The 54513-nt window shown below is 66.4% G+C and carries 54 protein-coding genes and 1 other RNA gene (2 of these 55 running past the window's edge); 23 read left to right on the top strand and 32 right to left on the bottom strand.

Going from position 1 to position 54513, the window contains the following annotated elements; genetic code table 11:
* From fabF to nagZ, 14 genes are all read left to right on the top strand, one after another.
* A protein-coding gene (fabF, locus tag GWK50_RS03900) for a beta-ketoacyl-ACP synthase II (RefSeq protein WP_162015385.1) crosses the window boundary here: on the top strand, positions 1-940 show its 3' portion. It extends 305 nt beyond the left edge of the window; 940 of the gene's 1245 nt are visible here — the last part of the coding sequence; its start codon lies beyond the left edge, outside the window; its stop codon occupies positions 938-940.
* A gap of 30 nt (positions 941-970) precedes the next feature.
* A complete protein-coding gene (locus GWK50_RS03905) occupies positions 971-1462 on the top strand; it encodes a hypothetical protein (protein ID WP_162015386.1) in 492 nt (163 codons plus the stop codon).
* 25 nt (positions 1463-1487) lie between these two features.
* A complete protein-coding gene (rpoE, locus tag GWK50_RS03910) occupies positions 1488-2129 on the top strand; it encodes an RNA polymerase sigma factor RpoE (protein ID WP_162015387.1) in 642 nt (213 codons plus the stop codon).
* Positions 2130-2196: 67 nt separating this feature from the next.
* Complete coding sequence (locus GWK50_RS03915; RefSeq protein ID WP_242455283.1) at positions 2197-2799, top strand: sigma-E factor negative regulatory protein; 603 nt, start codon at positions 2197-2199, stop codon at positions 2797-2799.
* A 193-nt stretch (positions 2800-2992) separates the two neighbouring features.
* Positions 2993-4414, top strand: a complete 1422-nt coding sequence (locus GWK50_RS03920) for a DegQ family serine endoprotease (protein ID WP_197905046.1) — start codon at positions 2993-2995, stop codon at positions 4412-4414.
* A gap of 450 nt (positions 4415-4864) precedes the next feature.
* A complete protein-coding gene (lepA, locus tag GWK50_RS03925; RefSeq protein ID WP_162015390.1) occupies positions 4865-6673 on the top strand; it encodes a translation elongation factor 4 in 1809 nt (602 codons plus the stop codon).
* The gene (lepB, locus tag GWK50_RS03930) at positions 6673-7647 is read left to right on the top strand and encodes a signal peptidase I (RefSeq protein ID WP_162015391.1); all 975 of its coding nucleotides are present in this window, start codon (positions 6673-6675) and stop codon (positions 7645-7647) included. Before lepA ends, lepB begins: the two co-directional genes overlap by 1 nt.
* 42 nt (positions 7648-7689) lie before the next feature.
* The gene (locus tag GWK50_RS03935) at positions 7690-8055 is read left to right on the top strand and encodes a DUF4845 domain-containing protein (RefSeq protein WP_162015392.1); all 366 of its coding nucleotides are present in this window, start codon (positions 7690-7692) and stop codon (positions 8053-8055) included.
* On the top strand, positions 8056-8742 hold the full coding sequence (gene rnc / locus GWK50_RS03940) for a ribonuclease III (protein ID WP_162015393.1): 687 nt from the start codon (positions 8056-8058) through the stop codon (positions 8740-8742).
* Positions 8739-9779, top strand: a complete 1041-nt coding sequence (era, locus tag GWK50_RS03945) for a GTPase Era (protein ID WP_162015394.1) — start codon at positions 8739-8741, stop codon at positions 9777-9779. Before rnc ends, era begins: the two co-directional genes overlap by 4 nt.
* 192 nt (positions 9780-9971) lie before the next feature.
* The gene (gene recO, locus GWK50_RS03950; protein WP_162015395.1) at positions 9972-10733 is read left to right on the top strand and encodes a DNA repair protein RecO; all 762 of its coding nucleotides are present in this window, start codon (positions 9972-9974) and stop codon (positions 10731-10733) included.
* Positions 10730-11491, top strand: coding sequence for a pyridoxine 5'-phosphate synthase (locus GWK50_RS03955; RefSeq protein ID WP_162015396.1), 762 nt, complete (start codon positions 10730-10732; stop codon positions 11489-11491). Before recO ends, GWK50_RS03955 begins: the two co-directional genes overlap by 4 nt.
* 57 nt (positions 11492-11548) lie before the next feature.
* Positions 11549-11989, top strand: coding sequence for a holo-ACP synthase (gene acpS, locus GWK50_RS03960; protein ID WP_162015397.1), 441 nt, complete (start codon positions 11549-11551; stop codon positions 11987-11989).
* A 13-nt stretch (positions 11990-12002) separates the two neighbouring features.
* On the top strand, positions 12003-13085 hold the full coding sequence (gene nagZ / locus GWK50_RS03965; protein WP_162015398.1) for a beta-N-acetylhexosaminidase: 1083 nt from the start codon (positions 12003-12005) through the stop codon (positions 13083-13085).
* Positions 13086-13104: 19 nt separating this feature from the next.
* On the opposite strand, the gene GWK50_RS03970 is transcribed toward nagZ, so the two are convergent.
* From GWK50_RS03970 to GWK50_RS04030, 13 genes are all read right to left on the bottom strand, one after another.
* Positions 13105-13731: a mechanosensitive ion channel family protein gene (locus tag GWK50_RS03970; protein WP_162015399.1), complete on the bottom strand. Its 627-nt coding sequence runs from the start codon at positions 13729-13731 to the stop codon at positions 13105-13107.
* Between the two features lie 10 nt (positions 13732-13741).
* Positions 13742-14758: a diguanylate cyclase gene (locus tag GWK50_RS03975; RefSeq protein ID WP_162015400.1), complete on the bottom strand. Its 1017-nt coding sequence runs from the start codon at positions 14756-14758 to the stop codon at positions 13742-13744.
* Positions 14759-14775: 17 nt separating this feature from the next.
* Positions 14776-16305 carry a lysine--tRNA ligase gene (gene lysS / locus GWK50_RS03980; RefSeq protein ID WP_162015401.1) on the bottom strand — a complete coding sequence of 510 codons (1530 nt, stop codon included), beginning with the start codon at positions 16303-16305 and terminating at the stop codon, positions 14776-14778.
* 73 nt (positions 16306-16378) lie between these two features.
* A complete protein-coding gene (locus GWK50_RS03985) occupies positions 16379-16996 on the bottom strand; it encodes a sugar transferase (RefSeq protein WP_162015402.1) in 618 nt (205 codons plus the stop codon).
* A gap of 7 nt (positions 16997-17003) precedes the next feature.
* Positions 17004-18170, bottom strand: a complete 1167-nt coding sequence (locus tag GWK50_RS03990) for a DegT/DnrJ/EryC1/StrS family aminotransferase (RefSeq protein ID WP_197904970.1) — start codon at positions 18168-18170, stop codon at positions 17004-17006.
* A 9-nt stretch (positions 18171-18179) separates the two neighbouring features.
* Positions 18180-19511, bottom strand: a complete 1332-nt coding sequence (locus GWK50_RS03995) for a UDP-glucose/GDP-mannose dehydrogenase family protein (RefSeq protein ID WP_162015403.1) — start codon at positions 19509-19511, stop codon at positions 18180-18182.
* A gap of 10 nt (positions 19512-19521) precedes the next feature.
* Positions 19522-20220: a class I SAM-dependent methyltransferase gene (locus tag GWK50_RS04000; protein WP_162015404.1), complete on the bottom strand. Its 699-nt coding sequence runs from the start codon at positions 20218-20220 to the stop codon at positions 19522-19524.
* Entirely contained in the window at positions 20217-21242 is a 1026-nt protein-coding gene (locus tag GWK50_RS04005) for a glycosyltransferase family 2 protein (protein ID WP_162015405.1), read from the bottom strand. The genes GWK50_RS04000 and GWK50_RS04005 overlap by 4 nt, the downstream gene beginning before the upstream one ends.
* On the bottom strand, positions 21239-22297 hold the full coding sequence (locus GWK50_RS04010; protein WP_162015406.1) for a glycosyltransferase: 1059 nt from the start codon (positions 22295-22297) through the stop codon (positions 21239-21241). The genes GWK50_RS04005 and GWK50_RS04010 overlap by 4 nt, the downstream gene beginning before the upstream one ends.
* On the bottom strand, positions 22290-22892 hold the full coding sequence (locus GWK50_RS04015) for an acyltransferase (RefSeq protein ID WP_162015407.1): 603 nt from the start codon (positions 22890-22892) through the stop codon (positions 22290-22292). Before GWK50_RS04015 ends, GWK50_RS04010 begins: the two co-directional genes overlap by 8 nt.
* Positions 22876-24096 carry an oligosaccharide flippase family protein gene (locus tag GWK50_RS04020; RefSeq protein WP_242455284.1) on the bottom strand — a complete coding sequence of 407 codons (1221 nt, stop codon included), beginning with the start codon at positions 24094-24096 and terminating at the stop codon, positions 22876-22878. The genes GWK50_RS04015 and GWK50_RS04020 overlap by 17 nt, the downstream gene beginning before the upstream one ends.
* Positions 24097-24104: 8 nt before the next feature.
* Positions 24105-26018 carry a nucleoside-diphosphate sugar epimerase/dehydratase gene (locus tag GWK50_RS04025; protein ID WP_242455285.1) on the bottom strand — a complete coding sequence of 638 codons (1914 nt, stop codon included), beginning with the start codon at positions 26016-26018 and terminating at the stop codon, positions 24105-24107.
* 22 nt (positions 26019-26040) lie between these two features.
* Positions 26041-26676, bottom strand: coding sequence for an LON peptidase substrate-binding domain-containing protein (locus GWK50_RS04030; protein ID WP_162015409.1), 636 nt, complete (start codon positions 26674-26676; stop codon positions 26041-26043).
* Positions 26677-26732: 56 nt separating this feature from the next.
* Between GWK50_RS04030 and GWK50_RS04035 the strand changes: the two genes are divergently transcribed.
* The gene (locus tag GWK50_RS04035; RefSeq protein ID WP_162015410.1) at positions 26733-27281 is read left to right on the top strand and encodes a YggT family protein; all 549 of its coding nucleotides are present in this window, start codon (positions 26733-26735) and stop codon (positions 27279-27281) included.
* 100 nt (positions 27282-27381) lie between these two features.
* Here GWK50_RS04035 and accD read toward each other — a convergent pair whose 3' ends face one another.
* From accD to rpsT, 11 genes are all read right to left on the bottom strand, one after another.
* The gene (gene accD / locus GWK50_RS04040) at positions 27382-28254 is read right to left on the bottom strand and encodes an acetyl-CoA carboxylase, carboxyltransferase subunit beta (protein ID WP_162015411.1); all 873 of its coding nucleotides are present in this window, start codon (positions 28252-28254) and stop codon (positions 27382-27384) included.
* Between the two features lie 177 nt (positions 28255-28431).
* Positions 28432-29253 (bottom strand): tryptophan synthase subunit alpha, encoded by an 822-nt coding sequence (gene trpA / locus GWK50_RS04045; RefSeq protein ID WP_162015412.1) that lies wholly within the window; start codon positions 29251-29253, stop codon positions 28432-28434.
* Positions 29250-30518, bottom strand: a complete 1269-nt coding sequence (trpB, locus tag GWK50_RS04050; protein WP_162015413.1) for a tryptophan synthase subunit beta — start codon at positions 30516-30518, stop codon at positions 29250-29252. Before trpB ends, trpA begins: the two co-directional genes overlap by 4 nt.
* Positions 30496-31263 carry a phosphoribosylanthranilate isomerase gene (locus tag GWK50_RS04055; protein WP_162015414.1) on the bottom strand — a complete coding sequence of 256 codons (768 nt, stop codon included), beginning with the start codon at positions 31261-31263 and terminating at the stop codon, positions 30496-30498. Before GWK50_RS04055 ends, trpB begins: the two co-directional genes overlap by 23 nt.
* A complete protein-coding gene (gene truA, locus GWK50_RS04060) occupies positions 31260-32078 on the bottom strand; it encodes a tRNA pseudouridine(38-40) synthase TruA (protein WP_162015415.1) in 819 nt (272 codons plus the stop codon). Before truA ends, GWK50_RS04055 begins: the two co-directional genes overlap by 4 nt.
* 17 nt (positions 32079-32095) lie before the next feature.
* On the bottom strand, positions 32096-34639 hold the full coding sequence (locus tag GWK50_RS04065) for a FimV/HubP family polar landmark protein (protein WP_162015416.1): 2544 nt from the start codon (positions 34637-34639) through the stop codon (positions 32096-32098).
* A 277-nt stretch (positions 34640-34916) separates the two neighbouring features.
* Positions 34917-36047 (bottom strand): aspartate-semialdehyde dehydrogenase, encoded by a 1131-nt coding sequence (asd, locus tag GWK50_RS04070; protein ID WP_162015417.1) that lies wholly within the window; start codon positions 36045-36047, stop codon positions 34917-34919.
* Positions 36048-36346: 299 nt separating this feature from the next.
* Positions 36347-36724: a transfer-messenger RNA gene (ssrA, locus tag GWK50_RS04075) on the bottom strand.
* 13 nt (positions 36725-36737) lie between these two features.
* The gene (gene gph, locus GWK50_RS04080; RefSeq protein WP_162015418.1) at positions 36738-37403 is read right to left on the bottom strand and encodes a phosphoglycolate phosphatase; all 666 of its coding nucleotides are present in this window, start codon (positions 37401-37403) and stop codon (positions 36738-36740) included.
* A gap of 4 nt (positions 37404-37407) precedes the next feature.
* Complete coding sequence (ubiG, locus tag GWK50_RS04085; RefSeq protein WP_162015419.1) at positions 37408-38121, bottom strand: bifunctional 2-polyprenyl-6-hydroxyphenol methylase/3-demethylubiquinol 3-O-methyltransferase UbiG; 714 nt, start codon at positions 38119-38121, stop codon at positions 37408-37410.
* 133 nt (positions 38122-38254) lie between these two features.
* On the bottom strand, positions 38255-38557 hold the full coding sequence (gene rpsT / locus GWK50_RS04090; protein ID WP_162015420.1) for a 30S ribosomal protein S20: 303 nt from the start codon (positions 38555-38557) through the stop codon (positions 38255-38257).
* 130 nt (positions 38558-38687) lie between these two features.
* Here rpsT and murJ point away from each other — a divergent pair, with 130 nt between their 5' ends.
* Both murJ and GWK50_RS04100 read left to right on the top strand, forming a co-directional pair.
* Positions 38688-40253 carry a murein biosynthesis integral membrane protein MurJ gene (gene murJ / locus GWK50_RS04095; protein WP_162015421.1) on the top strand — a complete coding sequence of 522 codons (1566 nt, stop codon included), beginning with the start codon at positions 38688-38690 and terminating at the stop codon, positions 40251-40253.
* Positions 40254-40269: 16 nt separating this feature from the next.
* The gene (locus GWK50_RS04100; RefSeq protein ID WP_162015422.1) at positions 40270-41118 is read left to right on the top strand and encodes a tetratricopeptide repeat protein; all 849 of its coding nucleotides are present in this window, start codon (positions 40270-40272) and stop codon (positions 41116-41118) included.
* Positions 41119-41177: 59 nt separating this feature from the next.
* Here the strand turns inward: GWK50_RS04100 and GWK50_RS04105 are convergent, their stop codons facing one another.
* The 4 genes from GWK50_RS04105 to GWK50_RS04120 form a co-directional block, all read right to left on the bottom strand.
* Complete coding sequence (locus GWK50_RS04105; RefSeq protein ID WP_162015423.1) at positions 41178-41576, bottom strand: universal stress protein; 399 nt, start codon at positions 41574-41576, stop codon at positions 41178-41180.
* 129 nt (positions 41577-41705) lie between these two features.
* Positions 41706-42776 carry an AI-2E family transporter gene (locus GWK50_RS04110; protein WP_162015424.1) on the bottom strand — a complete coding sequence of 357 codons (1071 nt, stop codon included), beginning with the start codon at positions 42774-42776 and terminating at the stop codon, positions 41706-41708.
* 16 nt (positions 42777-42792) lie between these two features.
* Positions 42793-43836: a phosphoribosylformylglycinamidine cyclo-ligase gene (gene purM, locus GWK50_RS04115; protein ID WP_162015425.1), complete on the bottom strand. Its 1044-nt coding sequence runs from the start codon at positions 43834-43836 to the stop codon at positions 42793-42795.
* 54 nt (positions 43837-43890) lie between these two features.
* Entirely contained in the window at positions 43891-45132 is a 1242-nt protein-coding gene (locus GWK50_RS04120; protein WP_162015426.1) for an MFS transporter, read from the bottom strand.
* Positions 45133-45335: 203 nt separating this feature from the next.
* On the opposite strand from GWK50_RS04120, the gene hda reads away from it, so the two are divergent.
* The 4 genes from hda to folK all read left to right on the top strand — a co-directional run bounded on the left by hda (position 45336) and on the right by folK (position 49036).
* The gene (gene hda / locus GWK50_RS04125) at positions 45336-46034 is read left to right on the top strand and encodes a DnaA regulatory inactivator Hda (protein ID WP_162015427.1); all 699 of its coding nucleotides are present in this window, start codon (positions 45336-45338) and stop codon (positions 46032-46034) included.
* A 163-nt stretch (positions 46035-46197) separates the two neighbouring features.
* Positions 46198-46896, top strand: coding sequence for an HAD family hydrolase (locus tag GWK50_RS04130; protein WP_162015428.1), 699 nt, complete (start codon positions 46198-46200; stop codon positions 46894-46896).
* The gene (pcnB, locus tag GWK50_RS04135; protein ID WP_162015429.1) at positions 46893-48485 is read left to right on the top strand and encodes a polynucleotide adenylyltransferase PcnB; all 1593 of its coding nucleotides are present in this window, start codon (positions 46893-46895) and stop codon (positions 48483-48485) included. Before GWK50_RS04130 ends, pcnB begins: the two co-directional genes overlap by 4 nt.
* Entirely contained in the window at positions 48482-49036 is a 555-nt protein-coding gene (gene folK / locus GWK50_RS04140; protein ID WP_162015430.1) for a 2-amino-4-hydroxy-6-hydroxymethyldihydropteridine diphosphokinase, read from the top strand. Before pcnB ends, folK begins: the two co-directional genes overlap by 4 nt.
* Before the next feature lie 128 nt (positions 49037-49164).
* On the opposite strand, the gene GWK50_RS04145 is transcribed toward folK, so the two are convergent.
* Positions 49165-50229, bottom strand: coding sequence for a CDP-6-deoxy-delta-3,4-glucoseen reductase (locus GWK50_RS04145; protein WP_162015431.1), 1065 nt, complete (start codon positions 50227-50229; stop codon positions 49165-49167).
* 117 nt (positions 50230-50346) lie between these two features.
* Between GWK50_RS04145 and GWK50_RS04150 the strand changes: the two genes are divergently transcribed.
* Positions 50347-51282, top strand: coding sequence for an NAD-dependent epimerase/dehydratase family protein (locus GWK50_RS04150; RefSeq protein WP_162015432.1), 936 nt, complete (start codon positions 50347-50349; stop codon positions 51280-51282).
* Here the strand turns inward: GWK50_RS04150 and GWK50_RS04155 are convergent, their stop codons facing one another.
* Both GWK50_RS04155 and GWK50_RS04160 read right to left on the bottom strand, forming a co-directional pair.
* Entirely contained in the window at positions 51283-51981 is a 699-nt protein-coding gene (locus tag GWK50_RS04155) for a DUF4124 domain-containing protein (protein ID WP_162015433.1), read from the bottom strand.
* A 20-nt stretch (positions 51982-52001) separates the two neighbouring features.
* Complete coding sequence (locus GWK50_RS04160) at positions 52002-52526, bottom strand: hypothetical protein (RefSeq protein ID WP_197904971.1); 525 nt, start codon at positions 52524-52526, stop codon at positions 52002-52004.
* A 225-nt stretch (positions 52527-52751) separates the two neighbouring features.
* On the opposite strand from GWK50_RS04160, the gene GWK50_RS04165 reads away from it, so the two are divergent.
* Positions 52752-54488, top strand: a complete 1737-nt coding sequence (locus GWK50_RS04165; protein WP_162015434.1) for an AMP-binding protein — start codon at positions 52752-52754, stop codon at positions 54486-54488.
* 18 nt (positions 54489-54506) lie between these two features.
* Here GWK50_RS04165 and GWK50_RS04170 read toward each other — a convergent pair whose 3' ends face one another.
* A protein-coding gene (locus GWK50_RS04170) for a DUF6691 family protein (RefSeq protein WP_242455286.1) crosses the window boundary here: on the bottom strand, positions 54507-54513 show its 3' end. 401 nt of this gene lie beyond the right edge of the window; only the last 7 of its 408 coding nucleotides appear in the window; its start codon lies beyond the right edge, outside the window; its stop codon occupies positions 54507-54509.

The raw sequence follows: 54513 nt of genomic DNA on the forward strand, positions 1-54513 counted from the left end.
CACCCGCATCGGATGCATCATCGGCTCGGGCATTGGTGGTTTGCCGCTGATCGAGAACACCCATGTGGAGTTCATCAACCGGGGGGCGCGGCGCATCACGCCGTTCTTTGTGCCGGCATCCATCATCAACATGGTGGCGGGCCATGTGTCCATGCGCTTTGGCTTCAAGGGGCCGAACCTGGCAGTGGTCACGGCCTGCACGACGGGCCTGCACTGTATTGGTGAAGCAGGCCGCATGATCGAATACGGTGATGCGGACGTCATCGTCGCTGGCGGCACCGAGGCCACGGTCTCTGCGCTGGGCATTGGTGGCTTTGCAGCCATGCGGGCGCTGTCCACCCGCAACGAGGATCCCAAGGCCGCGTCCCGTCCCTGGGACAAGGACCGTGACGGTTTTGTGCTGGGCGAAGGTGCGGGCGTCATGGTGCTGGAAGAGTACGAACACGCCAAGGCGCGCGGCGCACGCATCTACGCCGAATTGAGCGGCTTTGGCATGAGTGCCGACGCGGGCCACATGACCGCGCCCAACATGGACGGTCCCCGCCGCGCCATGCTGGCTGCCTTGCGCAACGCGGGCATCAATGCGGACGAAGTGGCCTATCTCAACGCGCACGGCACTTCGACGCCGCTGGGCGATGTGAATGAAACCAACGCCATCAAGGCAGCGTTTGGCGACCATGCCCACAAGATGGTGGTCAGCTCCACTAAGTCCATGACCGGGCACTTGCTCGGCGGGGCTGGCGGTGTCGAAAGCATTTTCACGGTGCTGGCGCTGTACCACCAGAAGATTCCGCCGACCATCAACCTGGACAACCAGGATCCGGAGTGCGACCTCGACTACTGCGCCAACACCGCGCGGGACATGAAGCTCGACGTCGCTGTGAAGAACAATTTCGGCTTTGGTGGCACCAACGGCACGTTGGTGTTCCGCAGGGTCTGAGTCTTTTCCCTGTTCCATGCCCGCCTTGCAATGAATCTGGCGGCCACGCGCTGGCGCGCGCCTGCGGTTCTGTATCCCGTGGGGCGCAGTGCGGTGTTGGCGGCAGGGTGCGGGTCAATCGCCTTTGGCGGTTTGCTGGCTTTGGGCTACTGGGTTGCACAAGGCGCCTGGCGCCATCCGTGGTGGGTGGTGGGGGCGGTCTTTGCCACTTGGAGCGTGGTAGTGGCGCTCGCTCTGCGTTTTTGGCGCGCGCTTCCGACGGGCGATCTGCACTGGGGCGGGGCACATTGGGAGCTGAAGAGCGCTGGCCGATCCGTCGATGGTGCCTGCCTGTGCGTGCATGCCGATCTGCAGCGCTTCATGCTGGTGCGCTTGGAGTCGGCGGATCAACCCCCATGTTGGCTCTGGTTGGAGCGCCGGGCGCACCCCGAACGCTGGAACGACCTGCGCCGTGCGGTATATTCGCGCGCCGAGACGGCTGGCACCAACATGCCTCTGGATCCTTCGCCGCCTGCCGGGTGAGGGCCTGTGAATTCCATTCCCACCCATGACCGACCCCACGCCCACTTTGCCGCAGGAAACCCCCACCGACAGTGACCTGCTGCTGGTCGAGCGCACCGTGGCAGGCGATCTGCGGGCCTACGACTTGCTGGTAATCAAGTACCAGCGACGCATTGAGCGCCTGATTGGTCGCATGGTGCGCGACAGCGACCTGGTGCAGGATATTGCACAGGAGACCTTTCTGCGTGCCTACCGGGCACTGCACCAGTTTCGCGGTGAGGCGCAGTTTTACACCTGGCTGTACCGTATCGCCGTCAATACCGCCAAAAAGGCGCTCATGGACCTGAAGCGCGATCCGGTGGTGTTTGAGGGCGCATTGCGCAGCAGCGATGCGGAGGAAAATGAAACTTCTCGTATCGGCCCGGAACTAACCAGCGACGAGACCCCCGAGACGGTGTTGGCCGCCCAGGAAATCGCTGCTGCCGTCAACGCCGCCATGGAGGCTTTGCCCGAGGACTTGCGCCAGGCTGTGACCTTGCGCGAGATCGAGGGCCTGAGTTACGAAGAAATTGCTACCGCCATGGCCTGCCCGATTGGCACGGTGCGGTCGCGCATCTTCCGTGCGCGGGAGGCAATTTCGGCGCGTGTGCGCCCCTTGTTGGAAAACCGCACCGGCAAACGTTGGTAGCGGCTCGAGGCAAGAAAGATGTGGATGGCACAGAAAAGCAGGTGAGAGCATGGACCAGGAACTGAAAATGCGTGAACACTTGTCTGCGTTGGCAGACGGCCAACTGTCGACGGAAGATTGGCACCAGGCCCTGCATTACGCAGAACAAGAGTCGGGGCGCCAGGCATGGCAGGAGTACCACGTGATTGGGGATGTGCTGCGTTCGCCGGAATTAGCCCACCATGCACATGACAGCCAGGCGTTTCTTGCCAATCTGCACCAGCGCCTGGCACAGGAATCGGTGTACCCGCAGCATCCCGCGAATTCAGGCGTGCTCCCATCCGAGTCTGCTCCCGGTGCGGGGCGTGCCGAGGCGGCCAACCAGGCCTTGTTCCGCTGGAAGATGGTGGCAGGCCTTGCGTCCTTGGCTGCGGTGTCGGTGATGGGATGGAACGTTTTTGAAGCGACCCGGGCGGGTTCGGCGGGTGCACAGATGGCTGCTGCGCCTGCCGCTGCGATGGCGGCGGGTACCCAGGTGGCTGCTCAGCAGTCTTCACAAGAGCCCGTGATGCTGCGTGACCCCCGGCTTGACGAACTGGTGGCTGCCCACCGCCAGTCCCGTGGCGCCGCTGCGCTGCAGATGCCGGCGCGCTTCCTGCGCAACGCCAATCTGGAAGAGCCGCAGCGCTGAACAGGTCTCCCGGGCATGCCCACTCGGTTGGGTGCAAGTGCGCCGCCATCACGGCACTTGCGGAACCAATGGGCGTCGCGCATTTCTGATGGAGCATGCCGACCTTGGCGTCGGCTGTCCAATACATGACGAAAGGCAATCCATGAATCCAACAATTGCAAAGCAATGGAATGTGCTCGCCCTGGCCGCAGCAATGGGCCTGGGTTTGGCTCTGGGTCCTACCGGCGTGGCGCGCGCCCAAGGCACTGTCCCCGCGGCGTCCTCGGTGCGCGGTCTGCCTGATTTCACGGATCTTGTTGAGCTGGTGGGGCCGTCGGTGGTGAACATCCGGACGACCGAGAAGGTAAGCAGCCGAGGTGGCTTCAATGGCATGGACGAAGAGATGCAGGAGTTCTTCAAGCGCTTCGGTATCCCCATGCCCAATGTCCCCCGCCAGCAGCGTCCTCAGCGCCCGCAGGAGGAAGAGCAACCCCGTGGCGTGGGTTCGGGTTTCATCCTCAGCGCCGACGGCTATGTGATGACGAATGCACATGTGGTGGAGGGTGCCACCGAGGTCATTGTGACCCTGACTGACAAGCGCGAGTTCAAGGCGCGCATTGTGGGTACGGACAAGCGTACCGATGTGGCGGTCGTCAAGATCGAAGCCTCGGGTCTTCCTGCCGTGCGCATTGGAGATACCAGCCGCCTGCGGGTGGGCGAATGGGTAATGGCCATCGGGTCGCCCTTTGGTCTGGACAACACGGTGACGGCTGGCATTGTGAGCGCGAAGCAGCGCGATACCGGCGACTACCTGCCGTTCATCCAGACCGATGTGGCGATCAACCCCGGAAACTCGGGCGGGCCGCTGATCAACATGCGTGGCGAAGTGGTGGGGATCAACAGCCAAATCTATTCGCGTTCCGGCGGCTTCATGGGCATTTCGTTTGCCATTCCCATCGATGAAGCCATGCAGGTGAGCGATCAGCTCCGTGCGACCGGCCGTGTGACGCGCGGACGCATTGGGGTGCAGATTGGGCAGGTCACGCGGGATGTGGCTGAATCCATCGGCCTGGGCAAGCAACAGGGTGCGCTGGTCACGGGCGTGGAAAGTGGATCGCCCGCAGACAAGGCGGGCATCGAGGCCGGAGACATCATCATCCGTTTCGATGGCAAGTCGATTGACAAGCTGGCGGACCTGCCGCGCATGGTGGGCAACACCAAGCCGGGTACCAAGAGCACGGTTACCGTGTTCCGCAGAGGGCAGTCCAAGGATTTGTCCATCGTGATTGCCGAGGTGGAGCCCGACAAGACGGCGGTGAAAACTTCCGACCGAGAACCCCGTTCCAAGTCGTCGGCTGCGGCGCAGCAACTGGGGCTCACGATCTCTGACCTGAGCGAAGCGCAGAAGAAGGAGCTCAAGTTGCGTGGGGGCGTGCGGGTCGATGCTGCGTCCGATGCCGCCGCCCGTGCAGGCTTGCGCGAAGGGGATGTGATCCTGGCCATTGCCAACGCTGAGGTGGCAAATGTGAAAGACTTTGAAGCCGCCGTTGCACGCGCCGACAAGGGCAAACCGGTCAATGTGCTCTTCCGCCGGGGCGAATGGGCGCAGTACGCGCTGATCCGACCATCGCGTTGAGCGCTGAACCGCTATCGCACCAGGGCGGCAAATCTCCCCAAACCCTGCCAAGCTTCAGGGCTTTGCAGGGTTGGGGTGCAAAGAGGTGGCTCCATGCCATTTGTTAGAATGCGCGGCGCCATTGGCAGTCATTTGGCATATCAAGGCCTCCGGATTTCGTCATTCGGGATGCGCATCGGCACTTCACAACTGCTCCACAGGACAACCACAGGATATTCTGTGGCAGCAAGGGTGCTTTGTGGATAAAATGTGCATAAGTACTTGTTGCCGCTCTGCAACGCCTCGGGCAGGCTGCGAAATCGTCATTTTCTGCGGGGCTTTTTGCCTACAATGAAGTTCCAACCATCGCAGTTGCCACAGATTGTTGGTTCAGGGCGCGTCTTCCGTCGACGCGCCCTTTTTTCTTGCCTGGCTTGGGGCCAGGTCTCTTTTTGAACGTGATTCCCGTTGATGAAACACATCCGAAATTTCTCCATCATTGCGCACATCGACCACGGTAAGTCCACGCTGGCCGACCGCCTGATCCAGCGCTGTGGAGGCCTGGCCGAACGGGAGATGGAAGCGCAGGTGCTCGACTCGATGGATATCGAGAAAGAGCGGGGCATCACCATCAAGGCGCAGACAGCAGCACTGCAGTACAAGGCGCGTGACGGTCAGGTGTACAACCTCAATCTCATCGATACGCCGGGCCATGTGGACTTCTCCTATGAGGTCAGCCGGTCGCTGTCGGCGTGCGAAGGGGCGTTGCTGGTCGTCGATGCGTCCCAGGGCGTGGAGGCTCAGACGGTCGCCAATTGCTATACCGCGCTGGACCTGGGGGTCGAGGTGCTGCCGGTGCTCAACAAGATGGACTTGCCGCAGTCGGACCCGGAAAACGCCAAGGCGGAAATTGAGGATGTGATCGGCATCGACGCGGGCGATGCCATTCCCTGCTCCGCCAAGACGGGAATGGGGATTGAGGAGATTCTCGAAGCCATCGTGGCCAAGGTGCCTGCGCCGCGCGGCAACCCGGATGGTCCGCTGCGGGCCATGATCATCGATAGCTGGTTCGATACCTATGTCGGCGTGGTGATGTTGGTGCGCGTGGTCGATGGTCAATTGCGCCTGGGTGAGCGCATCAAGATGATGGCCACGGGTGCCGCCTATGAGGCGGGCAGTCTGGGCGTTTTTACCCCAGCCAACTCTCCCCGCGATGCCTTGCGGGCGGGGGAGGTGGGTTATGTGATCTGTGGCATCAAGGAACTGCAGGCGGCCAAGGTGGGTGACACCATCACGCTGGAAAAAAAGCTGCCCAACAATGCAGGGCCGGCGGCGGAGGCCTTGCCGGGCTTCAAGGAGATCCAGCCCCAGGTGTTTGCAGGCCTCTACCCGACCGAAGCGAGCGCCTACGACCAATTGCGCGATGCGCTGGAGAAGCTCAAGCTCAACGACGCCTCTCTGCACTATGAGCCTGAGGTGAGCCAGGCGCTGGGCTTTGGCTTCCGCTGTGGCTTTCTGGGCCTGCTGCACATGGAAATTGTGCAGGAGCGCCTGGAGCGTGAGTTCGACCAGGACTTGATCACCACCGCACCGAGCGTGGTGTACCAGGTCGTCAAGCCCGATGGCGAGGTCATGATGGTGGAAAACCCCGCCAAGATGCCAGAGCAAGGCAAGCTTCAGGAGATCCGCGAGCCCATAGTGACTGTGCACCTGTACATGCCGCAGGACTACGTGGGGCCGGTGATGACCCTGGCCAACCAGAAGCGTGGTGTGCAGATCAACATGGCCTACCATGGTCGCCAGGTGATGCTGACCTACGATATGCCGCTGGGCGAGATCGTGCTGGACTTCTTCGACAAGCTCAAATCGGTTTCGCGCGGCTATGCGTCCATGGACTACGAGTTCAAGGAATACAGGCCCTCCGACGTGGTGAAGGTGGACATTCTCCTCAACGGGGAGAAGGTCGATGCGCTGTCCATCATCGTGCACCGCACGCAGGCCCAGTACCGGGGACGTGCCGTGGCGGCCAAGATGCGCGAGATCATCTCGCGCCAGATGTTCGATGTGGCCATCCAGGCGGCCATCGGCGCCAACATCATCGCGCGCGAAACCATCAAGGCCATGCGCAAGAACGTGCTGGCAAAATGCTACGGCGGTGACATCACCCGCAAGCGCAAGCTCCTCGAAAAACAAAAGGCAGGCAAGAAACGCATGAAACAGATCGGTTCGGTCGAAGTGCCTCAGGAGGCTTTCCTGGCCATATTGCAGGTGGAAGACTGATGCAGGCCGTACAGATCTTCACGTCGCTGGTTCTGGCGGCGTTTGCCGGGTACATCGGTGCCTGGTACTTCGGCGCCATCGAGGGCAACTTCGCCTTGCTGTTGTTTCTGGCTACCGTGGTGACCGGGGCCTATTGGCTGGCAGAGCGCTTCTACTTTTTGCCCCAGCGCAAGCGTGCGGCCCAGGCCATCGAGGACGCTGCCGCACAGCGGCGTGCAGAACTGGATCGCATGGGCATTGCGCAGGTGGACATCGATGTGCGCGAGTCCAAGGAACGTCTGCTCATGCAGCCCTGGTGGCTGGACTGGACGGCGGGGCTTTTCCCAGTGATCGCTGCCGTGTTTGTGTTGCGCTCGTTCCTGTTCGAGCCGTTCAAGATTCCCTCGGGTTCCATGATCCCCACGCTGCTGGTGGGCGACCTGATCCTGGTGAACAAGTTCACCTATGGCGTGCGCTTGCCCGTCATCCACACCAAGATCACCGAAGGCAATGCGCCACAGCGGGGAGATGTGGTGGTGTTTCGCTACCCACCGCAGCCCAGCCTGGACTACATCAAGCGCGTGGTGGGGGTGCCGGGCGACGAGGTGGCCTATCTGAACAAGCGCCTGACCATCAATGGCCAACCTGTCCCTACGCAGGATTTGCCGGATTACCTGGAGGGCGATAGCCTGCGCTATTTCAAGCACTTTGAGGAGCAGTTGGGTGAGCACCGCCACCAGGCGATCAGCTATCCCGAGGCGCCTGCGTTTGTGCAAGGGGCGAGCAAGTTCGCGCACCGAGACCAATGCCGCTACAGTGTCGAGGGGGTGGTCTGCAAGGTGCCCGAAGGCCACTTTTTCATGATGGGTGACAACCGCGATAATTCGCTCGATTCGCGCTATTGGGGTTTCGTGCCTGAATCCCACATCGTGGGCAAGGCGTTTTTTGTCTGGATGAACTTCGGCAACCTCAAGCGCATTGGTTCGTTCCACTGACACCGGCCCGGCAACGGCCAAATTCCAAAGAGGGGGTGACATATGCAAGCACAACGTACTACCAGCCCGGCACGCCAGCGGGGCCTGTCATTTATCGGAGTGATTTTTATTGGATTGCTGGCCGTGGCTGCTTTTGCCATTGGAGGGCAGTCGATACCGATCTTCTTGGAATACCAAGCCATCAATAAAGCGGCGACCAAGGCGGCGCGTGATAGCTCCACGGTTCCAGAAGTGCGTGCTTCTTTCGATCGGGCTGCAGCTATCGACGACATCAGATCCATTTCTGGCAAGGATCTGGAGGTGACCAAGCGCGGTGACAAGGTTATCGTATCGTTCAAGTATTCGCGTGAAATTGCGTTGGCGGGTCCTGCCTATCTGGTCTATCGTTTTGAGAACTCGGTCAACTAGGTGTCCTCTCCCGCGCTAGCCTCGCTGCAATCCCGACTGCAGCACCGGTTTTCCGATCCATCCCTGCTGCAGCGTGCCGTCACGCACCGCAGCTTCAGTGCTGAGCACAACGAGCGCCTCGAATTTTTGGGTGACTCGGTGCTGAACCTAGCCGTCTCCACGCTGCTGTACCGCCGCCTGCAGGCACAAAACGAAGGCGATTTGTCGCGCGTGCGCGCCAATCTTGTCAAGGAAGGCACGCTGCACCGACTGGCCAAAGACCTGCGCCTGGACCAGGTGCTGCACCTGGGTGAGGGCGAAGCACGTTCCGGCGGTCACCAGCGCCCCTCCATCCTGGCCGATGCCCTGGAAGCCGTGATTGGTGCTGTGTACCTGGATGCAGGCTATGTAGTGGCTGAAGCGCTGGTGTTGCGCTTGTACGAGGCGGTGGAAATCAACCCGCAGATGCAGGCGGCCGCCAAGGATGCCAAGACGGCGTTGCAGGAGTGGCTGCAGGGCCGCAAAATGCAGCTGCCGCAGTACCGTGTGGTGGGCACGGCCGGTGTGGCCCACAGGCAGACCTTTGAAGTTGAATGCGCCATTGCCGAACTTGCGCTGGCGCAACGCGGCTCGGGCGCATCGCGCAGGGCGGCAGAGCAGTCTGCCGCTGCGGCCATGTTGGCCACATTGAAAGCACCAAAACCATGAACCAAGATGCTACAAAAAATGTAGCTACCAGCGCCCCACAGAAGGGTGCTCAGACCACCGATGATCTGGATGCGATGCTCGCGGCTGCAAGGCCCGGGGGGCAGGCCGCCGCGGCACCTGCGGCCGATGCACCGGGTGGCGCGGCGCAGCGCTGCGGCCTGATTGCCATTGTGGGCAAACCCAACGTGGGCAAGTCCACGCTGCTCAACGCACTGGTAGGGCAGAAGATCAGCATCACCTCGCGCAAGGCCCAGACCACGCGCCACCGCATCACCGGTATCCGCACCGTGGGTGCCAGCCAGTTTGTGTTTGTTGATACACCGGGTTTCCAGACCAAGCACAGCACGGCGCTGAACAAATCGCTCAACAAGACGGTCATGGGTGCCATAAGCGACGTGGACCTGATCCTCTTCGTGGTGGAGGCCGGCAGCTTCACCCTGGCGGACGCCAAGGTACTCTCGCTCTTCAAACCCGGCATACCCACGCTGCTGATCGCCAACAAGCTGGACACGGTGCACCGCCGTGCCGAGATCGCGCCCTGGCTGCGCGACATGCAGGAGCGCCATCCCTTCACCGAGTTCGTGCCCATGTCGGCCAAGAGCCGTGGCGACATCGAGCGGCTCTACGGCATTTGCGAGAAGTACCTGCCCGAGCAACCCTGGTGGTATGCCGAGGACGAGCTGACCGACCGCAGCGAGAAATTCCTGGCTTCCGAAACCGTGCGCGAAAAGCTCTTTCGTTTCACGGGTGACGAGCTGCCCTATACCTCCACAGTAATCATCGACAAGTTCGATGAAGAAAAAAGCAAGCAGCACAAGCGCCTGGTGCGCATTGCCGCGACCATTGTGGTGGAGCGCGATGGCCACAAGGCCATGGTGATTGGTGACAAGGGCGAGCGCCTCAAACGCATTGGAACCGAGGCACGCCAGGAGCTGGAAAAGCTCCTGGACGCCAAGGTATTCTTGGAACTGTGGGTGAAGGTGCGCTCGGGTTGGGCCGACGACGAGGCGCGTGTGCGTTCGTTTGGGTATGAATGAGGGGTACCCCCCTGAGGCCCTGCGGGCCTTCCCCCCGCTCTCGAATCGCTGCGCGATTCGGGCAGGAGGACGCTCCCGGCGCGGCGGGGCGGCCCTTGCGCGGGAGCCCTGGCTTGGGCGGGATCTATGGCCTGGGACGGGCTTCAGCGCCTATTTATAGGGTGCTATTGCTGCTGATTTGATAGCATTTTCATGCCCCAGCAACGTGTCACCCACGAGCCGGCCTATGTGCTGCACCGCTACGACTGGAGCGAATCGAGCCTGATCCTGGAGGTGTTCACCCGCCACCGCGGGCGCACTGCGTTGGTGGCCAAGGGAGCCAAAAGGCCCAGTTCCAACTTCCGGCCGGTGCTGCTGCCCCTGCAGCCTTTGCACCTGAGCTGGACCCAGAGTGCATCGGACTCTGCCGAGATCCACCCCCTCAAGGGGGCGGAATGGGTCGGCGGCCACACCATGCCCACGGGCGAGGCCTTGCTGTCGGGCCTGTACCTCAACGAACTGCTCATGCGCCTGTTGGCGCGCGACGACGCGCACAGCCTGCTGTTCGACCACTACGCCGCCGTGGTGCGCGTGCTGGCCACCGAGCATGGCGAAGTGCTCGAACCCTTGCTGCGCAGCTTTGAGCTGCTGTTGCTGCGCGAGGTGGGACTGCTGCCCGCGCTGGATGTGCAGACCCTGACCCTGGCGCCGCTGGAGCCCCAGGGCCGATATGCCCTGGTCGCCGAGGCCGGCCTGCGCGCCGTGCCCGCAGCCGAGCGGGCCAGCCTGTCGGGCGCGCAGTGGCTGCAACTGCACGCCGCCCTGCGGGACGGTGTGCCATTCACCACCCTGCTGCGCGAATGCGCGGCCGTGGCCGGTGAACTCAAACCGCAGTTGCGCGGGCTGTTGCAATACCATTGCGGCCACCCGGTGCTGCGCACACGCCAGTTCATGATGGACCTGCAATCGCTATGACCTCTTCACCCCATCCCCGCACCGCGCTGTCGGTCAACGTCAACAAGGTGGCGCTGGTGCGCAACACGCGGCACCTGGGCATTCCCAGCGTCACGCGTGCGGCGCTGCTGTGCCTGCAGGCGGGAGCGCAGGGCATTACCGTGCACCCCCGGCCCGATGCGCGCCACATCCGGCCCCACGACGTGCATGAGCTCGCCGAACTGCTGCAGGCCTGGCCCGAGCGCGAGTACAACATCGAAGGCAACCCATCGCAGAACCTGATGGACTTCATCCGTCGCGTGCGGCCGCACCAAGCCACCTTTGTGCCCGACAGCGAGGACCAGTTCACCAGCGACCATGGCTGGAGCTTTCCGCAGGATGCCGCCCGGCTGGCGCCTCTGATTGCCGAATGCCACGACCTGGGGGTGCGCGTGAGCCTGTTCATGGACCCGGTCCCCGAGCAAATGGCCCAGGCCCGGGCCGTGGGTGCCGACCGCATCGAGCTGTACACCGAGCCCTACGCTGCCGCCTGGGGCACCGAGCGCCAGGCCGCTGAACTGGAGCGCTACCGCGCCGCCGCCCAGGCCGCGCTGGACGGCGGGCTGGGCGTGAATGCAGGGCACGATCTGAACCGCGACAACCTCACCGACTTCCTGCGCAGCGTGCCCGGTGTGCTGGAGGTGTCCATCGGCCACGCGCTCATTTCGGATGCGCTGGAGCTGGGCTACGCCGCAACGGTGCGCGCCTACCAGGCCTGCATCGATGCAGCATGCTCCTGATTTTGTAGCTGCTTGCGCTTGATAGATAAGCGCTGGCGGCATATTTTGTTCAAATCCATGATCTACGGCATCGGCACCGACATCTGCGACGTGCGCCGCATCCGCGCCAGCCTGGAGCGCCATGGCGACCGGTTTGCCGAGCGCGTGCTCAGTGATGCCGAGCTGGCCATCTGGCGCGCGCGCAGCCAGCGCTGGAGCGAGCGCGGCGTGCGCTACCTGGCCACGCGCTTTTCCGCCAAGGAGGCGTTCAGCAAGGCCATAGGCCTGGGGCTGCGCATGCCCATGACCTGGCGTACCTGCGAGGTCGGTTCGTTGCCCAGCGGCCAGCCCATCATCGTGCTGCACGGGGCCTTGCATGAGTGGTTCGAGGCACGGTCGTTGCGTGCCCACCTGAGCGTGACCGATGAAACCGACTACGCCGCCAGTTTTTGTGTAGTCGAACAGGCCGATGGCGCTTATGGAATAAGCGCAAGCAGCTATCAAAATAATAGCAAATGAACGGAGAGAACGCATGACGGTCCATTCCCCCCTCTTGCTGGACGTGGCGGGCACGCAGCTCAGTGCAGACGACCGCAGGCGCCTTGCGCACCCGCTCACCGGGGGCGTCATCCTGTTCACCCGCAACTGGCGCGACCGTGCGCAACTGCTGGAGCTCACCAGCGCGATCAAGGCCGTGCGCGAGGACCTGCTCATCTACGTGGACCACGAGGGCGGCCGCGTGCAGCGCTTTCGCTCCGACGGTTTCACCCAACTGCCACCCATGCGCGCCCTGGGCGCACTGTGGATGCAGGACGGCAAAGCCGGCCCGGGCAGCGGGGCCATGGCGGCCACCAATGCGGCCACAGCGGCGGGCTATGTGCTGGCCAGTGAGCTGCGGGCTTGCGGCGTCGATTTTTCCTTCACACCCGTGCTGGACCTGGACTGGGGTGGCAGCAGTGTGATCGGTGACCGTGCCTTCCATGCCGACCCGCGCGTGGTGGCGATGCTGGCCAAGAGCCTGGCGCATGGTCTGCTGCAGGCGGGCATGGCCCACTGCGGCAAGCATTTCCCGGGGCACGGCTTTGTGCGGGCCGATTCGCACACCGACATTCCTGTGGATCGGCGCAGCCTCAAGGCCATTCTGCAGGACGACGCTGCGCCCTATGCCTGGCTGCGCAGCACGCTTACCGCCGTCATGCCCGCACATGTGATCTACCCCAAGGTGGACAGCCGCCCGGCGGGCTTTTCGCGCCGGTGGCTGCAGGACATCCTGCGCACGCGCCTGGGTTTCGAGGGGGCCATCATCAGCGACGACCTGAGCATGGAGGGCGCACGCCATATCGACGGCCACCTGGCCAGCCACACTGATGCCGCATTGGCGGCATTGCAGGCCGGGTGCGACCTGGTGCTGCTGTGCAACCAGAGCCTGGGCGATGGGCGCGCCGTGGATGATCTGCTGGATGGCCTGGCCGACGCGCTGGTACACGGCCGCTGGCAGCCCAGCCCGGACAGCGCTGCGCGCCGCCTGGCACTGTTGCCGGAAACCGTGCCGCAGGCGTGGGATGAATTGATGTTCCAGCCGGCCTATCTGCAGGCGCTGGAGATGCTGCCCTGAGGCAGGCTTCGCTCGGGTTTCAGGGGACGGAGGGGGTGTCTTGCAAACGCTCTTGCGGGGCTGGAGCCGGGATGCCTGATGGGGCGATCGCCGGTTCCCAGCGGCGCAGAACCCGCTGAAAGATCAGCGCATTGGGTATCTGCAGCAAGACACCGGTCTGCCCACGCGTTGCATCTTCCAGCGTGGTGTAGAGCAGGTTGATGTCCACCACCCGGCCCTTGGCGCCGGGTTTCTCGGCCGTGTCGAGCAGTTCGATGGTGTCCCCCAGGCGGAAGGGGCCCACGGTGAATATCAGGAACGCGCAGAACAGGTTGGACAGCACACTCCACGCCGCAAAGAAGGCCACGGCTCCCACGGTGGCAAAGCCGGTAAAGCCGGTCCACAGCACCGTGGCCGACACGCCCAGGCGCTCCAGCACCAGCAGCAGGGTGGCGGCAAAAATGGTCCAGCGCATCAGCCCGTGGATGGGCATCTGCAGTTCCAGGGGAATCTGGTAGTGGCGCCCGGCACGGGTCAGCAGGCGCCCCAGCAGGTTCTGCAGCAGCCAGGCCGCCACAAGGATGAGTGCAATCTGCCCCCCCGGAACGATGATTTCCAGCCAGTCCTGGGCCCATTCGGGCAGGTAGAGAGTCAAGGAACGTCGCATGGGAGATGTGTCAGCCGTGGCGCTGCTCTACCGTGTCCATCTGCATTTCAAAGCTGAAAAAGCGGTCGCGCCCCTGCGCCTTGGCGGCGTACAGCGCCTGGTCGGCACGCATGAGCATGCTTTCCGCACTGGTGGCATCGTCGGGCACACAGGTCGTGATACCGCCCGAGAGCGTGACCACGCCCGCCACGGGCGATGCGGGGTGCGCAATCGCGTGGTTGCGCAGCGTCTGCCCCAGTGCCCGGGCAAAGGTCATGGCGCCGGAGCGGGGCGTGCTCGGCAGGATGAGGGCAAACTCCTCGCCCCCGTAGCGTGTGGCGGTGTCGCGCGGGCGCATGCACACCTCGCGCAGCAAACGGGCCACCTGCTGCAGGCAGGCATCGCCCCGCACATGGCCCAGGCTATCGTTGTAGTTCTTGAAGTGGTCCAGGTCGCACAACATCAGGGTCAGCGGTTGCCGATCGCGCCGAGCGGCCAGGATCTCGCTGTGCAACCGCTGGTCGAAACCGCGGCGGTTGATCAGGCCCGTCAGGGCATCGACCTCCACCATCGCGTTGAGCCGTTGGTTGGCCAGGTGCAGTTCGTCGGACAGGGACACCAGGCGACGCCGCATGTCGAGCAGGCGCCGCATGGCGCGCAGCTTGGCCACCAGCACAATGGGCTTGACCGGCTTGGTCAGGTAGTCGTCGCCCCCGGCCTCGATGCCGCGCCAGACATCCAGCTCGTTGTCCAGGCCCGAGAGGAAGATGATGGGCGTCCAGTCGCCGGGCTCGGCAATGCGCATCTGCTGGGCCAGCCAGTAGCCGTCCTTGCCGGGAAGGCAGATGTCCAGCAAGACCAGATCCGGGCGTCGCTCGGTGAAAAAGCGCAGCGCCGTCTCGCCGTCACGCGCCTCCAGCACCTGGGAAATGCCTGCGTTGCGCAGCTCGCCCACCAGTGCAGCGCGCACCGACTCCTGATCCTCGACCACCAGTACGCTGAAAGGCTGCGCCGTGTTGGCGGGGAGCAGGGCGGTGGACAGAGGCATGGCGTCAATGTGCCAGATCAGCCCTCGCGCCGCAACGCCGGGAACAGGATCACATCGCGGATGCTCTGGCTGTCGGTCAGCAGCATCATCAGGCGGTCGATGCCGATGCCGCAACCGCCTGCGGGCGGCATGCCGTACTCGAGCGCACGCACGAAGTCGTGGTCGAAGTACATGGCCTCGTCGTCGCCGCCGTCCTTGGCAGCCACCTGGGCGTGGAAGCGTGCGGCCTGGTCCTCGGCGTCGTTCAGCTCGGAGAAGCCGTTGCCGAACTCGCGGCCCGTGATGTAGAGCTCAAAGCGCTCGGTCACCTCGGGGCGCGTGTCGTTGGCACGGGCCAGGGGCGATATCTCTGTCGGGTGCTCCATGATGAAGGTGGGCTGCCAGAGCTTGTCTTCCACCGTCTCCTCGAAGTACAGCACCTGCAGGCTGGCCAGGCTGCGGGCAGAGAGCTTGTTCTTCTCTTCGTTCATGCCCAGCTTCTTCAGTGCGCTGATGAGCCAAGCAGCGTCGTCCACATGGGCACCGGCCTCGGTGTACTGGAAGATGGCTTCGCGGATGGTCAGGCGTGCAAACGGCTGAGCCAGATCGACCTCGCGCCCTTGGTAGGAGAGTTGCAGCGTCCCCGTGGCCTTGAGGGCCGCGTCGCGCACAAGCTGCTCGGTAAAGCCCATGAGGTCCTGGTAGTTCCAGTAGGCCGCATAGAACTCCATCATCGTGAACTCGGGGTTGTGGCGCACCGAGATGCCTTCGTTGCGGAAGTTGCGATTGATCTCGAACACGCGCTCGAAGCCGCCCACCAGCAAGCGCTTCAAGTACAGCTCGGGCGCGATGCGCAGGTACATCTCCTGCTCCAGCGCGTTGTGGTGTGTGACAAAGGGCTTGGCATTCGCGCCACCCGGAATGGGGTGGAGCATGGGCGTTTCCACTTCCAGGAAACCGTGCTGCACCATGAAGTCGCGGATGCCGCTCACGGCCTTGCTGCGCGCCACGAAGCGCTTGCGGGCCTGCTCGTCGGTCATCAGGTCCACGTATCGCTGGCGATATTTCACTTCCTGGTCGTGGATGCCGTGGAACTTGTCCGGCATGGGGCGCAGGCTCTTGGTCAGCAGCCGCAGGCGCTCGACCTTGATCGACAGCTCACCCGTCTTGGTTTTGAACAGCGTCCCTTCGGCGCCCAGGATGTCGCCCAGGTCCCAATGCTTGAAGGCGGCATACAGCTCTTCGCCCAGCGCGTCGCGTGTCACGTAGAGCTGGATGCGGCCCGAAGCGTCCTGCACCGTGGCAAAGCTGGCCTTGCCCATGACGCGTTTGAGCATCATGCGGCCGGCCACGCACACGGTGATGGGCTGTGCCTCCAGCGCCTGTGCGTCCTGCGCGCCGTGCTGGACTTGCAGGTCTGCCGCATGGTGCTGGGGTTTGAAGTCGTTGGGAAAAGCCACGCCATGGCCCTGGGCCTGGGCTTCGCGCAGGGCGCGCAGTTTGTCGCGGCGCTCGGCGATGAGCTGGTTTTCGTCCTGGGGTGCGGGGGCGTGGTGCTGTTCAGACATAGGAGCCGTCGGTGCGGGGCGTGAAAAGGGAGTGGCCGATGCGGCCAAACATGCGATTTTAAGGCGGTGCGCCTCAGCATGGGGGCGCTCTGTCCTGTCGACCCAGCAGGACCATCGCTGTACGGGCGATGATGCGCAGATCCAGCCACAGGCTGCGCTGCTGCACGTAGTCGCAGGCGTAGCGCAATTTGGTGGGCAGGATCACCTCCACATAGGTGCGCTCGGGGTCGGGGCTCTGCGCCAGCAAGGTGCTTTCATCCCGAAAGGCGAGCGATGCCAGATCGGTGATGCCGGGACGTACGCTCAGCACGGTCTCGCGCACATCCGTTGGGTACAACGCCACGTAGCGCGGCACCTCGGGGCGGGGGCCCACCATGCTCATGTCGCCGCGCAGCACGTTCAGCAACTGCGGTAGTTCATCCAGCTTGCTGCGGCGCAGCCAGCTGCCCGCGCGGGTGATGCGGGGATCTTGCCCCACGGTGATCTGCAGCCCTGCGGCTTCAGCATTCACCTGCATGGTGCGGAACTTGAGGATGGCAAAGGGACGACTGTCGCGCCCCACACGCTGCTGGCGAAACAGCACCGGACCCGGGGAGTCAAGCCGCACCCACAGCGCCAACGCCAGCAGCAGGGGCGCCAGCAGCGCTAGCGCAGTGGCGGCACAGGCGATGTCGAACAGCCGTTTGCCCATGGAGGAGTCAACCCAGCAGTTCGTGCAGCGCGGTGATCACCCGATCTTGGTCGGCGTCCGTCATCGCGGTGAACAACGGCAGACTCAGCATGGCCTGGTAGGCCGCGTCGGCCTGCGGGAACTGGGCGGGCACCAGTCCATAGCGGTCGCGCCAGTAAGGGTGGCGGTGCAGCGGAACGTAGTGCACGCTGGTGCCAATGCCGCGATCCGACAGGGCCTGGATCAATGCGTCACGGTCCAGGCGCGCGCCCGGCGCCAGACGCACCACGTACAGGTGCCAGGCATGCACATCGCCCGCCGGGGCATCGGCCGGCAGCACCAGGGGCAGGCCCACCAGTTGCGCGTGGTAGCGCGCTGCCAGGTGCTGGCGGCGCTCCAGGAACTGCGGCAGGCGCTGCAACTGCACCAGGCCCAGGGCGGCGGCGGTGTCGGTAAGGTTGTACTTGAAGCCGGGGGCCACCACCTCGTAGTACCAGGCGGGGGTCTTGGAGGTGAAGCGGTCGAACGCGTCGCGGCTCATGCCGTGCAGGCGCATCACGCGCATGCGCTCGGCCAGCTTGGGGTCGCGCGTCACGGCCATGCCGCCCTCGCCGGTGGTGATGGTCTTGTTGGCGTAGAAGCTGAACACCGTCACGTCGGATTCGAGCTGTCCCACCAACCGGCCCTGCCAGGTGGTGGGCAGGGCGTGCGCGGCGTCTTCCACCACTTTCAGGCCATGCGCGCGCGCAATGGCCAGAATGGCGTCCATGTCGCAGGCCAGGCCCCCGTAGTGCACCGGCAGGATGGCCTTGGTCCGGGGCGTGATGGCGGCGCGGATGGCCTCGGGGGCGATGTTCAGCGTGACCGGGTCCACGTCCACCAGCACCGGGTCGGCACCCAGGTAGCGCACCACCTCCACGGTGGCGGTGAAGGTCAGCGTGGGCGCGATCACCTCGTCGCCCGGGCCGATCCCCAGGGCCTCCAGCGCGAGGTGCAGGCCGGCGGTGGCGGAGTTGACGGCGATGCTCTGCAGCCCCTTGCCGCCCAGGTAGTCGGTGAAGGCCTGCTCGAAGGCACGGGCTTTGGGGCCGGTGGTGACCCAGCCTGAACGCAAGGCCTCGGTGACGGCGGCGATCTCGGCATCGCCGATGTCGGGGCGGGCAAAGGGGAGGAAGGGAAGGGCGGTGTCGGACATGGTGATGGATCAGGGGGTGCCGCGGCCGATGGCGTGGTATTCGATGCCCAGCGCGCGCATGTCGGCGGGTTCGAAGAGGTTGCGGCCGTCGAAGATCACCGGCTGGCGCAGCGTGGCGGCCAGGTGGCCGAAATCGGGGCTGCGGAACTCCTTCCACTCGGTCACGATGACCAGCGCGTCCGCGCCTTCGAGCACGGCCTCGGAGCGGTCCAGCAGGTGCAGGCCGGGCCGCGTGCCCAGCACCGCACGCGCCTGTGCCAGCGCCACGGGGTCGTAGGCAGCGACCTCGGCGCCCAGGGCCAGCAGGCGCTCGATGAGGGTCAGGCTGGGCGCCGCGCGCATGTCGTCCGTGCCCGGCTTGAAGGCCAGGCCCCAAAGAGCGAAACGCCGCCCGCGCAGGTCCGGCCCGAAGCGCGCCACGATCTTGTCCACCAGCACCTGTTTCTGGCGCTCGTTCACGGCCTGCACGGCCTGCAGGATGGTCAACTCCTGCCCGGCTTCGCGGGCCGTGTGCACGAGGGCCTGCACGTCCTTGGGAAAGCACGATCCGCCGTAGCCTGTGCCCGCGTAGAGAAAATGCGTGCCGATGCGCGGGTCGGTGCCGATGCCGGTGCGCACCTGCTCGATGTCCGCCCCCAGCTTCTCCGCCAGCAGGGCCAGCTCGTTCATGAAGCTGATGCGCGTGGCCAGCATGGCGTTGGCCGCGTACTTGGTGAACTCGGCGCTGCGCACGTCCATGGCGATCAGGCGGTCGCGGTTGCGCATGAAGGGGGCGTAGAGCTGGTGCAGCGTCTGGGCTGCCTGGGGGTCGTCGGCGCCGACCACCACGCGGTCCGGACGCATGAAATCCTGCACGGCCGAGCCTTCCTTGAGGAACTCGGGGTTGGATGCCACCGAAAACGCCAGCGCCGGCAGGCCGCGCGCCTGCAGCACCTGTGCCACCAGCGCGCGCACGCGGTCCGCCGTGCCCACCGGCACGGTGCTCTTGTTGACGATGAGCCGGGGCTCCTGCATGCGTTCGGCAATGGCGCGCGCGGCGGCGAGCACATGCTGCAGGTCGGCCGAGCCGTCTTCGCCCGGCGGCGTGCCTACGGCGATGAACTGCACGCGACCGTGGGCCACGGCATGGGCCACATCCCCGGTAAAAGCCAGCCGCCTGCAACGGGTGTTGCGCAGCACGATATCGAGCAGGCCGGGCTCGTGGATGGGCAGCTCGCCGCGCAGCAGTGTGGCAATGCGCCCGGGGTCGCGGTCCAGGCAGACCACGTGGTTGCCCATCTCCGCGAGGCAGGCGCCTGTCACCAGGCCCACGTATCCGGTTCCGACAACGGTGATTTTCATGGGGCAGCGTTCACAGGGGTTTGACCGCCCAGGTCAGGCGGTGTGTGCGTAAAAAAGGCGCCAGGCGCGCGACGGGGGCGATCAGTGCCGCGGGCAGGCGCCGCGCGAGGGGCGGCGCCAGGGTCAGCCGCAGCGCGTGCAGCCTGGCGTCGGGAAACAGGGTGCGCAGCTCGGCGGGCGGGACTTTGCGCACGTCGGGATTGTGCGGGTTGTTCACCACAAAGTCATAGACCAGCACACCGCCGCCCGGCGCCACCCAGCGCCACAGCGTGCGCGCGAATTGCTGGCGGTAGGCGGGGTCGAGCAGCGAGCTGAACACGGTGAAGGCCAGCACGGCCTGCTGGCTGGCGTCCGCCACCGGCGCCGCACAGGCGTCGCCTTCGATGAGCTGCACGCCGCCCGGCAGCACGGCACGCGCGGCGGCGGCGCGTTCGGGCAGCAACTCAATGCCGGTCAACTGCGCAGGCGTGGCGCCCAGGCGCAGCAGGTCCAGCAGGTTGCCGCCGCTGCCGCAGCCCACTTCGAGCAGGGGGCGATCGGCCAGGCTGGCCCAGCCATGCAGGCGCCACAGGCACGCCATGGCGCGCAGGCGTTCCTGCTGTGCCTGCAGGGCGGCTGCGTTGGCGTACAGGCTGTAGCGCTGCGCGTCAGCACCGTTGTCGCGCCGCGCGTAGCGTGCCTGCACCGCGTGGGTCTCGGGTGGGCTCATCGCGTGATCCTCGCGAAGCGTTGCGCCGGCGGGCGCTTGCGCAGCACGTCCCACAAGCCTTGCCAGGTGCCCCAGCCATAGCCCAGGTGGAAGGCCGCGATCACGGCGGGCAGGCGCGGCAGCAGGTTCCAGGCCCCGGCGGCGCGTGCCGCCGCCATGCTCGCCAGCGCCAGATAGGCGCCATACAGCGCCAGCAGCGCTGTGGCGGGCCAGGGCGTCCAGGGCAGCAGCAGGGCGCAAAGCGCGAGCGCGGCAACGAACAGCGCGGGCACAAGCTGGCGCAGCGAACCCGGCTGCCCGTGCTTGCGCACCACGAAGGGCCGCCAGTAGCCGTACTGCTGCTGCTGGGCATAGAGGTGGCGCAGCGAGCCGCGCGGGTGGTAGACCGAGCGGATCGTGCCGCTCTGCCAGATGCGTCCGCCCCCCCGGCGCATGCGCAGGTTGTGCTCGTCGTCCTGGTTGCGCACCAGCGCCTCGTCGAACAGGCCGAAGCGCGCGAACGCCTCGCGCCGCCAGCAGCCCAGGTACACGGTGTCGACCGCGCCCTCGTAGCCCTGGTCGCGCGAGCGCGCGCCGCCCACCACCCAGGGGCACTGGAACGCCGCCGCGATGGCCGCACCCATGGCGCCGGTGCCCTGCGCGACCCAGGGACCGCCCACGTTGTCGGCGCCGCTGCGCTCCAGCGCCTCGATGCAGCGCGCCAGGTAGTCGGGCGCGAACTGGGTGTGGATGTCGAGCCGGGCGATCACCTCGCCCTGGGCGCGCGCGATGCAGGCGTTGAGCCCGGTGGAGACGATGCGGCCCGGGTTGTCCACCAGCACCAGCCGCGCATCGTGCGCGCAGCGCTCCTGCAGGCGCGCGCGCGTGCCGTCGTCGCTCAGGCCGTCGGCGATCAGCACTTCCATGCGCCAGCCTGCGGGCAGCTGCTGGCGCAGCACCGAGTCGCAGAAGGCATCGATGAAGGCGGCTTCGTTGCGGCACGGGGCGATGACGCTGAGCAGGCGGGGGGCAGGGGCGGTCATGGCAGAAGCTCCCGGTACAGCCGGTCCATGCGGTCCATTTGCGCCTTGCGGTCGCCGTCCAGCGCGATGCGCTCGGCATTGCGCTCGCCCGCCTGGCGCGCCTGTGCATCGTCGCTGGCCAGCCGCTGCAGCACCTGGGCCAGCGCGGGCGCATCGCCCGCGGGTACCAGCACCTCGGGGGTGATCCACTGCCGGTTGGCGGGCAGGTCGCTGGCCACCACGGCCAGGCCGCAGGCCATGCTCTCCAGCATGGCCACGGAGGTCGCGTCGCTGGCGGGCGCGCTGACCGAGATCTTGCAGCGCGCCAGCACGGCGGCCATGCCCGCGTCGTCCAGGCGGCCATGGAAGGTCACGCTGGGCACCAGGCCCAGCTCTTGGACCTGGGCGCGCAGCGTGGGTTCGAGCGCGCCGCCGCCCAGCAGGTGCAGCTGCAACGGCATGCCGGGCAGTTGCTGGCGCAGCAGCGCGAAGGCCTCGATCAGCGTGGCGATCTGGTAGTTGGGTTCCCAGGCGCGCAGGCTCACGATGTGCAGGCCATCCTTGTGCTCCCAGGGCGCGGGGGTGAAGCGCGTGCGGTCCACGCCCCAGTGGATCTCGTGCACCGGGGCGCGCGGCTGGTACTGCCGCGCGGCCTCGACGAGGCTGGCCGAGTCGCCGGTGAGGAGGTCGGCGCGGCGCAGGATCCAGCCCGTGAGCCAGCGCATCCAGGGCCGGGTGTGCGGCGTCACCAGCAGGTCGCTGCCCCAGGCCGTCATCACCAGCGGGTGGCGGTCGCAGCGCGCGGCCAGGTAGCCGTAGGAGGTGAGGTAGTGCGCATGCACGATGTCGGGCGCCAGCGCGCGCACATGGCGGCGCGCCGCGCCCGCGCGCAGCAGCCAGTCGGCCTGGCGCCGCACCGGTGGCAGGATGCGCTGCTCCACGCCGTCGAGCGGCTCGGGCCGCGCGGTGACCAGGGAGACGCGCCAGCCGCGCGCGCGCATCTCCAGCGCCCAGCGCCGCGTGTGCGGGCTGTTGGCGTCGCCCAGCAGGCACAGGTGGGGCGGCGTGTCAGCCATGCCCGGACTCCGCGCGGGGCAGCTCGCCGGCCCAGGCGGCGTAGTGGGCGGCCATGTCCGGGTGCTGGGCGAGCAGGCGGGCGTCGCGCACGCGCACATCGCCAACGGGGCGCGCCGGCACCCCGGCGACGATGGCAAAGTCCGGCACCGTGCCACGCACGCGCGAGTGGGAGCACACCACCACGCCCTTGCCGATGCGGCTGCCCGCCTCGATCACGCTGTGCGGGCCAATGAAGCTGTAGGCGCCGATGTCCACGCCCGCGCGCACGTAGCCCGGCATCTCGCCCGTGTGGCTGGTGAAGTGGCGGCCCAGCAGCCGGATGCTGCGGTGCGAGCTGTGCGTGAGGATGCTGACGAAGTTGGTGATCTGCACCCCCTCGGCGATGCGCAGCCCGGCCGTGGCGTCGAGGAAGTTGAACTGGCCAATGAACACATGGTCCGCCAGCTCCAGTCCGGCCTCGCCCTCGATGCAGGTGCTGGGTGCGATGCGCGTGTGGGGCAACGCTTGGCCTGCACGGCCTTGCTCGCCGAACACCATGCGGTAGAAAAGCTGCCGCCAGAGCCAGCGGCGCCAGCGGTTAAGCAAGGCTCTCATGGGGAATGTCGTTCCAGAAGGCAAGGGCTTGGAAATAGTAGAGGAAGTACGCCGCCATCGCGGCCGAGACGCCCCAGGCCGCGCCCGCGAGCCCGCCCCAGTGAAGCCCTGCCGCCAGCCCGGCGAAAAACACCACCTGCCCGACGAGCGCCAGACGCAGCGCCCAGGGCTGGGCGCGCCAGGCGAGCGTCACCACCGAGAGCGGCGAGGCGATGAAATGCAGGCCGATATAGAGCGCCAGCCCGCGTGCCAGAACGCCGGTGTCACTCCATTGCTCGCCAAAGGCCCAGGCGAAAAGTGCGGGGCCCCACAGCAGCAGTGCGGTCCCCAAGGGCGCGGCCATGAGGGCCAGCGTCAGCATGGTGCGGCGTACCAGCGTACGCGCCTCGGCAGCGCTGCGGGCGTGCACCAACTGCGGGTACAGCGCCTGCGACAGCGCGCCCCCCAACAGGGTGGCAGGGGCTTTGAGATAGCGCAGCGCCAGGGCCCAGAAGCCCGCCGCTGCATCGCCTGCCCATGCCGCAATCAACAACAGCGCCAGCGTGTCCTGCAGCGCTCCTGCAAAAGCGTGGGGTGTGTTGTACAACGGAAAGTCGCGGTGCTGCGCGGCCATGGCTTGCAGGCGGCGCAGTGGTTGGCGCAGCAGGCGCCGCCAGCCCCCTTGCGGTGCGGGCCGGGCCAGCAGCCAAGTGGCTGCCAGACCCGCCAGCACGGGACCCAGCCACAGTCCCCACAGCCCGAGTTTGAGCAGCCCCAGAAGTACCTGCATCACCGCGGCTCCGCCCTGCTGCACCAGGCGTGCCGTCGCGAGCAACCCGAAGCGGTGCCCGCGTGTGGCCCACAGGCCCAGCCATTGCACGCCGCCTGCGGCCAGCACCGCCAGAGGTAGCAGCCAGGCCTGCTCCAGCCCTTGCCACCACCACAGCGTCAGGCCCACAGGCATGGACAGTACCGTGACCGCCACCGCAATGCGCAAGCACAGCGCCATCAGCAGCGCGGCCCGCCGGGGCCGAGGCTCCAGCGGAAGGGCAAAGTCATAGCGCGCACAGACCACCACGGCAAGGTTGCTGGCCACCGCCCATAGCAGGGCGAACTGGCCGAAATCCTGTGGTGAATAAAGGCGTGTGAGCACAGGCCCCAGGGCCAGGGGTAAGGCATGCGCCAGCACGCTGCCCGACAGCAGTGTGAGCGTTGCCTTCAGCATCGTGGATCTCATGCTTGCTGGGGCTGGTAGCCGGGCACAAGCCCGTGCAGCAGGGCTTTGATGGCTGTGCTGTCATCGGCCTGAGCTGCATTCTCCAGACGTTCCAGCCATGGCTGCAGCGTTTGCCAGGGCAGATACTCCTCCCTTGCGCGCAGGATGCGCGGATGCGACGTGGGCAGGGGATGGTCACCAATCAGCAGCTCTTCGTAGAGCTTTTCACCAGGGCGCAAGCCGGTGAATTCGATGGCGATGTCGCCCTGTGGGTGTGCCGCGTCACGTACCGTCAGGCCCGACAGCGCGACCATGCGCTGCGCCAGATCGGCGATGCGCACGGGCTCGCCCATGTCCAGCAGGAATACGTCGCCGCCTTCGGCCAATGCGCCTGCTTGCAACACCAGTTGGGCGGCTTCGGGAATGGTCATGAAGTAGCGCGTGACTTCGGGGTGTGTCACGGTGATGGGCCCGCCCTGAGCGATCTGTTGCCGGAACAGCGGGATCACGCTGCCGCTGGAGCCCAGCACATTGCCAAAGCGCACCATGGAAAAACGCGTGGGGCATTGCCATGCACGGGTCTGCTCGGTGGCTGGGCCGAACGGAGGCTGGGGGCTTGCGGCCACGGCCTGCAGGATCAACTCGGCCACGCGCTTGCTGGCCCCCATCACATTGGTGGGGCGCACGGCCTTGTCGGTGGAGATGAGCACGAAATGCCGTGCCCCATGCTGCAGGGCCATCTGCACCATGGTGAGGGTGCCGAACACATTGTTGAGCACGCCTTCACCCGCGTTGGCTTCCACCATGGGCACGTGTTTGTAGGCCGCGGCGTGGTACACAAGGGCCGGGCGGTATTGCGCGCCAATGTGCTGCATACGCTGCGCATCGGCCGCACTGGCCAGCAAGGGCACCAGGTCGCAGCGGTGTGCGCCCTGGTCGCGCAGGGTTTGCAGCTCGTGGTGGATGGCGTAGAGCGCGTATTCGCTGTGCTCCACCAGCAGCAGTTGCGAAGGGCCTTCGTTCACGATCTGGCGGCACAGCTCGCTGCCGATGCTGCCTCCGGCCCCGGTCACCAGCACTACCTGGCCCGCAAGCGCAGGGCCCAGCAGGCCGGGCAAGGGGGCCACGGGCTCGCGGCCGATGAGGTCTTCCAGTCCCAGGTCCTGGAAATCGGCCACCGTCACGCGGCCACTCGCCAGGTCCGACAGGCCCGGCAGCGTGCGGATGCGCAGCGGCAGCCTGTGCAGGCCCTCCAGAATGGCGCGGCGGCGCTGGCGCGGTGCGCTGGGCATGGCCAGCAGCATGTCGGTGACGCCCAGGCGCTGCACCAGGTCGGGCAGGGTGTGCGTGCCGTACACGCGCACGCCGTTGATGCTGCGGCCCACCTTGATCGGGTCGTCGTCGACAAAGCCCACCAGCTCATACTGGCGCATGCCCGCCAGACCCGCTGCCGTCTGTGCGCCTGCGCTGCCTGCTCCGTAGATCAGAAGATGGCGTGGGGCCTCGCCTGGCTGGCCGGCCAGCCACAGCCATCCCAGCGCACGGCTGGTGCCTACCAGCAGCAGAAAAATCAATGGCTGCAGGATACCCACGCTGCGTGGCACGCCCTCCCACTGGGCCAGCAACAGAACGGCCAGCAGCAGCGCGCCATACCAGGCGACGGCCCGGCCCGTGGTGATGAGCGCGCGAATGCCGGTGTAGCGGAAGATGGCGCGGTAGAGCCCCAGGTTCACAAAAATGGGAAACGCGAGCAGCGGCCCCAGGGCATAGACCAGCCACTGAAGCCCTTCGGGGCGGTGCAGTGTTTCGAGCCGCAATGTGAAGGCCAGCCACATGGCGAGCAGGCCCATGCCTGTGTCCAGAGCCACCACCACCAGGCGCTTGGCGTTGCGGGGCCATAGCAGGATGCGTGTGGACAAGGTGCTGGACATGGCTGGCTGCGTGTGGTGTGTGCTACGCCCGCGCAATGCCCGTACGGTCGAGCACGTCCGCCACGAGCTCCAGCCGCACCAGCGGGTTGTCCAGTTGCATCAGCTGCTGTTTCAGCTCTTGGGGAACGGGCAGCAGTTCACACCAACGGTTGGCCACCCAGCCGCAGTCGCCCAGTTGGTTTGCGGTGGGCTGGGGGGTCGGCCGGTGGCCTGGCCGCTCGGGCAACGAGGCCAGTACCCGCGCCAGCGCCGCGCTGGCCACCATCAGGTGGGGGGGGACTGCCGTGGGGTGGTCTGCGTGCAGCAGCTGCACATCGGCCACCCAGAGGCCGTGGGGCAGGACATGGCTGCGCTGGATGTGAAAGCGCTGGGTGCCCTCGCATTCCAGGTGGATCAGCGCAGGTTGGGGGCTTTGCAATTGGGTGATGCGGGCCAGTGTCCCCACGGCGTGCAGTTGCTCTTGTGGGGCGCCCGCCTTGCGCACCTCGCTGCCGCTGCGCAGGCAGACCACGCCGAACGGCGCGCCTGCTTGTTGGCATTTGCGCACCATGTCGAGGTAGCGCACCTCGAACACGCGCAGGGCGAGGTGGCCACCGGGCAGAAGCACGGCGGCCAGCGGAAACAGCGGCAGGCTGGTGAGGGTCAGAGGCTGGGGCATGGAAATGAAGGGGCTATCATCCCATGCCGCCGTGCGGTCAAGAACGGATTCCAGCGATGCTCCATCAGATTGTTACTTTTTTGCTCGACGTGGTGGCAGGCCTGCTGTGTGGCATGTGCCTGCTGCGCATTTACATGCAGTGGCAGCGCATCCCTTTCTCCAACCCCGTGGGGCGCCTGGTGTTTGCGCTGTCCGACTGGCTGGTGCTGCCCTTGCGTCGTGCCATTGCACCGGTGGGGCGCCTGGATCTGGCCAGCCTGCTCGCTGCCTTGGTGGTGGAGCTGGTGCAGTACCTGTTGTTGTGGCTGCTCTTTGGTGCGGGCACGGGTTGGCAGTGGCTGCCCTGGCTGGCGGTGTTTGGCATGGTGCGCGTTGCGCTCACGGGCATGGCGGGATTGCTCATTGCCTATGCCGTGCTCTCGTGGGTGCAAGCGCACTCGCCGGTGTCGGACGTGATTGCGCGCCTGAGCGAACCCTTGCTGCGGCCCGTGCGCCGGGTGTTGCCACTGGTGGGCGGGGTGGATCTGTCCCCGCTGGTGGTGCTGGTGCTGGTGCAGGTGGCGCTGATGGCATTGGGCCACCTGCAGTTCGGGCCCTTGCGATGAAATCACACTAAAAACGGGCCCTGGGGCTTATCTGCAGGGCGCTAGCAGCTATCTTTTTATAGCTGCCAACCGGCGTTGGTGATGGTTGGCAGAGCGGCTGTCAGGCCACGGCGTCGGCTGGCAGGCGTTGCAGCATGGCCAAGCTGCTGGCAATGGTGTTGCGTAGCTCGCGGCGGTCGCAGATCAGGTCCACGGCACCCTTTTGCATCAGGAACTCGGCGCGCTGGAAGCCCTCGGGCAGGGTCACGCGCACGGTGTTTTCAATGACGCGCGGGCCGGCAAAGCCGATCAAGGCCTTGGGCTCCGCAATCACGATGTCGCCCACAAAGGCAAAACCTGCACTCACGCCGCCCATGGTGGGATCGGTCAGTACGCTGATGTAGGGCAGGCCCTTCTTGGCCAGGCGCGTGAGCGCCGCGTTGGTCTTGGCCATCTGCATGAGCGAGAGCAGGCCTTCCTGCATGCGCGCGCCGCCGGTGGCGGTGAAGCAGATGAAGGGCACTTTTTGCTCGATCGCGCTTTCTACGCCGCGCACGAAGCGCTCGCCGACCACGCTGCCCATGGAGCCGCCCATGAAGTCGAATTCGAAGCAGGCGGCCACCACGTTGATGCTCTTGACCGCACCGCCCATGACGATGAGGGCGTCGGTTTCGCCCGTGTTCTCCAGGGCTTCCTTCAGGCGTTCGGGGTACTTGCGGCTGTCCTTGAACTTGAGTGCATCGACCGGGATGACCTCCTGGCCGATTTCGTAGCGGCCTTCCGCATCGAGGAAGGCGTCGAGCCGGGCGCGCGCGCCGATGCGGTGGTGGTGGCTGCACTTGGGGCAGACGTTCTGGTTCTGCTCCAGGTCGGCCTTGTAGAGCACGGTCTCGCAGCTGGGGCACTTGATCCACAGGCCCTCGGGCATCTGGCGGCGCACCGTGGGGTCGCTTTGCTGGATTTTGGACGGCAGGAGTTTTTCAAGCCAGGACATTCGTCTTCCTTTGTATGAGTGGGCCAGCAGAATGCGGCCTGTGAAACTGGCACACCCCATGCCAGGGACGCCGTGGAACTGGCTTTGCCAGGCCACCGGCGTCGTCCCCCTTCCCGCAAGCGAAGCGCAGCGAGAGAAGGGGGAAGCGGCAAAGCCGCTCAGGGGGGTCCCTTCTTATTATGCGTCGAGCGCCTTGCGCACACCGCGCAGGAAGTCCACGGCCACGGGAACGATTTTCTCGTGGGGCTGGTCTTCGAGCAACTGGATGATGCGGCTACCGATAACGACGGCGTCGGCCACCTGGCCGATGGCCTGGGCCGTGGCCGCGTCGCGGATGCCGAAGCCCACGCCCACGGGGATGTGCACATGCTGGCGGATGCGCGGCAGCATGGCCTCGACGGCGGAGGTATCGAGCGCGCCCGAGCCCGTCACGCCCTTGAGCGACACGTAGTACACGTAGCCGCTGGCCACGCGGGCCACTTCCTGCATGCGCTCTTCCGTGCTGGTGGGGGCCAGCAGGAAGATCAGGTCCATGCCGTGCGCGCGCAGCTTGGCGGCGAAGTCGGCGCATTCCTCGGGCGGGTAGTCCACGATGAGCACGCCATCGACGCCCGCCTCGGCGGCGTCGCGCACGAAGGCATCCTTCCCGTGGATCTGGTCATAGCGCTCCACCGGGTTGGCGTAGCCCATCAGCACGACGGGGGTGTCCTTGTTGCGGCCGCGGAATTCGCGCACATGGCCCAGCACCTGCTTGAGGCCGGTGCCCAGCGCCAGGGCCTTTTCGCCGGCTTTCTGGATGACCGGGCCGTCGGCCATGGGGTCGGAGAAGGGCACGCCCAGCTCGATGATGTCGGCGCCCGCCTCGACCATGCCGTGCATGAGCGCGGGCGTGATGTCGGCGAACGGGAAGCCCGCCGTGACGTAGGGGATCAGCGCCTTGCGGCCCTTGGCCTGCAGGGCGGCGAAGGTGGCGGCGATGCGGTTCGGTATGGTGTTCATGCTGCGGGCCCTCCCTTCACGGCGTGGCCGCGCATGGAGGGGCGGTCGTAGAAATCCTCGCCCGACAGGTCGGCCACGGTGCCGATGTCCTTGTCACCCCGGCCCGAGAGGTTGACCAGGATGGACTGGTCGGGGCGCATTTCCTTGGCCAGTTTCATGGCGTAGGCAAAGGCGTGGCTCGATTCGAGCGCGGGGATGATGCCTTCGGTGCGGCACAGGTAGTGGAAGGCGTCGAGCGCCTCGCTGTCGGTGATGCCGACGTACTGCGCGCGTTGGATTTCCTGCAGCCAGGCGTGTTCGGGGCCGACGCCGGGGTAGTCCAGGCCGGCGCTGATGCTGTGCGTCTCGGTGATCTGGCCGTTCTCGTCCTGCAGGATGAAGGTGCGGTTGCCGTGCAGCACGCCGCTGCTGCCGCGCTGCAGGCTGGCCGAGTGCTTGCCGCTGTCCAGGCCCTCGCCGGCGGCCTCGACGCCGATCAGGCGCGTCTTTTCGAACGGAATATAGGGGTAGAAGATGCCCATGGCGTTGCTGCCGCCGCCCACGCAAGCGACCACGGCATCGGGCTGCTCGGCGGCGATTTTCTGCTCGGCCAGCATGGGGGGCATCTGCACCAGGCATTCGGTGCCGATCACGCTCTGGAAGTCGCGCACCATCATGGGGTAGGGGTGGGGCCCTGCCACGGTGCCGATGATGTAGAAGGTGTCGTCCACGTTGGCCACCCAGTCCCGCATGGCCTCGTTGAGCGCATCCTTCAGCGTCTTGCTGCCCGATTCGACCGGCACCACGGTGGCGCCCAGCAGCTTCATGCGGAACACGTTGGGGCTCTGGCGCTTGACGTCCTCGGAGCCCATGTAGACCACGCATTCCAGGCCGTAGCGTGCGCAGATGGTGGCCGTGGCCACGCCGTGCTGGCCCGCGCCGGTCTCGGCGATGATGCGTTTCTTGCCCATGCGGCGCGCCAGCATGGCCTGGCCGATCACGTTGTTGATCTTGTGCGCGCCGGTGTGGTTCAGGTCTTCGCGCTTGAGGTAGATCTGCGCGCCGCCCATCTCGCGGCTGGTGCGCGCGGCGTGGTACACCGGGGAGGGGCGGCCGACGAAATGTGCCAGCTCGTAGTTGAATTCGGCGATGAACTCCGGGTCGTTCTGGTAGCGCGCGTAGGCCGCCTGCAGCTCGCGCAGGGCGAAGGTCAGGGTTTCGCTGGCGAAGCTGCCGCCGTAGGGGCCGAAATGGCCCGAGGAATCAGGTTGGTCGTACTGGTACATGGAATTCTTTTGCAAGTTGCTCGTCGGCCGCGCGCACGGCGGCCACGAAGCGCTGGATCTTGTCGGCGTCTTTGACGCCCTTGATGGGCTTGCCATCGGGGCCGTCAAGCTCGACGCCGGAACTGACATCAACCGCCAGCGAGATGCCTCGCGGGCGCACCTGCAAGATGCCATCGGTCACGTTTGCAGGCGTGAGTCCACCACTTAAAACGAGGTGAGAGGCGACGCTTGGAGGAAGGAGTGACCAATGGAATGCCTTGCCGCCACCGCCATAGCCTTCGACATGGGCGTCGAGCAGGATGGCCCGGGCGCGGGAGTGAACATGGGCATATTCTACGAGGTCGAAGTCCAGACCCTGTGCCCCCAGGGGAATGCGCGCGGCGCGCAGGTAGGGGCGGGCGCCTCGGCCGCTGGCCTCCCAGCACTCTTCGGCTGTTTCATCACCATGAAATTGCAGCATGGCGCCCGCCACCATTGCGCTGGCAGCTATCACATTCGTAGCAGTTTCGTTGACGAACAGCAGCACCGGGGTGACGAAGGGCGGCAGGCGCGCTGCCAGTTGCGCCGCGCGCTCGGGCGTCACGGCGCGCGGGCTGGGGGCGTAGAGCACGAAGCCCACGGCGTCCACGCCGGCGGCGACAGCGGCGTCCACGTCCTGCTCGCGCGTGAGGCCGCAGACCTTGATGCGCGTGCGGGTGGCGGGGAGGGTTGCGGTGCGTGGCTGGATGTGCGGGGGGCTGCTCATGGCAGCGCATCATACGCAGCCGTGCGGCGGGGCAGGCCCCAGGCGGCGTCGTAGACCGGGCCCAGGAAGTACAGGCCGTCGGGCGAGAAGGTGGGCGCGGCCGCGTCGCGCGAGCGCGCCGCGAGTACCTCGGCCATCCAGGAGGCCGGACGGGCGCCCTGGCCGATGGCCACCAGGCAGCCCATGATGTTGCGGATCATGTGGTGCAGGAAGGCGTTGCCCTCGAACTCGAAGCGCCAGTAGCACGGGCTCCAGTCCTCGCCGGGCTCGGGCTGGGCCGGGCCTTTGCGGGTGATGTCGATGCGGTGCAGGGTTTTGACCGGCGAGAGCGCCTGGCAGGCCGAGGCGCGGAATGAGGTGAAGTCGTGCTCGCCCAGCAGGTGGGCGGCGGCCTGGCGCATGGCATCGCCATCGAGCGGGCGAAACACCCAGCCCACGCGCCCGGCTTCCACGCTCGGGCGCACGGGCGACTGCAGCAGCACGTAGGCATAGCGCCGCGCGGTGGCGCAGGCACGGGCGTGGAAAGCTTCCGGTACGGGCCGGGCCCAGTGCACGGCGATGTCGGGTGGCAGGAAGGCGTTGGTGCCGCGCACCCAGGAAAACGGGCTGCGTTGCAGCTCCGTATCGAAATGCACCACCTGCATGAGCCCGTGCACCCCGGCATCGGTGCGCCCTGCGCACAGGGTACTGACGGGGTGGGTGGCAAATTGTGCCAGCGCGGCCTCCAGACGGTCTTGTACTGTCTGGCCTGAGGGCTGGCTTTGCCATCCCTGGTAGCGCTGGCCGAGGTAGCTGACGCCCAGCGCCATCCGCATGGGAGGTGCAGTGCCTTTCAGCCGAGTTCGGACAGCATCTTCTGCGCCCGGGCCTTCAGGTCGCCGCTGGCTTCGGCAATCACTTCTTCGATCAGTGTGCGCGCGCCGTCGCTGTCGCCAATGGTGTTGAACTCCTGGGCCAGTGCCAGCTTGGTGGCCAGCGGGTCGTCGGCCAAGTCACCGGAGGCGGTGGTGGGCTCGTCCATCGGGACAGCGGCGGTGACCTCGGAAGCTGGGGTCTTGAGATCCAGCGAAATGCTGTCGAGGTCGAAATCCATCAAGCCGGAGTCAGAGGGCACATAGGGCTTGGTGGCGGGTTTGTCCAACGCGGTGGGTTGGGTGTCGATGGCCGGCAGATCCAGAGGAACGTCCAGCGGCATATCCAGTGGGTTGACTGCTGCCACCGGCATGGGCTTCGTGGCAGCAGGGGGCTGCCATTCTGGCGCGGCAGAGGGACTGTCGTAGTCGGGGATTTCCAGCGGCACCGGGGCGCTGTCTTCCAGCACCGGCTGCTGAGCGCTCTGCGCTGCGGCAGCAAAGGCACCTGCTGGCGCCGGAGGGGCCTCGGTCAGTGCATCATCGGGAAGGTCCAGATCCAGATCTAGGTCCAGATCCGGTGGAGATGTCACGGCCGCAGCGGCGCCTGTGGCGGCAGCGACGGCGGTAGCTGCTGCAGGGCGACCACCGGGCTGGTACAACGCGTTGTCGGGGTCCAGCGTGCGGCCCAGCTCGGCCACACGGTTCCAGTCGGGACCATCGCCCTGGGTGAGTTGGTGGATCTCGCTGGCCACTGATTCCAGGGCCTTGCGGTCTTGTCGCTTGGCATAGATCTCGGCCAGCTTGGCATGGATGGAGACGCGCGTCGGGTTGTGGCGCACGGCTTCCTTGAGGATTTCCTCCGCCTGTAGATCGCGGCCATAGGCAAGGTAAACATCGGCTTCAGCCACTGGATCGACATCACCACCTGCATCCAACTGGCTGGGCGAATAGGCCATGGATGATCCACCGGTGGTGGAGTCGGTGTTGGCCGTGTCCACGCGCTGGCCGCCGCTGGCGCCAAAGAAGGAATCGGGCTGCAGGCGGCTTTCCAGGAAGGAGCTGTCCATGCCAGCGCCAGCGCGGCGGCGCTGGATGACGCGCCATGCGCCAAAGCCCAGCAGCAATGCCAGCAGGCCGCCACCCGCCATGGGGATCATGGGGTCTTCCATCAACTCAGAGAAGAAGCTTGGCTCTTCCACCGGGGCAGGGGGCGGCAAGGCCACACTCGGTTTGGCAGGAGCAGAGGCGGGCTCGGACGCCGGAGCTGCGCTGGGCTCGGAGGCTGCGGCCACTGGAGCCGGAGCGGCTTCGCTCGCGGGGGCGGCAGGGACTTCTGCAGATGCAGGCGCTTCTGCTTGGGGGACTGCAGGAGCAGACGGCTCGGGCGTTGCAGCGGGGGTGGGCGGCGGCACGGGCACGGTCACACCGGGCGCACTGGCGGCAGCGGCGGGTGCGGCGCCCACCGAAGCCGATGCGGTGCCGAGCTTGTTCAGCTCGCTGATGTTTTTGGACAATTCTTCCACGCGCGCAGCAGCCTGCTGCGATTGTTTGCGCTTGGCCAGTTCTTCTTCGGTCGCCTTCTGGCCTTTGACTGCGCCCTTGGAGAGGGTGAGCTTGTCGGGGGCTGCGCTTGCAGGACGCTGGTCTTGCACCTGCGCCTGAACTGCGCCGCTGGCAGAGCGCCCGGAGGTTCCTACATCAGCAGAAGGGGCCGCACCGGCCAGCTTGCGCCGGAATTCGTTGAAATCGCGGCTCTGTGCGGCCAAGACTTGGCGAGCCTCGTCCTTGGAGATCGCGTTGGCCTGGGCCTGGCTCGGCATCTGCAAGACGGCGCCAGAGCGGATGCGATTGACATTGCCTTGAATGAACGCCTCAGGGTTGGCGCGCAACATGGCTACCAGCATTTGATCCAGCGACACATCCGCAGGGCGGTTGGCATTGGCAATGCGTCCGGCAGTGTCTCCGGGCTTGACGGTGACGGCTTGTTCGCCTGCCGGTGCGGCCGCACTGGCCGCAGGCGCGCTGCGCACGGGGGCAGAACGCTGCGGGGTGGATTCCACGGGGCGTGCAGGTGCAATTTCGGGTTTGGCAGCCACCTCCACCGGCGCTTTGCGCATGGTGGGGGGATCAAACAGCATGGTGTAGCTGCGCGTCAGTCGCCCGGTGTTCCAGTTGGCATCCACCACCAGATCCACAAACGGCTCGTTCACGGGCCGATCGCTGCTCAGGCGCAGCACCGTGGAACCGTTGGGGCGCTTCCGCATCTCAATCTGGACACGCGTGACCACGGGCGAATATTCCATGCCTTGGGCGCGGAAGGTCTCAGGGGTGGCGGTGGTGACACGCAGCGTTTCTGCTTCGGAAGAGGTGACCTGCACAAGCTCGATTTCCGCGCGCAGGGGTTCCCCCAAGGCGGACTGAACGGTGATCGGGCCCAGCGCAAGTGCCAAGGCGTTCGAGCTGTACAGACCGAACGATGCCACTGCGGCCGCCGCCAAGGCAGAGTATTTCCAACGATGCATGGTTGCCATCAACTGATTAGATTTGGTAGCTCGGTGGAGCGGACTGGTATTGGTCATGGTCATATGCCCGCTGCGCTCCAGCGTCTGAGAATGTGTAAAAGCACCTTAGCAGCAATGTTTTGCACTGACAAGCTCACGTAGTGGCGAAGCTCCGGCAGGATGCCTGAACGGGGGGCAATGCCCCCCACTGTGTTGTCAGACGACAACGTGGGTAACCAGATGTTTCCTCTGGGTGCCAAAAGAAAAAGCGCCGTGGGGCGCTTTTTCAAGGGGCAGATTATGCACCCAGCAAGATGCGCAGCATGCGGCGCAGCGGCTCGGCGGCGCCCCACAGCAACTGGTCGCCAATGGTGAAGGCGCCCACATATTCGGGTCCCATGGCCAGCTTGCGGATGCGGCCCACGGGGATGGTCAGTGTGCCGGTGGTCGCCACAGGGGTCAGGTCGGTGATGGTGGCTTCGCGCGTGTTGGGTACCACTTTGACCCACTGGTTGTCGGCAGCAATCATGGCCTCGATGTCTGCCACCGGCACATCCTTCTTGAGCTTGAAGGTCAGTGCCTGGCTGTGGCAGCGCATGGCGCCGATGCGCACGCAAAAACCGTCCACGGGAATGGCGCTGGTGCCGAAGCCTTCGCCCATACCCAGAATCTTGTTGGTTTCGGCCATGCCCTTCCACTCTTCACGGCTCATGCCATTACCCAGATCCTTGTCGATCCAGGGGATGAGCGATCCGCCCAGCGGCACGCCAAAGTTGGCGGTTTCGGCGCCAGAGAGGGCGCGTTGCTTGGCGATGACCTTGCGGTCGATTTCCAGGATGGCGCTCTTGGGGTCGTCCAGCAAGGCCTTGACCTCGGCATTGAGCGTGCCAAACTGGGTCAGCAACTCGCGCATGTGCTGTGCGCCGCCACCCGACGCGGCTTGGTAGGTCTGCGTGCTCATCCATTCCACCAGACCCGCCTTGTACAGCGCGCCCACGCCCATGAGCATGCAGCTCACGGTGCAGTTGCCGCCGATCCAGTTCTTGCCACCCTTGGACAGGGCGTTTTTGATGACGGGCATGTTGACGGGGTCGAGGATGATGACCGCGTCGTCCTTCATGCGCAGGGTGGAAGCTGCATCAATCCAATGGCCGTTCCAGCCTGCTGCGCGCAGCTTGGGAAATACCTCGGTGGTGTAGTCGCCGCCCTGGCAGGAGATGATGATCTCGCAGCGCTTGAGCGCGTCGATGTTGAACGCGTCTTGCAGCGCGGTTTCGTTCTTGGCCTGCGCCGGGGCCTTGCCACCGGCGTTGCTGGTGGAGAAGAACAGGGGTTCGATCAGGCCGAAGTCGCCTTCAGCCTCCATGCGATCCATCAACACCGAGCCGACCATGCCGCGCCAGCCCACCAGACCTACCAACTTGCTCATTTCAACGCCCTTTCAAGTGAATAAACAGTACCCGACCGGACTGTTCGCCTGGCTCGTCTGGCCAGGAGGGGCGCACGACGAACCGGGGCGGATCAGCCCTTAATGGTCGTGGTTTTGGTGATGGTTGCGCGCGCAGCCAAACCTGCCGAGGCGGCAGGAGCATTTTTCAGAGCGAACGGGTGGGCGGCAAACATTGAGGAATATTGTAATGCAAGGCAAACATAGGACATTTGCACTGCCGCAAGAGCTTGTGGGCAATGAAAAAGCCAACCGCGGAGCGGTTGGCTTTTTGTGGCAGGTGGTGGAGCTGGCGGGAATTGAACCCGCGTCCGCAAGCCTTCTTCGGGCAGATCTACATGTTTAGCGTTCTGTTTTGGATCTCGCCATCGGTGCCGCGCAGGCGCACGCTGCATCGACGGCCAGCACCCTTGGATCTCGCCTCCTGCCAAGGTGCCCGGCAGGGTGCCAGCTGATGAAAATTCCCTTGCAGCCTGGAGGTATTTCTACCCCCTTGCCCAGCCCATCAGCGTGCTGTTGCAAGGCTCACCGGATTTAAGCGGCGAGTGCGAAACGTTCGTCGTTTGCAGTTAGTTTTTTGAACCGAGATTTACGAGCGTGATTCCAGCTCGACATGCACCACACCGATTCCGAACCCACGTCGAAACCAGGGCAGCCCCTTGGATGGGTATTTTAGGTCAGTCGCAGCAATTGCAAGAGGGCCAGTGGGGTATTTATTTCAGCATGGGCGCCCCACCGGCGGATATCGGCTTGTGCACCCAGGTAGCCGTAGGTGGCTGCCACCGTGGGCATGCCCGCCGCATGGCCGGCCTGGATATCGCGTTCGTCGTCGCCTACGTAAAGGCATTGCTGTGGAGGTAGGTCCAGACGGGTGGCGGCCTCCAGCAGCGGAGCGGGGTGGGGCTTGGCGTGCGGGGTCGTGTCGCCACTCACCACCGTTTGGGCGCTGGCGAACAAAGGCATGGCCTGCGTCAGAGGGTTGGTGAAGCGGCTGTGTTTGTTGGTGACCACTCCCCAGGCCAGGCCGTGGCCGCGCAGGCGCTGGATCAGGTCGTCCACGCCATGGAAGACCTGGGTGCGCTCCGTCAGACAGGCTTCGTAGTTGGCGAAGAACTCTTCCTTGAAGGCCGAAAAATCGGGGTGCTCTGGGGGCATACCGAAGGCGCAATCCAGCATTCCCCGGGCTCCAGCGCCTGCCATGGGGCGGTAGTGCTCCAGGGGCAGGGCGGGCAGGCCGCGGTCGGTGCGCATTTTGTCTGCAGCAGCGCCCAGGTCGGGGGCGCTGTCGATCAGGGTGCCGTCCAGATCGAACAGCACAGCACGGATGTGGGCAAACATGTGCTCAGGCGCTGCGGCGGGTGGCCAGCAGGTAGTTCACGCTGGTGTCGCTGCTGAGCCAGTAGCGCCGCGTGATCGGGTTGTACTGCAAGCCCTTGGTCTGCTGCAGGTCCAGCCCCGCATCGCGGCAATGGGTGGCCAGTTCGCTGGGGCGGATGAGGCGGGCGTATTCGTGCGTGCCCCTGGGCAGCATGTTGAGGACGTATTCCGCGCCCACAATCGCCAGCATGAAAGCCTTGGCGTTGCGGTTGATGGTGGAGAAGAACACCCAGCCGCCCGGCTTGACGAGTTGGGCGCAGGCGCGCACCACCGAGCCGGGGTCGGGCACGTGTTCCAGCATTTCCATGCAGGTCACGGTATCAAAGCTGCCTGGTTGCTCTGCGGCCAGGGCTTCCACGCTCACTTCGCGGTAGGTGACGCGCGGGGTCTGTGCTTCCAGGGCGTGCAACTGGGCCACGCGCAGTGACTTGGTGGCCAGGTCTATGCCCAGCACCTCCGCACCTCGGCGGGCCATCGCGTCGGACAGGATGCCCCCGCCGCAGCCCACGTCGAGCACACGTTTGCCGTGCAGTGGTGCCAGGCCGTTGATCCAGTCCAGCCGCAGGGGGTTGATTTCATGCAGGGGGCGGAACTCGCTTTCCGGGTCCCACCAGCGGTGCGCCAGATCGGAGAACTTGGCCAGTTCGGCCGGATCGACGTTGAGGGTGGTGTGGTTCATGCTCGTATTGTCCAACAGCGCGGCAACAAAAAAGCGCCCCGGAGGGCGCTTCGTTGTTTTTGCTGGCAGCGCACCCGTTTCAAACGGCGGGCAGCAGGGCTGCCCGGGCTGTGTGTGCTGTGAGTGAAAAGACTCAGGCAGCGGCCAGGGCCAGGGCCTTGACCTTTGCGGACAGGCGGCTCTTGTCGCGGGCCGCCTTGTTCTTGTGGAAAATGCCCTTGTCGGCAACGTTGTCCACCACGGACTGCATCTTGGCGAACAGTTCGGTGGCTTTGGTCTTGTCGCCTGCCAGAATGGCTTTTTCAACGTTCTTGACGGCGGTGCGGTACTTGGAACGCAGCGAGGAGTTGGCTGCGTTGAGCTTGACGTCTTGGCGCGCGCGTTTGCGGCCCGACGCCAGGCGCGGGTTCTTTTTCTTGGGCTTGGTGGATGCCATGGTATATGTTCCTTGTGTCTGTGGATGTTGCCAGCAAAGCCGAGCATTATAGCCCACCGAGCCAAGGTGGGTGCAGGTGGCGCCGGGCCGGGTGCCGCGCACTGCGGGCGCAGCGCATACACTGTGCGCCGTGACATTGTTCAAAGCCGCTTCCACCGTCTCCTTGCTGACGCTGGCTTCCCGTGTGACGGGGCTGGTGCGCGACCTGCTCATGGCCTCGGTCTTTGGCGCCAATGCGCTGACCGACGCCTTCAACGTCGCCTTTCGCATTCCCAATTTGTTTCGGCGTTTGTTTGCCGAAGGCGCCTTCAGCCAGGCCTTCGTGCCCGTGCTCGCCGCCACCAAGACCCAGGAGGGCGAAGAAGCCACGCGCGTGCTCATTCGCAGCGTGGCAACGGCCTTGGCCTGGGCCTTGGTGTTGGCCTGCGTGTTGGGCGTGCTGGGTGCGCCGGTGCTCGTGTGGCTGCTGGCCAGCGGCCTGCGGCAAAACCCCGAGGGCTACGACGCCGCCGTGCTCATGACGCGCTGGATGTTCCCCTACATCGGCTTCATGTCCATGGTGGCACTGTCGGCCGGGGTGCTCAACACCTGGAAGCGCTTTGCCGTGCCTGCCGCCACCCCCGTGCTGCTGAATCTGTGCATGATCGTGGCCGCCTGGTGGGGCGCGCCGCTGCTGGCCGCGCGCGGGGTGGAGCCCATCTACGCCATGGCTGGCGGCGTGATGCTGGGCGGTGTGCTGCAACTGGCGGCGCAGGTGCCCGTGCTGCACCGCCTGGGCCTGCTGCCGCGCATTGGCGTGACCTGGGGCGCGGTGCGCACGGCGTGGCAGACGGAGCAGGTGCGCCGCATCCTGACGCTCATGGCGCCCGCGCTGCTGGGGGTGGGGGTGGCGCAGCTCTCGCTGATGATCAACACCCAGATCGCTTCGTACCTGGCGCCCGGCAGCGTGACCTGGCTGTTTTATGCCGACCGTCTGATGGAATTTCCCACCGCACTGCTGGGGGTGGCACTGGGCGTGGTGCTGACACCGCAGCTGGCATCGGCCAAGGCGGCGGACGACAGCGCGCGCTATTCGGCCATGCTCGACTGGGGCCTGCGCATGGTGGTGTTGCTGGCCGTGCCTTGTGCCGTGGCGCTGCTGACCTTTGCGCAGCCACTCGTGGCCACGCTGTTCCACCACGGCAAGCTGACCGATGGCGATGTGGGGCAGATCGCCGTGGCCCTGGCGGGCTATGGTGCGGGTCTGCTGGGCCTGGTCGCCATCAAGGTGCTGGCGCCGGGCTACTACGCCAGCCAGGACATCCGCACCCCGGTGAAGATTGCTGTGGTGGTGCTGGTGGTCACGCAGTTGCTCAACGTGGTGCTGGTGCCCCGGATGGCGTATGCGGGCCTGGCGCTGTCCATCGGGCTGGGGGCGCTGGTCAATGCGCTGTGGTTGCTGGTGGGCCTGCTGCGGCGGGGGGCGTATGTGCCCGCGCCGGGGTGGCTGCTGTATGCGCTGCAGGTGCTGGCGGCCAGTTGCCTGATGGCGGTGCTGCTGCTGTGGGCCTCAGACCACTTTGCCTGGCTGGCCATGCGTGCCCACAGCCTGCAGCGTGCTGGACTGCTGGCCTTGCTGGTGGTGGCGGCGGCGCTGTTGTACTTTGCCGTGCTGTGGGTGGGTGGGTTGCGCCTGCGCAGCCTGTTGCGGCGCTGAAGCGGGGGGCAAGGGCATGTCGATGAAATTGGCCGTTCCCACGCCGCTGGAGTATTTCGCGTCGCTGGTGCACAGCGACGACGGCTTTCCGCTGCTGGAGGCGGCCGCCAGCATTGCCCAAGACGAATACCCCCAGCTCGACATCCAGCAGGTGCAAAGCGAGGTGGACCATCTCGTGGCGCGCCTGCAGCGGCGCCTGGCGCAAGATGCCCCGGCCCTGCAGCGCCTGCGCATGCTCAACCAGTTCTTCTTTGCTGACCTGGGTTTTGGCGGCAACGTCAACAACTACTACGACCCCGAAAACAGCTACCTCAATGACGTGTTGCGCACACGCCGGGGTATTCCCATCAGCCTGGGGGTGTTGTGGATGGAGCTGGCCCACGGCATTGGGCTGAAGGCCCACGGGGTGGCGTTTCCGGGGCATTTCATGGTCAAGGCGCAGGTGTCGCGTGGGCAGGTGCTCATTGACCCGTTCACCGGCCAGTCGCTCTCGCGCGAAGACCTGGTGGAGCGCCTGGTGCCTTTCCAGCACGGTGTGCCCGAGCCTTTACAGGCCGACGACCTGCCGCTGGGGCTGTTCCTTCAGCCCGCAGCACCGCGCGACATCATTGCGCGCATGCTGCGCAACCTGAAAGAACTGCACCGTTCCAACGAGGACTGGCAGCGCCTGATCGCCGTGCTCGACCGCATGGTCATTCTGCTGCCCACCGACTGGCAGGAGTTGCGGGATCGGGGGCTGGCCCACGCCGCTAGTGGCCAGCATGCCCTGGCCTTGCAGGATCTGGAGGCCTACCTGGCCCATGCGGGCGACGCTGCAGACGCCATCCAGGTGGCGGAACAGATCCGCCAACTGCGAGAAAATTGAGCAAAAACAGCACGCAGCGCCCATCTGGCAAGCGCTGTGTGCTATTAAAATGATAGCAATCAGGCGCTGGGTGCCTTGACGCAGAGCACCGGGCAGGACACGGTCATGAGCAGCTCCTGTGCCACGCTGCCCAAAATCAGCTTGCCCACGGCGGTGCGCTTGCGCAGACCGATCACGAGCACCGAAATGTCCATGGTATCGACCAGTTCATTGATCTCTTCCACGGCATCGCGGCCGCGCACAAACTGCTTGAACTCGGCCTGCACGCCCTGGGCTTCGAGCATGGCCTCGATCTGTTCCACCTCGTAGCCTGGCGCCAGCGATGTGTCCTCCTGCGAGCCCCCGGGGCCTGCGTTGACAACCAGCAGCCGCTCCTGGCGGCGCTTGGCGATTTCAATGCCTTTGTCCAATGCGGCCCGGCCTTCGGGGCGGGGTACGTAGGCGACGAGAATGGTCATGAACGGTCTCTCCTGATTTATACCTGTGTGTGATGACATGTGCGTCCGTCCCGCGGCTTGTGGTCGAGAGACGGTCTGGATGGCATGCCCTGTCGGGATGCGCCTTGCATGGTAGCGCAAGCAGGTCGGTCAGATCAGTCGCAAAGATGCCAACTCTTTTTTCAGGTAGGCATAGCACAGCGGCGCCGCCACCAGCCCGGCAGGGCCGAACACGGCCTCGGCCACAAACATCACCGACAGCAGCTCCCACACGCCCATGTGCGTGCGTCTGCCCACCACCTTGGCGTTGATGACGTATTCGGCCTTGTGGATGAGGATCAGAAAGCCCAGGCATGCCGCAGCCGCCAGCGGCGACACCGACAGCCCCACGATGGTGATGACCACGTTGCACACCAGGTTGCCCACGATGGGCACCAGCCCCGCCACAAAGGTGAAGCTGATGAGCAGCGGCGTGTAGGGCAGGCGAATGCCCCAGTACGGCAGGATGAACAGCAGGAACAGTGCGGTGAGCAAGGTGTTGAACGCCGCAATCCAGAACTGCGCCGCCACGATCTGCCGGAACGCTTCGCCAAACAGCGTGATGCGCTGTGCCAGTTCACGCGCCAGCGGGCCTTGTTGGGTGCTGCGCTGGCGCACGGCGGCCAGTGCGCCGATGATCAGGCCTACATAGGCGAACAGCAGCCCCGCCAGCCAGGCGCGGCCCGTGGTGGCCAGTGCGCCGGCCTTGGCGCCCAGGTAGTTGGCGATCACGCGCTGCACTTCGGCGGCGCCCTCGGGCAATTGCAGCGGAAAGTCGGCCGGGAGCTTGAGGCGCAATTCACGCACCGTTTGCGCCATGTACTCCAGCAGCTCGCGGTACTGCTGGGGCGCTTCGATCAGGTAGGTGCGCGAATGCGTCAGCCCCAGCCCCAGCAGCCCCAGGGGCAGCAACATCACCAGGGCCGCCGCCGCGACTTCGGCCCCACGGGGGGGCAGCGGCGGCAAGGCGCCGGGCCGCAGCCGGGTGAGCCAGCCCACCCAGGCGCGGGTCAGCAAAAAGCCCAGGCACACACACAGCAGGCCGGGCAGGAGGCCGCGCCACAGCACCAGCAGCAGTGCGGCAGCCACCAGCAGGTAGCTGGCCAGCACCACACTGCGTGGTGCTGGCGCGCTCAGCGCAGGCGTGGGTTCAGAACCGGGGGCAGGCGGGGTCTGCGCCATGGGCTGCGCAGCAGGCTCAGGCCACCACCACGGCGGCACCGTCGCCGCGCGGCGCAATCGTGCCAATGGCGTACACCGACTCGCCCAAGGCGCGCAGCGTGGCTGCGGTGGCGTCGGCCTGGGCGGCATCGACCACCACCACCATGCCAATGCCGTTGTTGAAGGTGCGGTTCATTTCGATGTCATCGATACCTGCCGTCTTCTGCAGCCAGGCGAACAATTCGGTTTGCGGCCAGCTGCCCTTCTTCAGATGGGCAGCCGTGCCCTCGGGCAGCACGCGCGGGATGTTCTCCAGCAGGCCGCCACCGGTGATGTGGGCCAGGGCCTTGATGGGATGTTGGGCCAGCGCGGCCAGCACATTCTTCACGTACAGGCGGGTGGGGCGCATCACCGCATCCTTGAAGGGCATGCCATCCAGCGTGGCGGGCAGGTTGCCAGCGGCGCGCTCGATGCACTTGCGAACCAGCGAGAAGCCGTTGGAGTGCACACCATGCGAGGCCAGGCCCAGCACCACATCGCCAGGGCTCACGTCCTTTCCGGTCAGGATCTTGCTCTTTTCGACCGCACCCACGCAAAAGCCCGCCAGGTCGTATTCGCCGGCAGGGTACATGCCGGGCATCTCGGCTGTTTCGCCACCGATCAGTGCGCAGCCCGACAGCTCGCAGCCCTTGGCGATGCCACCCACCACGGCGGCGGCGGTGTCCACATCGAGCTTGCCGCAGGCAAAGTAGTCCAGGAAGAACAGCGGCTCGGCGCCCTGCACCAGCACATCGTTCACGCTCATGGCTACCAGGTCGATGCCCACCGTGTCGTGCATGTTCCACTCGAATGCCAGCTTGAGCTTGGTGCCCACGCCGTCGGTACCGCTCACCAGCACCGGCTCCTGGTAGCGCTTGGGCACCTCAAACAGCGCGCCAAAGCCGCCAATGCCGGCCAGCACGCCCTCGCGCATGGTCTTTTTGGCCAGGGGCTTGATGCGCTCGACCAGCGCGTCGCCCGCGTCGATGTCAACGCCAGCGTCTTTGTAGGACAGGGGGGAGGGGGTCGCAGAGGTGCTCATGGGGTGCTATGGGTGCGGGAAGGCGGCCCAGGCGTGGGCCGCAAGCAGGAGATTTTAAGGGGCTCCACCGCCCGGGTGGGTGCCAGGGGCATGGTGCCGGGGTGGTGCCAGTGCGCCGCGCGCCATCAGGACCAGCACACCGCCCAGCGCCAGCAGCGCCAGAACCATGCCCGCAGAGAAGGTCGCGCGCGCACCCAGCTGGTCCCACAACAGGCCCGCCAGCGCGCTGGCCGCCAGCATGGCGACGCCGCAGACCAGGTTGAACATGCCGTAGGCCGTGCCGCGCAGGTCGGCCGGGGCGGTGTGGGCCACCATGGCGGCCAGCAGCCCCTGCGTGGCCGCCATGTGCAGGCCCCACAGGGCCACACCCAGCCAGGCTGCGGGGCCCTGGCCGCTCCAGGCCAGCAGCGCATCGGCGGCCACCAGCGGCACCAGCCCCCAGGCCAACAGCTTGCCGTGGTCCATGCCGTCGGACAGTTTGCCCAGCGGATAGGCGCCCAGCGCATACACCAGGTTCATGGCAATCAACACCAGCGGCGTGAACGCCAGCGGCAAGCCGTCCTGCTGCAGGCGCAGCACCAGAAAAGCCTCGCTGAAGCGCGCCAGCGTGAACACCGCACCCAGGGCGACCACACTCCAGAACGCAGTTGGCAGGCGCCGCAGGTTGTCACGGCGGATGGGGTTGGTCCGCCGCTCCTGGGGCGCGCGCTCGGGTTCCTGCACCCCCCAGGCGAGCAGCGCCACGCATAGCGCTGCGGGCACCACGGCGGCCCAGAAGACGGCGCGGATGTCGTTGGCCCACAGCAGCATCAGCAGCATGGCCAGCAGCGGCCCCAGAAAAGCGCCCACCGTGTCCAGGGACTGGCGCAGCCCAAAGGCCGCGCCGCGGGCCTCCGGGGGGGCAATGTCGGCCACCAGCGCGTCCCTGGGGGTGCCGCGTATGCCCTTGCCGACCCGGTCGATCATGCGTGCTGCCACCACCATGCCCATGCCGGTGGCCAGCGCGAACATCGGTTTGGTCAGCGCGCCCAGGCTGTAGCCCATCAGTGCCAGGGGCTTGCGTTTGCCCCACCAGTCGCTCAATGCGCCTGCAAACACCTTCACGATCAAGGCCGTGGCCTCGGCGGCGCCCTCGATAAGACCCACGGTCAACATGCTTGCGCCCAGCACGCTGACCATGAACACCGGCAGCAGGCTGTGGATCAGTTCGGAGGAGACATCCATCAGCAGACTGACGAATCCCAATACCCAAATGGCAGCCGGGAGCTTGGTGTGTGCGGGGGTGGGAGAGGGCATGGCCGCCTGAAGACGTCTAAAATCGCGCCATTGTCGTCCATGCGTGCGACGGTATCTGCCCGCGCCGCATGCCCGGGTTATGGCCGCAGTTGCCTGTGGCTGCAGGCCCCACCCCATTCCACAGCGATGCCGCCGATCCACCTCCCGCATTTCATCCTGGCTTTTCTGGCCCTGGCCGTGCCCATGCCTCGGGGGCGCCGCGCATGAAGCAACTGGCCCTGGACATCGGTCTGGCCACCGGCCCCTCGCTGGGCAACTACTTTGCCGGGGCCAACGAGGCCGCGCTGCAGCACCTGCGCCTGTGGGTGGGGCAGGGCAGCCAGCAGGCCACGCGCGCGCCCGTGCCCACCTATCTGTGGGGCCTGCCAGGCAGCGGCAAGTCGCACCTGCTCAAGGCCGTGGCCAGCGCGTTGCGCGAGCAAGGCGCCAGCGTGGGCTGGCTGGACCCCAGCGTGCACGCACGCCCCGAATTCGATGAACGCTGGGCCGCCGTGCTGCTGGACGACGTGCACCTGTACTCCACCGCGCAGCAGGCCCTGGCGTTCAACTGGTTTGTCAACGCCACCAGCCCGGGCAGCGGCGCGCCGCGCTGGGTGTTGGCCGCAGGCAGCGTACCCCCGGCAGACCTGCCGCTGCGCGACGACCTGCGCACCCGCCTGGGCTGGGGCCATGTGTTCCAGCTCCAGGTGCTCGACGAAACCGCCCGCCGTGCCGTGCTGCGCCAGGAGGCCGACGCGCGCGGCATCTTCCTGGCCGACGAGGTGATGGACTACATGCTCAGCCGCTTCTCGCGCGACCTGGGCAGCCTCATGCAGCTGCTGGACCGGCTCGACGCCTACGCCCTGCGCGCGCAGCGTGCCATCACCATTCCGCTGCTCAAGGCCATGCTGGAAGCTGGATGAGGCACAACCCCCTGTGGCGCTGCGCGCCTTCCCCCTTCTCTCGCGTCGCTGTGCGACGCGGGAAGGGGGACGCTCCCGGCGCGGCGGGGCGGCCCTTGCGCGGGAGCACTGGCTTGGGCCGTGCCGATTGCTGCCGCTCACGGCCTAACCACACCAAGAATGAATGACTGAAACCCCGAACCATCGCCCCCGGCTGACCCTGTTCGACCTGGACCACACGCTGCTGCCGCTCGACTCCGACTACGAGTGGGGCGAGTTCACCATCCGCATCGGCTGGACCGACCCGGTGGACTTTGCCCGCCGCAATGCCGAGTTTTACGCCCACTACCAGGCCGGTACGCTGGATGTGCACGACTACGTGCGCTTTGCCACCGAAGCCGTGCGCCAGCGCGGCCCCGAGCAGGCGCATGCCGCGCACGAACGCTTCATGCGCGAGGTGATTGCGCCCGCCATCCGGCCCGAGGCCCTGCAACTCGTGCGTCAGCACCAGCAGGCGGGGGACAGGGTGCTCATCGTCTCCGCCACCAACGAATTCGTCACCCGCCCCATCGCCCAGGCGCTGGGCGTGCAGGAGCTGCTGGCCATGCAACTGGCGCGCGACGCCAGCGGCTGGTACACCGGCGCCATTCAGGGCACGCCCACCATGCGCGAAGGCAAGGTGCAGCGCATGGAAGAATGGCTGTCTGCGCACGGCCTGCGCTGGGCCGACGTGGAAAGCACCTTTTACAGCGACTCCATGAACGACGTCCCCCTGCTGGAGCGTGTGGACCACCCCGTGGCCACCAACCCCGATGCCCGCCTGCGCGCCCTGGCGCAAGAGCGCGGCTGGCGCATCCTCGACCTGTTTTCTGCACACCCATGATCAAAACCTTCATCGACAAACTGCTGGGCAAGGCCGCCAAGGGTGGCAAAGGCGGCAAGCCGCATTTCGGCAAGCGCGTAGAGGTGCCTGCAGCCCAGCACGGCATCGACCCCACGCTGGTGGACCGCCGCGCCGTGGAGGTGGTGCACACCCTCAAGCAGGCGGGCTACGAGGCCTATATCGTCGGCGGCGCCGTGCGCGACCTGCTGCTGGGCCTGCGCCCCAAGGACTTCGACGTGGCCACCAACGCCACGCCCGAGCAGGTCAAGCAACTGTTCCGCCGCGCCTTCATCATCGGCAAGCGCTTTCGCATCGTGCACGTGGTGCATGGGCGTGGGCGCGAGCACGAGGTGATCGAGGTCTCCACCTTCCGCGCCTACCTCGACAACGTGGCCGCCGAACAAGTGGGCGGCAACGAAAAGACCAGCAAGGCGCAACTGGCCGGCATGCAGCACGCCGTGGACGCATCGGGCCGCGTGCTGCGCGACAACGTCTGGGGCCCGCAGGACGAAGACGCCACGCGGCGCGACTTCACCGTCAACGCCATGTACTACGACCCCGAAACCCAGACCGTGGTGGACTACCACAAGGGCATCGAGGACGCCAAGAAAAAGCAGTTGCGCATGATTGGCGACCCCGCCCAGCGCTACCGCGAAGACCCCGTGCGCATCATCCGCGCCGTGCGTTTTGCTGCCAAGCTCAGCGGCCTGGGTTTTGCCCTGGACCCCAAGACCGCCGCGCCCCTGGCCCAGTCGCAGCACCTGCTGCAAGAGGTGCCGCAAAGCCGCATGTTCGACGAAATGCTCAAGCTCCTGCAGACCGGCCACGCGCTGGCCTCCGTGGAGCAACTGCGCAAGCTGGGCCTGCAGCGCGGCATCTACCCGTTGCTGGATCTGGTCGTTGAACGCGCCGACACCCCCCTGGTGCACGCCGCCCTGCAAGACACCGACCGCCGCCTGGCCGAAGGCAAGCGCGTGGCGCCCAGCTTCTTGCTCGCCTGCGTGCTCTGGCAAGACGTGCGCGAAGGCTGGCAGCGCCGCCTGGACGCGCGCGAACACGCCTTCCCCGCGCTGCAGGACGCCATCGACGAAGTCTTCAACCAGCGCATCGGCGACGTCTCGGGCCGCGGCAAGCTGGCCGCCGACATGCGCGAAATCTGGGTCATGCAGCCCCGCTTTGAAAAGCGCGTGGGCCGCATCCCCGAAAGCATGGTGGCGCAACTGCGCTTCCGCGCGGGTTTTGACTTCATGCGCCTGCGCGCCGACGTGGGCGAAGTGGACGAGGCCCTGGCCGACTGGTGGCAAAAGTTCAGCACCGCCGACGAAGACGAGCGCTACGACCTCATGGAGCAGGCGCGCGAAGAGCAAAAGGCCCGCAGCCGCCAAGCCCAGGGCACCGTGCACCGCGTGCCACCACGCACCAAGGCCGCCGACCCGCGCGGCCTGGCGCTGGACGAAGGCGCCGACAACCACGCCCCCGACGCCGACACCGCATCGCCGCCTGAAGGCAGCGCCCCCAAAAAACGCCGCCGCCGTCGCCGCAAACCCGGCGGCGCCGCAGGCGGCAGCGCCCCCGCTGCCGACGCGTGAGCACGCCCGCAAACCCGCCCCCCGCATCGCGGGCGGGCACACCAGCCCCCGCAGTGCACGCCTGGGTCGGCCTGGGCGCCAACCTGGGCGAGCCCGCTGCTGCCCTGCGCCAGGCCGTGCAGGCCCTGGCGCACACCAAGGGCATCCGCCTGCTGCGCACCTCGTCGCTGTACCGCAGCGCGCCGGTCGATGCCCACGGCCCCGACTACCTCAACGCCGTGGCCGAAATCGCCACCACTCTCAGCCCCCACGACCTGCTGGCCGCCCTGCAAGCCCTGGAGCACGCTGCCGGGCGCGAACGCCCCTACCGCAACGCCCCGCGCACGCTGGACCTGGACCTGCTGCTGTACGGCACCCAGAACATTGCCACCCCCGACCTCACCGTGCCCCACCCCCGCATGTTCGAGCGCGCCTTCGTCCTGCAGCCCCTGGCCGAACTGGCGCCCCAGCACGTGTCCGCGCAGGCGCTGCAGGCGGTGCAGGGGCAGGTGATGGAGCGGTGCCAGGGGGCAGGGTGGGCAGAAGGATGTGGAGTGTCTGCGGAAATATGATAAAAAATTGGCTGCAGCGCCCGCCCAGTAAGCGCTAATAGCTATAAAAATAATAGCGAAATTTGGGTGTTTTCCATGTACCCACGTTGGACAACACGCCCCAAAAGCAGCAGTTCAGTCGTTACCTGTCACTGCGGATGCTTGTCCGCCTCCGAGGTAAACGCATCGGCGTAGAACTCCTCGCTCGGCAGGCCGCGCTGGGTGGTGTAGGCGCTGCGGGCGGAATCGACCACGATGGGGGCGCCGCAGGCATACACCTGGTGGCCCGAGAGGTCGGCAAAGTCGTCCAGCACGGCCTGGTGCACAAAGCCGGTGCGGCCGTTCCAGGCGTCTTCGGGCTGGGCGTCGGACACCACGGGCACGTAGTGCAGTTGGGGCATGTGGGCGGCCTGCTCGCGCACCCAGTCGTCCAGGTACAGGTCGGCCGGGCGGCGGCCGCCCCAGTAGAAGTGGGTGGGCCGGCTGATGCCCTTGTGGCGCAGGTGCTCGATGATGGCCTTGATGGGCGCAAAGCCTGTGCCCGAGGCCAGCAGCACGATGGGCTTGTCGGAGTCTTCGCGCAGGTAAAAGCCGCCAAACGGGCCTTCGATGCGCAGGATTTCCTTCTCCTTCATGGCGCCGAACACATGGTCGGTAAAGCGTCCGCCGGGCATGTGGCGGATGTGCAGCTCGATGCCAGGGGCCTGTGCCTGTGTGTGCGGTGCGTTGGCCATCGAGTAGGCCCTGCGCGCGCCGTCACGCAGCACAAATTCCACGTACTGCCCCGCGTGGTAGCGGAAGGTATCGGCCGCGGGCAGCTGCAGTTGCAGTTGCATCACATCGGCAGAGCGGCGCTGCAGCGTGCTCACGCGCACGGGCAGCTTTTTGATGGGGAAGGCGCTTTCGTCGGTGACCTGGCGCGATTCGAGCACCACCGGCGTCTGCGCCACGCCGCAGCAGGTCAGCACCCAGCCTGCGGCTTCTTCGTCGGTGCTCAGGGCCTTGTCCTGGTGCGTGCCGTGCACCACGGTGCCCTCCAGCATCTTGCACTTGCACGAGCCACAGGCGCCGTCCTTGCAGCCGTAGGGCAGGCCCACGCCGGCGCGGATGGCGGCGGCCAGGATGGTTTCGCCCGGCTGGGCTTCAAAGCTGCGGCCGCTGGGCTGCACGGTGACGGTGTGGGGCAGGGCGGGGGTGGGCGCTGCGGTGGTCATGTTTTGGTTATCCTCGCGGGGGTCGAACACGGCAATGCCCTGGATTGTGCCCGCAGTGTTTACCCCTTTTGCGCGCCGGGCCGATGGCTGGCGCGGCGCACCTTTGAGAGCCCTTGCATGAGTTCTGCCTCCCCCGCCTGCAACCTGGGCGCGCTGCCTGCGCGCTTTCGCCGTGCGCGTGTGCTCATCGTCGGCTGTGGCGACGTGGGCCTGCGTGTGGCGCAGGCCTTGCGCGCCAGCGCCACGGGGCGCTCGCCGGTGCGTGTTCTGGCGCTCACCTCCAGCCCCGAGCGCGCGCCCGCCCTGCGTGCCCAGGGCATCACGCCGCTGCTGGGCAACCTGGACCATGTCGCCAGCCTGCGCCGACTGTCCGGTCTGGCCACGCATGTGCTGCACCTGGCGCCCCCGCCCGGCCAGGGCGAGCGGGACCCGCGCACCCAGGCCCTGGTGCGGGCGCTGCGCTTGCGCTGCCCGCCTGCGGCGCTGGTGTATGCGTCCACCAGCGGGGTGTATGGCGACTGCGGCGGCGCCTGGGTGACGGAGACCCGCGCCCTGGCCCCGGCCACCGCCCGTGCCCGCCGCCGGGTGGATGCCGAGCGCCTGGTGCGTTTTGCGGGCCGCAGCGGCCTGCGCGCCAGCATTCTGCGCGTGCCCGGCATCTACGCCCCCAACCGCGAGGGCGGCACGCCCGAAGCGCGCCTGCGCCGCGGCACGCCCGTGCTGGTGCCTGCCGACGACGTGTACACCAACCACATCCACGCCGACGACCTGGCCCGCGCCTGCGTGGCGGCGCTGTGGCGCGGCGCCCCCCAGCGCGTGTACCACGCCAGTGATGACAGCGACTTGCGCATGGGCGACTACTTTGACCTGGCCGCTGACCTGTATGGCCTGCCCCGCCCGCCGCGCATCACCCGCGCCCAGGCCCAGACCGACATTGCCCCCATGCTGCTGAGCTTCATGAGCGAATCGCGCCGCATGGACAACACCCGCCTGCACCGCGAGCTGCGCGTGCGCCTGCTCTACCCCACGGTGGTGCAGGGGCTGCGCTCCTGATCAGCACGGTGCACGGCCGCCCGCAGAACGGCAGGTGCCGTCCGGCCCGGGCAGGCGCCCTGGGCCTGCCCGGGGGTAGCCCTTGCCCTGGTCGTCAAAGCACTGGAATTCGGAGCAGTGCGTGAGCCGGGGCCGGGGCGGCGGCAGGGTGGGCCGGGGGCGTGCCGTGGGCACGACCACAACCTGCGGGCGCTGGGCACGGGCTCTTTCCATCTCTGCGTAGCCCTCGGGGCCCAGGCAGTCCAGGTCCATCTGGCGCTGGGCGGCTTCCAGGCCGGGTTGCAGCACCATGGGTTCGCGGGTCTGGGCTTCGTTCAGCGTCTGCCATTGGCGGCGCGAAGCCTGGCATTGGGGGGACTGGGCATAGTTGGGGCGCGGTGCCGGGGGGCGTTCCAGCAGTTCGCGCTGGCGCTGGGCTTGCAGGCGGGCGGTTTCGGCCTCCTGGCGGGTTTTTTCCAGCTCCAGGCGCTGCTGTTTGCGCTCCAGGGCCTCGGCGGCCTGGGCGCGTTCCTGGGCCAGTTCTTCGGCGCTTTTGCGCGCCTGCACTTCGCGGGCTTTATCGCCGCCGGAGCATTCGCCGTCGGTGTAGGTGACCTGGCCGGTGCGCGGGTCCTGGCAACGCACCACCTGGGCCTGTGCGCTGGCCGCCAGCAGGCCAGTGCACAGCACCCAGGGCAGGATGACGTGGGCGCGGAGCATGGTGGTGCGTGGATGCGCTGTCAGGGCATGCTCTCGGAACTGGGCAGGCACTGGCCGGTCTTGGGGTTGTAGCGGTCGTAGTCGCAGCGCCCTGGGTTGGGCCGCACGGGGCGCTCGCGGTCGCGCCGGTCGCGTTCTCGGGCTTCGCGCTCACGGCGTTCACGGTCGCGATCCCGTGCTTCGCGGTCGTGCCGTTCGCGTTCGCGGGCTTCGCGCTCGCGTTCGCGCTGTTCGCGTTCACGGTCGCGGGCCCAGCGGTCGCGGTCGCGCTGTTCGCGTTCCCAGCGTTCACGATCGCGGCGCTCGCGCTCCCAGCGCTCGCGTTCACGTTCGGATTGGCGCCAGTCGGGGGCGGGGTAGGCCGGGTACACGGGCTGCACGCCGGGGCTGTGGATGATGACCGGGTCTGACGGGTACGGGTAGGGACGGGTCGGGTAGCCTGGACCGTCGCTGTAATAGGGCTCGCCGGTGCTGACGCAGCCCGAAGCCAGCAGCGCCAGCGAGCCCAGGGCCAGCCAGCGTGCATAGGGGGGAATGTGTTTCATGGGGTGTGCTTTCAGGCAAGCGGAGGGCCTGCCAAACAATGACGCGCCAGCCATCCCTGCGGTTGACCTGAGGGGGTGGGGCCAGCGTCGTCCAAGGCGTATGGTGCGCCCTATCGCCTGCCCGCGCAAGGGTGCGGCCCATGGTTGGTTTTGCAACCATTTTGTCCATTTTGGTGGGCGGGCGCTTTGCACAATGGCACGTCGCATTCCTGAGGAAACCTTGCCATGACCGTTGCCCTTGCCCCGGACTGGAACATCGCCCCGCTCAACGGCCTCTCGCAGGTCAAGGGCCGGACGGACGCCACGCTGTCGGAGGCGCCCATCCACCGCTTCCTGCTCGAAACCGTGCAGCGCTTCGCCGACCGGCCCGCCGTGGTCTTCCGCGAGCAGGGCGTGCGCTGGACCTGGGCGCAGTTCCAGGCCGAGGTGGACGCGCTGGCAGCGGGCTTCGTCGCGCTGGGCCTGCGCGTGGGCGACCGTGTGGGCATCTGGTCGCCCAACCGTGTCGAGTGGCTGGTGACGCAGTTCGCCACGGCGCGCGCCGGGCTGGTGCTGGTCAACATCAACCCGGCCTACCGCATTGCCGAGCTGGAATACGCCCTCAACCTCTCGGGCTGCCGCGCCCTCGTCACGGCCGAGCAGCTCAAGACCTCGAAGTACCTGGAGATGCTGCAGCGCCTGGCGCCCGAGCTGGCCACCTGCGCGCCCGGTGCGCTCAAGGCCGCGCGCATGCCCGCGCTGGAGATGGTGATCCGCTTGGGCACCGACCGCACACCCGGCATGCTCAACTACGACGACGTGCTGGCCAGCGGCCGCGCCCGCGCGGACCGCACTGCGCTCGACGCGCTGGACAACTTGGGGTTGGGCCTGTCGTGCCACGACGCCATCAACATCCAGTTCACCAGCGGCACCACGGGCAACCCCAAGGGCGCCACGCTGACGCACCACAACGTGGTGAACAACGCGCGCTTCATCGCCCAGGCCATGAACTTCACCGAGAACGACAGCCTGTGCATCCCCGTGCCGCTGTACCACTGCTTCGGCATGGTGCTGGCCGTGCTGGCCTGCGTCTCCACGGGCGCCGCCATGGTGTTCCCGGGCGAGTCGTTCGACCCCGTGGCCACGCTGCAGGCCGTGAGCGAGGAGCGCTGCACCGCGCTGCACGGCGTGCCCACCATGTTCATCGCCGAGCTGGACCACCCGCGCTTCGCCGAATTCGACCTCTCGCGCCTGCGCACCGGCATCATGGCCGGCTCGCCGTGCCCCATCGAGACCATGAAGCGCGTGATCGCCGAGATGCACCTCTCCGAGATCACCATCGCCTACGGCATGACGGAAACTTCGCCGGTGTCCTTCCAGAGTTCCACCACCGACCCCCTGGAGCGCCGTGTCTCCACCGTGGGCCGCATCCAGCCCATGCTGGAGGCCAAGGTGGTCGATGCCGACGGCCGGGTGCTGCCCGTGGGCGAGAAGGGCGAGCTGCTGGTGCGCGGCTACTCGGTGATGCAAGGCTATTGGGGCGACGCCGAACGCACGCGCGAGGCCGTGCGGGACGGCTGGATGCACACCGGCGACCTGGCCACCATCGACGCCGAGGGCTACTGCAACATCGTCGGCCGCGCCAAGGACATGCTGATCCGGGGCGGCGAGAACGTCTATCCGCGCGAGATCGAGGAATTCCTGTTCCGCCACCCCAAGGTGCAGTCGGTGCAGGTGTTCGGCGTGCCCGACGCCAAGTACGGCGAGGAAATCTGCGCCTGGATCGTGCCCAAGCCCGGCCAGACCTGCACCGAGGACGAGGTGCGCGACTTCTGCCGCGACCAGATCGCCCACTACAAGGTGCCGCGCTATATCCGCTTCGTGGACGACATGCCCATGACCATCACCGGCAAGGTGCAGAAGTTCGTCATGCGCGAGAAGATGATCGCCGAGCTGGGCCTGCAGGAAGCCAAGACCGCCTGACCGTCGGCGGGTGCGGGGCTACCGG

It is taken from the genome of Acidovorax sp. 210-6 (assembly GCF_010020825.1).
Taxonomy (GTDB): domain Bacteria; phylum Pseudomonadota; class Gammaproteobacteria; order Burkholderiales; family Burkholderiaceae_C; genus Simplicispira; species Simplicispira sedimenti.

What these genes read in the sequence shown, in the direction of transcription:
- purM (WP_162015425.1), bottom strand. Translation starts at nt 43,836, where the DNA reads ATGAGCACCTCTGCGACCCCCTCCCCCCTGTCCTACAAAGACGCTGGC.
- GWK50_RS04030 (WP_162015409.1), bottom strand. Translation starts at nt 26,676, where the DNA reads ATGCCCCAGCCTCTGACCCTCACCAGCCTGCCGCTGTTTCCGCTGGCC.
- lepB (WP_162015391.1), top strand. Translation starts at nt 6,673, where the DNA reads ATGCAGGCCGTACAGATCTTCACGTCGCTGGTTCTGGCGGCGTTTGCC.
- GWK50_RS03985 (WP_162015402.1), bottom strand. Translation starts at nt 16,996, where the DNA reads ATGGGCAAACGGCTGTTCGACATCGCCTGTGCCGCCACTGCGCTAGCG.
- truA (WP_162015415.1), bottom strand. Translation starts at nt 32,078, where the DNA reads ATGCGGATGGCGCTGGGCGTCAGCTACCTCGGCCAGCGCTACCAGGGA.
- GWK50_RS04055 (WP_162015414.1), bottom strand. Translation starts at nt 31,263, where the DNA reads ATGAGCAGCCCCCCGCACATCCAGCCACGCACCGCAACCCTCCCCGCC.
- GWK50_RS03920 (WP_197905046.1), top strand. Translation starts at nt 2,993, where the DNA reads ATGGGCCTGGGTTTGGCTCTGGGTCCTACCGGCGTGGCGCGCGCCCAA.
- GWK50_RS04165 (WP_162015434.1), top strand. Translation starts at nt 52,752, where the DNA reads ATGACCGTTGCCCTTGCCCCGGACTGGAACATCGCCCCGCTCAACGGC.
- accD (WP_162015411.1), bottom strand. Translation starts at nt 28,254, where the DNA reads ATGTCCTGGCTTGAAAAACTCCTGCCGTCCAAAATCCAGCAAAGCGAC.
- GWK50_RS04035 (WP_162015410.1), top strand. Translation starts at nt 26,733, where the DNA reads ATGCTCCATCAGATTGTTACTTTTTTGCTCGACGTGGTGGCAGGCCTG.
- nagZ (WP_162015398.1), top strand. Translation starts at nt 12,003, where the DNA reads ATGACGGTCCATTCCCCCCTCTTGCTGGACGTGGCGGGCACGCAGCTC.
- GWK50_RS04010 (WP_162015406.1), bottom strand. Translation starts at nt 22,297, where the DNA reads ATGGCTGACACGCCGCCCCACCTGTGCCTGCTGGGCGACGCCAACAGC.
- GWK50_RS03970 (WP_162015399.1), bottom strand. Translation starts at nt 13,731, where the DNA reads ATGCGACGTTCCTTGACTCTCTACCTGCCCGAATGGGCCCAGGACTGG.
- GWK50_RS04020 (WP_242455284.1), bottom strand. Translation starts at nt 24,096, where the DNA reads ATGCTGAAGGCAACGCTCACACTGCTGTCGGGCAGCGTGCTGGCGCAT.
- gph (WP_162015418.1), bottom strand. Translation starts at nt 37,403, where the DNA reads ATGTTTGCCCACATCCGTGCTGTGCTGTTCGATCTGGACGGCACCCTG.
- GWK50_RS03955 (WP_162015396.1), top strand. Translation starts at nt 10,730, where the DNA reads ATGACCTCTTCACCCCATCCCCGCACCGCGCTGTCGGTCAACGTCAAC.
- trpA (WP_162015412.1), bottom strand. Translation starts at nt 29,253, where the DNA reads ATGAACACCATACCGAACCGCATCGCCGCCACCTTCGCCGCCCTGCAG.
- GWK50_RS04120 (WP_162015426.1), bottom strand. Translation starts at nt 45,132, where the DNA reads ATGCCCTCTCCCACCCCCGCACACACCAAGCTCCCGGCTGCCATTTGG.
- hda (WP_162015427.1), top strand. Translation starts at nt 45,336, where the DNA reads ATGAAGCAACTGGCCCTGGACATCGGTCTGGCCACCGGCCCCTCGCTG.
- GWK50_RS04005 (WP_162015405.1), bottom strand. Translation starts at nt 21,242, where the DNA reads ATGACCGCCCCTGCCCCCCGCCTGCTCAGCGTCATCGCCCCGTGCCGC.
- GWK50_RS03905 (WP_162015386.1), top strand. Translation starts at nt 971, where the DNA reads ATGAATCTGGCGGCCACGCGCTGGCGCGCGCCTGCGGTTCTGTATCCC.
- GWK50_RS03975 (WP_162015400.1), bottom strand. Translation starts at nt 14,758, where the DNA reads ATGCCTCTGTCCACCGCCCTGCTCCCCGCCAACACGGCGCAGCCTTTC.
- lysS (WP_162015401.1), bottom strand. Translation starts at nt 16,305, where the DNA reads ATGTCTGAACAGCACCACGCCCCCGCACCCCAGGACGAAAACCAGCTC.
- GWK50_RS04155 (WP_162015433.1), bottom strand. Translation starts at nt 51,981, where the DNA reads ATGCTCCGCGCCCACGTCATCCTGCCCTGGGTGCTGTGCACTGGCCTG.
- GWK50_RS04025 (WP_242455285.1), bottom strand. Translation starts at nt 26,018, where the DNA reads ATGTCCAGCACCTTGTCCACACGCATCCTGCTATGGCCCCGCAACGCC.
- rpsT (WP_162015420.1), bottom strand. Translation starts at nt 38,557, where the DNA reads ATGGCATCCACCAAGCCCAAGAAAAAGAACCCGCGCCTGGCGTCGGGC.
- GWK50_RS04110 (WP_162015424.1), bottom strand. Translation starts at nt 42,776, where the DNA reads ATGGCGCAGACCCCGCCTGCCCCCGGTTCTGAACCCACGCCTGCGCTG.
- GWK50_RS04145 (WP_162015431.1), bottom strand. Translation starts at nt 50,229, where the DNA reads ATGACCACCGCAGCGCCCACCCCCGCCCTGCCCCACACCGTCACCGTG.
- GWK50_RS04150 (WP_162015432.1), top strand. Translation starts at nt 50,347, where the DNA reads ATGAGTTCTGCCTCCCCCGCCTGCAACCTGGGCGCGCTGCCTGCGCGC.
- trpB (WP_162015413.1), bottom strand. Translation starts at nt 30,518, where the DNA reads ATGTACCAGTACGACCAACCTGATTCCTCGGGCCATTTCGGCCCCTAC.
- GWK50_RS04130 (WP_162015428.1), top strand. Translation starts at nt 46,198, where the DNA reads ATGACTGAAACCCCGAACCATCGCCCCCGGCTGACCCTGTTCGACCTG.
- GWK50_RS04100 (WP_162015422.1), top strand. Translation starts at nt 40,270, where the DNA reads ATGTCGATGAAATTGGCCGTTCCCACGCCGCTGGAGTATTTCGCGTCG.
- rpoE (WP_162015387.1), top strand. Translation starts at nt 1,488, where the DNA reads ATGACCGACCCCACGCCCACTTTGCCGCAGGAAACCCCCACCGACAGT.
- GWK50_RS04065 (WP_162015416.1), bottom strand. Translation starts at nt 34,639, where the DNA reads ATGCATCGTTGGAAATACTCTGCCTTGGCGGCGGCCGCAGTGGCATCG.
- ubiG (WP_162015419.1), bottom strand. Translation starts at nt 38,121, where the DNA reads ATGAACCACACCACCCTCAACGTCGATCCGGCCGAACTGGCCAAGTTC.
- GWK50_RS04105 (WP_162015423.1), bottom strand. Translation starts at nt 41,576, where the DNA reads ATGACCATTCTCGTCGCCTACGTACCCCGCCCCGAAGGCCGGGCCGCA.
- pcnB (WP_162015429.1), top strand. Translation starts at nt 46,893, where the DNA reads ATGATCAAAACCTTCATCGACAAACTGCTGGGCAAGGCCGCCAAGGGT.
- GWK50_RS03995 (WP_162015403.1), bottom strand. Translation starts at nt 19,511, where the DNA reads ATGAAAATCACCGTTGTCGGAACCGGATACGTGGGCCTGGTGACAGGC.
- GWK50_RS04000 (WP_162015404.1), bottom strand. Translation starts at nt 20,220, where the DNA reads ATGAGCCCACCCGAGACCCACGCGGTGCAGGCACGCTACGCGCGGCGC.
- era (WP_162015394.1), top strand. Translation starts at nt 8,739, where the DNA reads ATGAACCAAGATGCTACAAAAAATGTAGCTACCAGCGCCCCACAGAAG.
- GWK50_RS04160 (WP_197904971.1), bottom strand. Translation starts at nt 52,526, where the DNA reads ATGAAACACATTCCCCCCTATGCACGCTGGCTGGCCCTGGGCTCGCTG.
- GWK50_RS03935 (WP_162015392.1), top strand. Translation starts at nt 7,690, where the DNA reads ATGCAAGCACAACGTACTACCAGCCCGGCACGCCAGCGGGGCCTGTCA.
- recO (WP_162015395.1), top strand. Translation starts at nt 9,972, where the DNA reads ATGCCCCAGCAACGTGTCACCCACGAGCCGGCCTATGTGCTGCACCGC.
- GWK50_RS03915 (WP_242455283.1), top strand. Translation starts at nt 2,197, where the DNA reads ATGCGTGAACACTTGTCTGCGTTGGCAGACGGCCAACTGTCGACGGAA.
- GWK50_RS03990 (WP_197904970.1), bottom strand. Translation starts at nt 18,170, where the DNA reads ATGTCCGACACCGCCCTTCCCTTCCTCCCCTTTGCCCGCCCCGACATC.
- lepA (WP_162015390.1), top strand. Translation starts at nt 4,865, where the DNA reads ATGAAACACATCCGAAATTTCTCCATCATTGCGCACATCGACCACGGT.
- asd (WP_162015417.1), bottom strand. Translation starts at nt 36,047, where the DNA reads ATGAGCAAGTTGGTAGGTCTGGTGGGCTGGCGCGGCATGGTCGGCTCG.
- GWK50_RS04015 (WP_162015407.1), bottom strand. Translation starts at nt 22,892, where the DNA reads ATGAGAGCCTTGCTTAACCGCTGGCGCCGCTGGCTCTGGCGGCAGCTT.
- acpS (WP_162015397.1), top strand. Translation starts at nt 11,549, where the DNA reads ATGATCTACGGCATCGGCACCGACATCTGCGACGTGCGCCGCATCCGC.